Annotated in this window: 44 protein-coding genes and 2 tRNA genes (1 of these 46 only partly in view); 24 read left to right on the plus strand and 22 right to left on the minus strand. The window is 53.0% G+C overall.

Going from position 1 to position 57671, the window contains the following annotated elements; translation table 11 throughout:
- The first annotated feature begins 34 nt into the window (after positions 1 to 34).
- Positions 35 to 110: transfer RNA gene (locus E1162_RS16550), tRNA-Phe, on the plus strand.
- A gap of 627 nt (positions 111 to 737) precedes the next feature.
- Here E1162_RS16550 and E1162_RS16555 read toward each other — a convergent pair.
- From E1162_RS16555 to pcaDC, 8 genes are all read right to left on the minus strand, one after another.
- Positions 738 to 813, minus strand: a tRNA-Phe gene (locus tag E1162_RS16555).
- Positions 814 to 990: 177 nt separating this feature from the next.
- A complete protein-coding gene (locus tag E1162_RS16560) occupies positions 991 to 2043 on the minus strand; it encodes a 3-carboxy-cis,cis-muconate cycloisomerase (RefSeq protein ID WP_155133481.1) in 1053 nt (350 codons plus the stop codon).
- Between the two features lie 3 nt (positions 2044 to 2046).
- The gene (gene pcaF / locus E1162_RS16565; protein ID WP_155133485.1) at positions 2047 to 3252 is read right to left on the minus strand and encodes a 3-oxoadipyl-CoA thiolase; all 1206 of its coding nucleotides are present in this window, start codon (positions 3250 to 3252) and stop codon (positions 2047 to 2049) included.
- Positions 3253 to 4056, minus strand: a complete 804-nt coding sequence (locus E1162_RS16570; protein ID WP_155133488.1) for a CoA-transferase subunit beta — start codon at positions 4054 to 4056, stop codon at positions 3253 to 3255.
- Complete coding sequence (locus tag E1162_RS16575) at positions 4053 to 4907, minus strand: CoA transferase subunit A (protein ID WP_155133491.1); 855 nt, start codon at positions 4905 to 4907, stop codon at positions 4053 to 4055. Before E1162_RS16575 ends, E1162_RS16570 begins: the two co-directional genes overlap by 4 nt.
- A gap of 12 nt (positions 4908 to 4919) precedes the next feature.
- Complete coding sequence (gene pcaG / locus E1162_RS16580; protein ID WP_155133496.1) at positions 4920 to 5531, minus strand: protocatechuate 3,4-dioxygenase subunit alpha; 612 nt, start codon at positions 5529 to 5531, stop codon at positions 4920 to 4922.
- A gap of 1 nt (position 5532) precedes the next feature.
- Positions 5533 to 6273 (minus strand): protocatechuate 3,4-dioxygenase subunit beta, encoded by a 741-nt coding sequence (pcaH, locus tag E1162_RS16585; protein WP_155133500.1) that lies wholly within the window; start codon positions 6271 to 6273, stop codon positions 5533 to 5535.
- A complete protein-coding gene (gene pcaDC, locus E1162_RS16590) occupies positions 6270 to 7469 on the minus strand; it encodes a bifunctional 3-oxoadipate enol-lactonase/4-carboxymuconolactone decarboxylase PcaDC (protein WP_155133504.1) in 1200 nt (399 codons plus the stop codon). Before pcaDC ends, pcaH begins: the two co-directional genes overlap by 4 nt.
- An 82-nt stretch (positions 7470 to 7551) precedes the next feature.
- Between pcaDC and pcaQ the strand changes: the two genes are divergently transcribed.
- From pcaQ to E1162_RS16630, 8 genes are all read left to right on the plus strand, one after another.
- On the plus strand, positions 7552 to 8463 hold the full coding sequence (gene pcaQ, locus E1162_RS16595; protein WP_155133507.1) for a pca operon transcription factor PcaQ: 912 nt from the start codon (positions 7552 to 7554) through the stop codon (positions 8461 to 8463).
- 304 nt (positions 8464 to 8767) lie between these two features.
- Positions 8768 to 9742: a TRAP transporter substrate-binding protein gene (locus E1162_RS16600; protein ID WP_155133828.1), complete on the plus strand. Its 975-nt coding sequence runs from the start codon at positions 8768 to 8770 to the stop codon at positions 9740 to 9742.
- Position 9743: 1 nt separating this feature from the next.
- Positions 9744 to 10253, plus strand: a complete 510-nt coding sequence (locus E1162_RS16605) for a TRAP transporter small permease (RefSeq protein ID WP_155133510.1) — start codon at positions 9744 to 9746, stop codon at positions 10251 to 10253.
- A gap of 22 nt (positions 10254 to 10275) precedes the next feature.
- Positions 10276 to 11610: a TRAP transporter large permease gene (locus E1162_RS16610; protein WP_155133830.1), complete on the plus strand. Its 1335-nt coding sequence runs from the start codon at positions 10276 to 10278 to the stop codon at positions 11608 to 11610.
- 149 nt (positions 11611 to 11759) lie between these two features.
- Positions 11760 to 12929 carry a 4-hydroxybenzoate 3-monooxygenase gene (gene pobA, locus E1162_RS16615; protein WP_155133832.1) on the plus strand — a complete coding sequence of 390 codons (1170 nt, stop codon included), beginning with the start codon at positions 11760 to 11762 and terminating at the stop codon, positions 12927 to 12929.
- Positions 12930 to 13786: 857 nt separating this feature from the next.
- Positions 13787 to 14809, plus strand: a complete 1023-nt coding sequence (gene adhP / locus E1162_RS16620; protein ID WP_155133513.1) for an alcohol dehydrogenase AdhP — start codon at positions 13787 to 13789, stop codon at positions 14807 to 14809.
- Between the two features lie 95 nt (positions 14810 to 14904).
- Positions 14905 to 17430: a phosphoenolpyruvate--protein phosphotransferase gene (gene ptsP / locus E1162_RS16625; protein WP_371311994.1), complete on the plus strand. Its 2526-nt coding sequence runs from the start codon at positions 14905 to 14907 to the stop codon at positions 17428 to 17430.
- A 14-nt stretch (positions 17431 to 17444) separates the two neighbouring features.
- Positions 17445 to 19505: a PTS sugar transporter subunit IIBC gene (locus tag E1162_RS16630; protein WP_155133516.1), complete on the plus strand. Its 2061-nt coding sequence runs from the start codon at positions 17445 to 17447 to the stop codon at positions 19503 to 19505.
- Positions 19506 to 19610: 105 nt separating this feature from the next.
- Here the strand turns inward: E1162_RS16630 and E1162_RS16635 are convergent, their stop codons facing one another.
- Entirely contained in the window at positions 19611 to 19958 is a 348-nt protein-coding gene (locus E1162_RS16635) for a RidA family protein (protein WP_155133519.1), read from the minus strand.
- 325 nt (positions 19959 to 20283) lie between these two features.
- Between E1162_RS16635 and E1162_RS16640 the strand changes: the two genes are divergently transcribed.
- Complete coding sequence (locus tag E1162_RS16640; RefSeq protein ID WP_257099061.1) at positions 20284 to 20748, plus strand: nuclear transport factor 2 family protein; 465 nt, start codon at positions 20284 to 20286, stop codon at positions 20746 to 20748.
- Positions 20745 to 21533, plus strand: coding sequence for a trypsin-like peptidase domain-containing protein (locus E1162_RS16645; protein ID WP_155133523.1), 789 nt, complete (start codon positions 20745 to 20747; stop codon positions 21531 to 21533). Before E1162_RS16640 ends, E1162_RS16645 begins: the two co-directional genes overlap by 4 nt.
- 3 nt (positions 21534 to 21536) lie before the next feature.
- Here the strand turns inward: E1162_RS16645 and E1162_RS16650 are convergent, their stop codons facing one another.
- Positions 21537 to 21713: a hypothetical protein gene (locus E1162_RS16650; RefSeq protein ID WP_155133527.1), complete on the minus strand. Its 177-nt coding sequence runs from the start codon at positions 21711 to 21713 to the stop codon at positions 21537 to 21539.
- 303 nt (positions 21714 to 22016) lie between these two features.
- On the opposite strand from E1162_RS16650, the gene E1162_RS16655 reads away from it, so the two are divergent.
- From E1162_RS16655 to E1162_RS16665, 3 genes are read left to right on the plus strand one after another with little or no spacing between them, the layout of a single operon-like run.
- Entirely contained in the window at positions 22017 to 23621 is a 1605-nt protein-coding gene (locus tag E1162_RS16655) for a peptide chain release factor 3 (RefSeq protein WP_155133529.1), read from the plus strand.
- A 24-nt stretch (positions 23622 to 23645) separates the two neighbouring features.
- The gene (locus E1162_RS16660) at positions 23646 to 24677 is read left to right on the plus strand and encodes a class I SAM-dependent methyltransferase (RefSeq protein WP_155133531.1); all 1032 of its coding nucleotides are present in this window, start codon (positions 23646 to 23648) and stop codon (positions 24675 to 24677) included.
- The gene (locus E1162_RS16665) at positions 24674 to 25378 is read left to right on the plus strand and encodes a pseudouridine synthase (protein WP_155133534.1); all 705 of its coding nucleotides are present in this window, start codon (positions 24674 to 24676) and stop codon (positions 25376 to 25378) included. Before E1162_RS16660 ends, E1162_RS16665 begins: the two co-directional genes overlap by 4 nt.
- 162 nt (positions 25379 to 25540) lie before the next feature.
- On the opposite strand, the gene E1162_RS16670 is transcribed toward E1162_RS16665, so the two are convergent.
- Positions 25541 to 27346, minus strand: coding sequence for an ABC-F family ATP-binding cassette domain-containing protein (locus tag E1162_RS16670; protein ID WP_155133537.1), 1806 nt, complete (start codon positions 27344 to 27346; stop codon positions 25541 to 25543).
- Between the two features lie 410 nt (positions 27347 to 27756).
- On the opposite strand from E1162_RS16670, the gene E1162_RS16675 reads away from it, so the two are divergent.
- The 4 genes from E1162_RS16675 to E1162_RS16690 all read left to right on the plus strand — a co-directional run bounded on the left by E1162_RS16675 (position 27757) and on the right by E1162_RS16690 (position 33117).
- Complete coding sequence (locus E1162_RS16675) at positions 27757 to 29343, plus strand: peptide ABC transporter substrate-binding protein (RefSeq protein ID WP_155133540.1); 1587 nt, start codon at positions 27757 to 27759, stop codon at positions 29341 to 29343.
- 85 nt (positions 29344 to 29428) lie between these two features.
- Positions 29429 to 30352, plus strand: a complete 924-nt coding sequence (gene oppB / locus E1162_RS16680) for an oligopeptide ABC transporter permease OppB (protein ID WP_155133543.1) — start codon at positions 29429 to 29431, stop codon at positions 30350 to 30352.
- 8 nt (positions 30353 to 30360) lie between these two features.
- Positions 30361 to 31488 (plus strand): ABC transporter permease subunit, encoded by a 1128-nt coding sequence (locus E1162_RS16685; RefSeq protein WP_155133546.1) that lies wholly within the window; start codon positions 30361 to 30363, stop codon positions 31486 to 31488.
- Between the two features lie 18 nt (positions 31489 to 31506).
- Complete coding sequence (locus E1162_RS16690) at positions 31507 to 33117, plus strand: ABC transporter ATP-binding protein (protein ID WP_371311998.1); 1611 nt, start codon at positions 31507 to 31509, stop codon at positions 33115 to 33117.
- Between the two features lie 62 nt (positions 33118 to 33179).
- Here E1162_RS16690 and E1162_RS16695 read toward each other — a convergent pair whose 3' ends face one another.
- Positions 33180 to 34229 (minus strand): dipeptidase, encoded by a 1050-nt coding sequence (locus E1162_RS16695; protein WP_155133552.1) that lies wholly within the window; start codon positions 34227 to 34229, stop codon positions 33180 to 33182.
- Between the two features lie 173 nt (positions 34230 to 34402).
- Here E1162_RS16695 and E1162_RS16700 point away from each other — a divergent pair, with 173 nt between their 5' ends.
- Positions 34403 to 34714, plus strand: a complete 312-nt coding sequence (locus E1162_RS16700) for a cupin domain-containing protein (RefSeq protein ID WP_155133555.1) — start codon at positions 34403 to 34405, stop codon at positions 34712 to 34714.
- Here the strand turns inward: E1162_RS16700 and trhA are convergent.
- On the minus strand, positions 34711 to 35370 hold the full coding sequence (gene trhA / locus E1162_RS16705) for a PAQR family membrane homeostasis protein TrhA (RefSeq protein WP_155133558.1): 660 nt from the start codon (positions 35368 to 35370) through the stop codon (positions 34711 to 34713). The two genes, E1162_RS16700 and trhA, sit on opposite strands and share 4 nt — an antisense overlap.
- A 417-nt stretch (positions 35371 to 35787) precedes the next feature.
- Here trhA and E1162_RS16710 point away from each other — a divergent pair, with 417 nt between their 5' ends.
- On the plus strand, positions 35788 to 37248 hold the full coding sequence (locus E1162_RS16710; protein WP_155133564.1) for a helicase HerA domain-containing protein: 1461 nt from the start codon (positions 35788 to 35790) through the stop codon (positions 37246 to 37248).
- A 6-nt stretch (positions 37249 to 37254) separates the two neighbouring features.
- Here the strand turns inward: E1162_RS16710 and E1162_RS16715 are convergent, their stop codons facing one another.
- The 5 genes from E1162_RS16715 to E1162_RS16735 form a co-directional block, all read right to left on the minus strand.
- Positions 37255 to 38157: a hypothetical protein gene (locus E1162_RS16715; protein ID WP_155133567.1), complete on the minus strand. Its 903-nt coding sequence runs from the start codon at positions 38155 to 38157 to the stop codon at positions 37255 to 37257.
- Positions 38158 to 38241: 84 nt separating this feature from the next.
- The gene (locus E1162_RS16720; protein ID WP_155133570.1) at positions 38242 to 38940 is read right to left on the minus strand and encodes a P-loop NTPase family protein; all 699 of its coding nucleotides are present in this window, start codon (positions 38938 to 38940) and stop codon (positions 38242 to 38244) included.
- Positions 38941 to 38961: 21 nt separating this feature from the next.
- Positions 38962 to 43614: an SLBB domain-containing protein gene (locus tag E1162_RS16725; RefSeq protein WP_155133573.1), complete on the minus strand. Its 4653-nt coding sequence runs from the start codon at positions 43612 to 43614 to the stop codon at positions 38962 to 38964.
- Entirely contained in the window at positions 43611 to 43820 is a 210-nt protein-coding gene (locus tag E1162_RS16730) for a hypothetical protein (RefSeq protein ID WP_155133576.1), read from the minus strand. Before E1162_RS16730 ends, E1162_RS16725 begins: the two co-directional genes overlap by 4 nt.
- Positions 43821 to 43978: 158 nt before the next feature.
- A complete protein-coding gene (locus E1162_RS16735) occupies positions 43979 to 44266 on the minus strand; it encodes an STAS domain-containing protein (RefSeq protein WP_155133579.1) in 288 nt (95 codons plus the stop codon).
- A gap of 283 nt (positions 44267 to 44549) precedes the next feature.
- Here E1162_RS16735 and E1162_RS16740 point away from each other — a divergent pair, with 283 nt between their 5' ends.
- From E1162_RS16740 to E1162_RS16755, 4 genes are all read left to right on the plus strand, one after another.
- Positions 44550 to 45638 carry a glycosyltransferase gene (locus E1162_RS16740; RefSeq protein ID WP_257099062.1) on the plus strand — a complete coding sequence of 363 codons (1089 nt, stop codon included), beginning with the start codon at positions 44550 to 44552 and terminating at the stop codon, positions 45636 to 45638.
- Positions 45628 to 47433, plus strand: coding sequence for a sugar transferase (locus tag E1162_RS16745; protein WP_155133585.1), 1806 nt, complete (start codon positions 45628 to 45630; stop codon positions 47431 to 47433). Before E1162_RS16740 ends, E1162_RS16745 begins: the two co-directional genes overlap by 11 nt.
- A gap of 43 nt (positions 47434 to 47476) precedes the next feature.
- Complete coding sequence (locus tag E1162_RS16750; protein WP_155133588.1) at positions 47477 to 50830, plus strand: PAS-domain containing protein; 3354 nt, start codon at positions 47477 to 47479, stop codon at positions 50828 to 50830.
- Positions 50831 to 50894: 64 nt separating this feature from the next.
- Complete coding sequence (locus E1162_RS16755; RefSeq protein WP_155133591.1) at positions 50895 to 52493, plus strand: sigma-54-dependent transcriptional regulator; 1599 nt, start codon at positions 50895 to 50897, stop codon at positions 52491 to 52493.
- Here the strand turns inward: E1162_RS16755 and E1162_RS16760 are convergent.
- The 4 genes from E1162_RS16760 to E1162_RS16775 all read right to left on the minus strand — a co-directional run.
- Complete coding sequence (locus E1162_RS16760) at positions 52490 to 53962, minus strand: GumC family protein (RefSeq protein WP_155133594.1); 1473 nt, start codon at positions 53960 to 53962, stop codon at positions 52490 to 52492. The genes E1162_RS16755 and E1162_RS16760 overlap by 4 nt on opposite strands.
- 133 nt (positions 53963 to 54095) lie before the next feature.
- Positions 54096 to 54980 carry a hypothetical protein gene (locus E1162_RS16765; protein WP_155133597.1) on the minus strand — a complete coding sequence of 295 codons (885 nt, stop codon included), beginning with the start codon at positions 54978 to 54980 and terminating at the stop codon, positions 54096 to 54098.
- A gap of 50 nt (positions 54981 to 55030) precedes the next feature.
- On the minus strand, positions 55031 to 57460 hold the full coding sequence (locus E1162_RS16770) for a hypothetical protein (RefSeq protein ID WP_155133600.1): 2430 nt from the start codon (positions 57458 to 57460) through the stop codon (positions 55031 to 55033).
- A gap of 10 nt (positions 57461 to 57470) precedes the next feature.
- A protein-coding gene (locus tag E1162_RS16775; RefSeq protein ID WP_257099063.1) for a glycosyltransferase crosses the window boundary here: on the minus strand, positions 57471 to 57671 show its 3' end. It continues 957 nt past the right edge of the window; only the last 201 of its 1158 coding nucleotides appear in the window; the start codon falls outside the window, past its right edge; its stop codon occupies positions 57471 to 57473.

The raw sequence follows: 57671 nt of genomic DNA on the forward strand, positions 1-57671 counted from the left end.
AGCTCCGACGAAGCAAAGCGCTTCGGTAAAGCGGGCCCGGATAGCTCAGTTGGTAGAGCAGCGGATTGAAAATCCGCGTGTCGGCGGTTCAAATCCGTCTCCGGGCACCACTCTTTTTTTCCATGTAAATTATAGAACATAAAGCTCGAACGAGTGAGTGATCGCTTCGTGTTTCGTTGTTGGTTGCGCTTGTTTCCAGTGCATTACTGGTTGCCATTTTTTCGCCAATACCAATCCTGAATTGCAACAAATCTCCATCAAACTCTGGCCATAAGATAAGTATAATTACTTACTCGTAACCCAAGAAAGGAGTATTCGAATGGGAAAAAGTAATCCGCGCCCACATAATGGTCCGAGCACGACGGGCAATCCCTCTGGTGGCGGACGGGGAAATAACCCTCCAGGAGGCAAAGGGAAATAACCAAACCCACTTTAATGCAGCTTTATGCTGGACTTGCACCATCGCCATTGGCGGTGGTGTCTTCAATAAACACTTTTCCCTACGATCTCAGGTGGTGCTCTTTGCATATTCTGGGTCGCTCTGTCCAAAGCGCGTATATAGCCTGCGGTGATTGTAGCTCTTCCGAGGGCTGTGGGAGCATTGTTTGTGGGGTAGGGCGCGCTTCAGGGCCAACGCGGTCCATTGCTCTATTAGAGCTCTCTACGCTCAAAAAAAGCGGACACAGCGGCTTGCGCAGACGGTTGAATTTCTTGCTGAATGAAATTTGTAAGGAAAGTGGTGCCCGGAGACGGATTTGAACCGCCGACACGCGGATTTTCAATCCGCTGCTCTACCAACTGAGCTATCCGGGCCTACTTCATCGAAGCGCTTCGCTTCGTCGGGGCCTGTTGCCCCGTGAGGTGAGCGTCTTATAGAAACTGCTCGGCCCCTTGTCTAGAACCTTTTGAAAGAATTTTCAAAATTCTACTGAGTTTTCACCAGCCCTGTTAATTTTTGAAAACACAGGCAGAATCCGAAGCTCCAAAAGCCTAGGTCTTGGGTACGTCAAGGCTCTTAACAAGCTCTACAGAAAGGGAAAGGGCTTTTCCTGCCGCCATACACATGGATGGAAGGATCATCCATTCTAGTGTCCACGCTGCCCCTGAGCGCTCTTGCTCATGGATTACGGCTTGATGCATTCCAGATAGATGGATCGCATTATAGCGCCCCAACGAAACCAGAACTTCCGCTTTCACCGGATTGCGCTTGTGAGGCATTGCAGAGGAACTGCCTCCGCTACGGATGGTGAGTTCATCAACGCCTTGCTGAACCATCAAGGCAACATCCTGCCCCAGCTTGGCAAGGCTTCCTGTAAGCCTAGAAAGCACGTCAGCATAACGAACAAGGATATCCCGCTGAGCGTGCCAGCAGGAGGACGAGCTAACCAATCCAAGTCGGCCCGCTATCTCGTCAGTGATCTCTTGTCCTTTATCACCAAACGCATGGCGTGTGCCTACAGCTCCGCCCAGTTGCACTGGTAGTGACGTGGTCACTTCATCAAGTGTTTGGGTAATTGCAGCGATAGATCGCTGCCATACATCAATGCGTGCTGTTAGGGGAATGGGCAGCGCCGCTTGCATACGCGTTCGGCCCATAATCTCTACACCGGACGCTTGCTCGCAAAGCGAGCGTAAAGCAGCATTCAGTTGGTCTATTCGCCCGCTTAGAATACCTGCTGTTTCCTTGAGGCTGAGAACGGTTGCCGTGTCCATCACATCCTGACTGGTTGCGCCAGTGTGGATTGCTTTGGCGTACGTCTCCCCAACATGAGCGCGGAACTGACGGACGAACTCGGGGATCGTTACGCCATCTTCCGATGTCTTTTGCGCAATCACAGCAACATCTGGCTGAAAGGTACCTGCCAGTTGATCGACCGCCAAGCCTGCACCGGTTTCAGCTAAGCCTGCCTTTTCCAAGGCGTAGGCCAACGCAACTTCAAAGGCTATGTAGTGCTTTAAAGTTGCGGCTTCACCGAAAGCGTCCGCAACCTCCTTGTCATCTAGAAGATTGCTGAACAGTGCGTTGGGGCCGATCATTGGCATAGATCAGTCCCTTTCCAGAGCGATGGCGATACCTTGGCCAACACCAATGCACATCGTTGCTAGAGCTCTGCGCTTACCAGTCAAGGAAAGCTCAAGTGCAGCAGTACCGGTAATGCGGGCGCCAGACATGCCAAGCGGGTGCCCAAGAGCGATTGCACCGCCGTTGGGGTTAACATGCTCTGCGGCTTCATCAATACCGAGTTCACGTAAGACAGCGATACCCTGACTTGCAAAGGCTTCGTTCAGCTCAATGACATCAAAGTCGGTTGCTTTAAGGCTAAGACGTGCGCACAGCTTCTTGGCTGCAGGAGCAGGGCCAATGCCCATGATGCGCGGCTCAACACCTGCAGTAGCACCGCCAACAACGCGGGCTAGGGGCGTTAGGCCATACTTCTTGACCGCTTCCGCTGAGGCAATCAAAAGCGCTGCCGAGCCGTCGTTGACACCAGACGCGTTACCTGCAGTCACACTTCCGTTTGCACGAAATGGAGTTGGCAACTTCGACAGCTTTTCAGCGGTCGTGCCCGCCCGTGGGTGCTCGTCAGTCGCTACTACTACCGGATCACCCTTGCGCTGAGGAATGGTCACTTCGACGATCTCTTTGGCAAAGCGACCGCTTTCCTGCGCAATAGCAGCTTTGGCCTGTGAGTTCGCGGCGAAAGCATCTTGGTCTTCACGGGAAACGCCAAACTCTTCAGCAACGTTTTCACCGGTCTCCGGCATGCTATCCACGCCGAAGGCAGCTTTCATCTTCGGGTTAATGAAGCGCCAGCCGATTGTGGTGTCGAACACTTCATTGGCGCGAGAAAAAGCGCTAGTTGCCTTTGGCATGACGAAGGGCGCGCGGGTCATGGATTCAACGCCGCCAGCGATCATCAAGTCCGCTTCACCTGCTTTGATCGCACGAGCTGCCGCGATAACCGCATCCATACCAGAGCCGCAAAGACGGTTCATTGTGGTGCCCGGTACAACCGTTGGTAGACCTGCAAGGAGTGCCGCCATGCGAGCAACGTTTCGGTTGTCTTCACCTGCCTGATTGGCGCAGCCGTAGATGACGTCATCAACCGCCGCCCAATCAACACTGGCGTTGCGCTCCATCAAGGCTTTGATAGGCAATGCACCAAGGTCGTCTGTGCGCACGCTTGCAAGCGCTCCAGCGTAGCGGCCAATTGGTGTGCGAATATAGTCGCAGATATATGCCTCAGACATTTACGCAACCTCCCCTTTGCGTTCAACTTTGCGCCCTTCATGTGCGATTCTGGTGCGTTCTTTCAAGTCACGCAGCACTTTGAGTTCATCAGCAGTTGGGGCAGGGGTTTCTTCCAGCTTATCAGCAAACTTTACCGTCCAGCCAACGGTTGCCTGAATATCATCCTTCGTTACGCCCGGATGAAGAGAAACAACGGTGAGCTCTTTGGTTTCTGGATCCGGCTTCCAAATCGCTAGGTCGGTGATTAGAAGCGTCGGGCCTTTGGTTTTGATACCAATGCGTTGACGATGATCTCCGCCTTCACCGTGCCCGAAGGAGGTGAAGAAGTCGATCTTGTCCACGAAGCCGCGCTTCGACTGCTTCATCGTGATGTAGACTTCTTGGGAGGATGAGGCGATTTCAGGCGCCCCGCCACCACCCGGAAGGCGCGTTTTAGGCGCGTCGTAATCTCCAATCACAGTGGTGTTGATGTTGGCGAAGCGGTCAAGCTGTGCTGCACCAAGAAAACCGATGGAAATGCGCCCGCCCTGCAGCCAGTAACGGAACATTTCCGGCACTGAAACAGTGGTGAGCGCGGTATCGCAAAGCTCACCATCGCCAATGGAAAGAGGAAGCGCTTCCGGAGCGGTGCCGATGGTGCCGCTTTCATAAATCAGGGTGATGTCAGGAGCATGGGTTAGCCGTGCAACGTTACACGCAGCAGATGGGGCTCCAATGCCGACAAAACAAACGTCGTCATTTCCCAAAGCACGGGAAGCTGCGATGGTCATCATCTCATCGGGGGTAAAATCAAGAGTGCTCATTGGTTTACCTCCAACCCCTCGACACGTTCGCTAAAGACGTTTGTAGACGCTGCCACGACGTTTTCCTGCATCCACGACTGGAAACGGTCTCGGTCAGCTGCCACCTTGTCCCAAGCAATGTAGTAGTTGTTGTCGCGGCCATAATAGCCTTGAGCGTAGGAGGGGTGCGCTCCGCCCTTAACAACGCAGATCGCTGTTACGGTCCAGTGCGGCAGGACACAGGCGTTCGGATGCGCTTCCAGATCATCAACGATCTCTTCAACCGTCACGATGGAGCGCTTTGCAGCAAGTACCGCTTCTTTTTGAACGCCAACAATGCCTTCGATGAGGACATTGCCTTTGCGGTCAGCCTTGAGGGCATGAATGACCGCCACATCGGGTCTCAGCGCTGGTACTGCGGCTAGTTCTTCACCGGAAAACGGACAGGTGATGGACTTGATGTTCGGGTTCACATCTTTAAGGCCCGCGCCCATGTATCCGCGCATAACGGCCAGTGGCAGGCCAGCAGCGCCTGCCTCATAGGCGTTTGCCATTGCAGCGTGGGAATGCTCTTCAAGCTCGATAGAGCGAGGCCAGCTATTCTCAACGGCATCACGTACGCGGCGTAGAAGCCCAACACCCGGATTTCCTGCATAAGAGAAGATCATTTTCTTCACGAGGCCCATCCCGACCAACTGGTCGTAGATGAGGTCCGGTGTCATACGAATGACCGTAAGCTCATCAATGCCTTGACGGATCACCTCATGCGCAACCGCATGAGGGATCAAGTGGGTAAAGCCTTCAAAGGCAACGCTATCGCCGGATGAGATGATGCTCGAAACGGCGTCCTTAAGTTCCAAAAATTTTGCCATGTTCCGCTAAACTCAGATATCCAGAAAGACCGTTTCGTTTTCACCCTGAATATGAATATCAAAGGTGTAGGTAGAGCCTTCACGGTTGGCGATCAGCGTCGCAACGCGGGAGCGATGCTCGATGCTTCCAAGAACCGGATCAGCGGCGTTTGCAGCTTCTTCCTCAGGAAAGTACATGCGGGTGTTCAGGCCAACGTTAATACCACGCGCCACGATCCAGAAGCTGATATGCGGTGCTTGTGTGCGGCCACGCGGAGCAGGAACTGAAGCCGGTTTGATTGTCTCGAAAACAAACTCACCCGTTTCCGGTTCGACCGGCTGGCGGCCCCAACCGGCAAAGTTCGGATCAGCTTCGCCGCGTGTATCGGAAGGGCTATTGAACAAGCCGTTGCTGTCTGCCTGCCAAATCTCGATCATGGCGTCTTTCAGGGCAGTGCCGGTTCCATCGTATATGCGGCCACGAACAGTAATGCGCTCGCCCTTGGTATCCTCGTTCACCATTCTTGCACCCAGATCTTCTTCAAAGATACCGTGGTTGCCGATGGAGTTTGGCATGCAGCCGATGTGAACGTACGGGCCGGCAGTCTGAGATGGGCTTTCCTTTAGAGGATCAAGTTCATGCATATCAGTTGCCCTCCAGACGGTTGTCGAATTTGGTTGAGCGACGACCGCGCAGCACAATGTCAAAGCGGTACGCGCGGGCATCCATAGGAATTGTGTTGTTCATGTCCAGCTTGGCGGTGAGCTGGTCAATCGCAGCGTCATCCTTGATGGTATTGACGATCGGGCAAAGGCCGATGTGCGGGTCACCCTCAAAGTACATCTGAGTGATCAAACGCTGCGCAAAGCCAGCGCCGAACAAAGAAAAGTGGATGTGAGCAGGGCGCCAGTCGTTCACACCGTTTGGCCATGGGTACGGACCCGGCTTGATGGTGCGGAATGCATAGTAGCCATCTACATCGGTGATGGTGCGCCCGCAGCCGCCAAAGTTGGGGTCAAGCGGAGCGAGATAAGCGTCTTTCTTGTGACGGTAACGACCGCCAGCGTTCGCCTGCCAAACTTCGATCAACGCATTGGATACGCCTTTGCCGCGCTCGTCCAGTACTCTGCCGTGTACTACGATACGCTCACCCAAAGCGCTTTCACCGTTCTTGGCATAGTTCAATGTCAGGTCATCATCGAGCTGACCAAGAATGTTATGACCGAAAACAGGACCTGTAATCTCAGAGATGGTGCTGTCCAGTCGAAGGAGAGGCTTTTGCGGTGAACGCAAAATGCTCGTGCGGTACCATGGTGTATAGGCCTTTGGCTGCCACTCATGGTCTCTCGGGTAAAAAGCGCCTTGCTCTACCTTGTTCGACGTCATGCTTTCCCCTCCCTCTCGCCGTTCTCGGCGACTGTTTTTTTGACGACTTTGATTGCGCTATTGGCCGCTGGCACACCGGCGTAGATGGCGACGTGCAGCATCGCTTCGCAAAGGTCCTCCAAAGTCGCACCAGTATTCGTAGTAGCGCGTACGTGCATTGCAACTTCTTCTTCGTGCCCCAACGCAGCCAGAAGCGCAATTGTCACAATGGAGCGTTCCCTCAACGTCCATTGCTGCCTAGACCATACGTGGCCCCAAGCAGCTTCTGTTATGAGTTGCTGGAATGGTTCATCAAAGGGCGTTGAGTTGCGGCTGGCTCGGTCAACGTGAGGATTTCCCAAAACCTCGCGCCGTGTGCTCATGCCTTGCTCGTAGCGGTCCACGTTACTCGCTGCTTCGCCAACGATAGAAATCGCCGATATGAAGCGTGTAATGAGAGCGGCGGAAGCCTCAGGGGCTTCAACGCACGGCAAATGTCCTGCTCCAGCTATTTCATGATACTCGGCGTTTGGAATGATCTCGGCAGCTTGACGAACCACTTGCGGAGTGGTCGCGCCGTCCTCGCTTCCCACCAAGCAAAGTGTTGGTACCGCAATCGTGGAGGCCATTTGGGTGTAGTCGCCGTCACGAATAGCCTCGCAGGTGCGGATGTAACCTGTCGCATTGGTGCGCACCAGCATGTTGCGAAATGCAGAAAGGGCCGCGGGTTGTTCATCTCTGAAAGATTGAGAGAACCAGCGCTCCATCGTCGCACTTGCAATGGAAACCATTCCGGTTTCCCGAACGCGGTCAATGCGTGCTTGCCAAAGCCCTGCATCGCCGATTTTCGGAGCACTGTCCATAATAACAAGACCGCTAAAAAGCTCAGGTCGCTTTGTACAGACATCTAGAGCAATTATTCCGCCCACGGATAAGCCGCAAACCACAGCATCGCTCAATTCCAGAGCATCCATAAGCCCGATCAGGTCATCGCCGAGCTGGCCAATGTCGTACTTTTCATCGCCGATATCGGAAAGGCCATGCCCGCGTTTGTCGTAGCAAAGCACGCCAATATGGCTTGGCAGGAACTCAATAAACTGGTCCCAAATACGAAAATCCGTCCCAAGGGAATTAATAAGCACAAGGGTTTTCGCCCCCCGTGATGCTTTTCGGTACCGATAATGCACGGCAAGCGAATTTATGCTCTCGAACAACATGCACGTCCTCCTAAAGTGAAGATTGCATGACAAGTCACCTATGAATAATGTTATTTTCGTAGGTAAACATATCGATTTGAACATGAATCATTTACGCAGATTGAAACTCCGTCACCTCGAAGCATTCGTTGAAGTTGCTAGACAAAACAGCGTTAGTAGAGCTGCGAAAGCGCTCAACCTTACCCAACCTGCGGTAACCCGCACACTGAAGGAGCTGGAAGAAATCTGCGGCAAGCCCTTGCTGGAGAAGCAGGGCAGAGGCATCAAGCTTTCCCAGTTTGGTGAGGTCTTTTTGCGTCACGCGGGGCAATCTCTTGCTTCTGCAAGAAACGGTGTCAAGGCGCTTACCCAGCTCTCACATTCGCAAGGGCCAAAGGTGCGTATTGGCGCGCTGCCAACGGTTGCGGCCTCTGTAATGCCTCAAGCCGTTAAAGCCTATCTGGATGCGGGTATGAGGAACCGGCTGCACATCGTCACCGGTGAGAACGAGGTGCTTCTCAATCAACTTCGTAACGGTGACCTTGATATCGTAGTGGGCCGTCTACCCGCGCCAGAAAAAATGCAGGGGCTTACGTTTGAACCCGCTTACAGGGAGCGCGTTGTCTTCGCAGTAAGTGCCTCTCATCCTCTAGCCAAGACGAAGCAAGTGTCCATTCAGGACCTTACGGCCTATCCCATGCTGCTTCCATCTGCAGGGTCTATCATCCGGCCTTATGTGGACCGTCTCTTCATCGAGCAGGGCGTACCAGAGCCAGAGTCGATCATTGAAACGGTATCCGATTCATTCGGCCGTGCCTTTGCAAATGACTACGATGCGATCTGGGTCATCTCGCGCGGCGTGATCGCCAGTGAAATTGCAAGTGGCTTAATGATCGAGTTGCCCGTTGAAACCGCAACAACCCTTGGGTCTGTTGGTCTTAGCGTAAAGGCAGAGGGACAGTTGGAGCCGGCTGCTCAGCTATTTGCGGAGATTTTCTTCGGAATTTGTAGGTAATCAAAAAATCCGAACAAATAGCAAAGTCATATCGTTCCGGCGCTTTGCGGTGAAAATGAATACCAAAATCGGTATGGAATACTACGAAACTATAATTATTCCTTGGTGATCTTCTGTGCCATTGTTCAATCGGGAAATTTATCGGCTGAGCTGCAAAAAACAACAAGACGAGGCTCTTTAGCCAAAATTCATTCGATTTTCTTTCTTGTTTGAAGGGCAAATTACTTTTGGGGAGGATTTAACTTTGGCAACCCGTCTACATCATTTGGCAGCAAGCGCGACGCTTCTGCTCTCTTCAGTTTCTATGGCAGGTGCAGCAGAGCACACCTTCAAGCTTCACCACTTTCTAAGCCCTAAAGCGCCAGCACACACGCAGATGCTCGTGCCGTGGGCGAAGGCCGTTGAAGAAAACTCTGGCGGCTCTGTAAAAATCGAGATCTTTCCATCCATGACACTCGGTGGTCGTCCGCCAGAGCTTATCGGTCAGGTGCGTGATGGCGTTGTAGATCTAATCTGGACCGTTAACGGCTATACCGCGGGCCTGTTTCCTCGCACCGAGGTGATGGAACTGCCAAACGTTTATCGCAACGATCCAAAAGCTGCTAACTTGGCGCTCTACGATATGTTCGAGGATGACCTGCGCAGCGAATACAAGGGCGTGGAAGTCATGTTCCTCCACACCCACGCTGGTCAGGGCCTGCACACCACTGATAAGGAAGTGCGCACACCTGACGACATGAAAGGCCTTCGCCTGCGCACCCCAACCCGTACAGGCGCATGGGTGATTGAGGCGCTTGGCGCAGCACCTGCTGCAATGCCTGTGCCTGAACTGCCAACCGCGCTTCAGAAGGGCGTGATTGATGGTGCGTTCATTCCGTGGGAAATCATTCCACCGCTGAAAATTCAGGAGCAGACCCAGTATCAGATCGAGGGTGCAGGCAAAGCACGCTTTGGTACAGCAGTCTTTCAGGTTTCTATGAATAAGGACCGTTGGGAGAGCCTGCCGGAAGATGTTCAGAAAGCCTTCCGCGATGCAAGCGGTCCTGAGTGGTGGGGCAAGGTTGGCGACATCTGGCGTGGCACAGATGACTTCGGCATCAACTTTGCGACCAAAGCTGGCAACACGCATATCACTTTAAGTGAAGAAGAAACCAATGCCTTTAATGAGGCTCTTGAGCCAGTTGTGAACCGCTGGGTTGAAGAGGTTGCAGAAAAAGGCATCGACGGTCAGGCGCTCGTAGAAAAGGCGCGTATGCTGGTAGAAAAACACAGCAACTAATATGGCTGCATTTCAAAAACTGGGGCGCACCGGCTTTGCCGGTGCCGCCGAAAAGATCATTGTGAGTTGGGCGCTTCTTGGCGGCTTGGTGCTGCTCGGCGTCGTTGGCGTGAACATCTACTCCGTCATTGGCAATATGCTCGGTGCGCCGTTTCCCGGCGATATCGAGCTGACCCAAATGGGTGTGGTTGTGGCTATTTTCTCGTTTCTGCCATTTTGCCAGATAACGGACAGCAACGTCACAGCCGATATCTTTACCAGTAAGGTTAGACCGCGCACGCAGGCGTTCCTTGCACTTCTGGCATCGCTGATCGCATTCGGTTTTGCGCTGCTTCTGCTCTGGCGGATGTACAATGGTATGAGCGACCAACGCGAATACGAGTACACCACGACGATCCTGCAGATGCCGATCTGGTTCTCCTATCTTCCTGTTCTTTTTTCGCTGGCTCTCTTAGCGCTTGCCAGCCTGATAACCCTTAAAGAAAACAGTCAGCATGTAATCGAGGGGTGATGCTGTGGCTGAAACAGTTGCAATGGGCGTGGGCAGCCTTGCTGTTCTCGTATTCCTGATAACAATAAGAATGCCAATTGCGTACGCCATGATCCTTGTTGGCGGTGTCGGAATTGCGCTGGTAAATGGTCCCGCTCTGCTGCTCAACCAGCTGAAGACACTCGCTTACGGCCAGTTTTCTATCTATGACCTTTCGGTCATTCCACTTTTCATTCTTATGGGGGCGATGGCTGCCAAAACGGGCCTGAGTAAAGCGCTCTTTAGAGCTGCAAATGCTTGGCTTGGTTGGATGCGCGGCGGCACCGCAATGGCGGCAATTGCATCCTGTGCAGGCTTTGGCGCGGTCTGCGGATCCTCACTGGCAACAGCCTCCACGATGGGGCGCGTCGCGCTGCCAGAGCTTAAGCGCTACAATTACTCCGGCGCTTTGGCGACGGGTACCCTTGCCGCAGGTGGTGTTCTCGGCATTCTCATTCCGCCGTCCGTTGTACTCATCATCTACGCGATTATCGTTGAAGCGAACATCGTGACGATGTTTGTAGCTGCGTTCATTCCCGGCATTCTCGCAGTCATTCTCTTCATGCTGACCATCGCGCTCTACGTGCTGATTAACCCAAAGGCTGGACCAAAGGGCGGCGCGGGATCGCGGGAAGAGTTTATGGCGGCGACCTTGGGTGTTGTGCCTGTTGTCACTGTTTTCGGACTTGTTATCGGCGGTATCTACTTCGGGCTTTACAATCCAACGCCCGCCGCTGCTGTTGGCGTTTTTGCAGTTGGTGTGTTTGGGCTTATTCAGCGTAATCTTGGCCTTGGCGATATGGTTGAGGCGCTCAAGGAAACAGCCAGCACATCCGGCATGATCTTTATGATCTTGCTAGGCGCAGAACTCCTCAAGATCTTCATGTCCCGTATTGGTTTGCCTCAGGAAACGGCTGCTTGGATAGCATCCTCAGGTCTTGAGCCGATGACTGTCCTCATTCTCATCCTTGTGGCGCTTATCTTCTTGGGCTGCCTGATGGATAGTATGTCGATGATGCTGCTTGCTATCCCGTTTTTCTGGCCTGTTTTGATGGAGCTGAACGGCGGTCTTTACCAGATGGCCGATGGCGCAGGCTTTGGCATGAGCACCGAGGACCTGAAAATCTGGTTCGGAATTCTAGCGCTGATTGTCGTTGAGCTAGGGCTGATTACGCCGCCTGTCGGTATGAACGTATTTGTTATTTCGGCGCTTTCTGAGGATACGCCGATGAGCGAAACCTTCAAAGGCGTAGCTCCGTTTTTCGCAGCTGAGATTGTGCGCGTGGGCATTTTGCTCTCGTTCCCGATACTCACGCTTTGGCTGCCAAGCGTCCTGTAAACGGGACGGGCAGCACCAAAACCATTTATAGGCGCAGGCGTTTTTGTCTGCCACAAAACATCTCAAAAGGGCAGTTGAGGTGAGGGGAGAGTATTGCTTGATACCGATCTCTCAACATGTCGGGAAGGATTAGCATGGCCGTGAAAACCATGAAAACGCAGGTCGCAATCGTTGGTGGCGGTCCTGCCGGAATGATGCTCTCGCATATTCTGAGCGAGAACGGCATCGACTGCATAGTCGTGGAGCGGCAGAGCAAAGACTATGTTCTCTCCCGTATTCGTGCTGGTCTGCTTGAGGCAGGTAGTGTCCAACTGCTTCGCGACCACGGCCTGTCTGAGCGCATGGACAGAGAGGGCAAGGTTAAACGCGGTTCGTGGATAGCTCGTCAGGGTATGGAAAGCTACTTCATCGATACCGTGAAGTGGACTGGCCAGTCGATGATGGCATATGGCCAAACCAATATTACCGAGGACCTATATGAGGCTCGGGAAAAAGCAGCAGGCGCTATTATCAACGAGGCAACAGACGTTGCTCTGCATGATGTGAACTCCGATGCTCCTTATCTCACTTTCGAGAAGAGCGGCGACAGCTACCGATTGGCATGCGATTACATCGCTGGCTGTGACGGTTTCCACGGGCCTAGCCGGAAAGCTATTCCCTCAGACATTCTGCAGGTATTCGAGCGGGTTTATCCGTTTGGTTGGCTTGGAATTATGGCAGAAGTTCCGCCGCTTCCGGACCTCGTATATGCCTATCATGAAAGAGGTTTTGCGCTAGCGTCCCAACGCAACCCAATGCTGAGCCGGTATTACGTTCAATGTCCGATTTCAGATAGTGTAGAAGACTGGTCAGATGATCGTTTTTGGGAGGAGCTGTTGGCTCGTTTGCCAGAGGAAGCCGCTAGCCAAGTAGTAACCGGTCCCTCTATCGAAAAGTCCATAGCGCCACTCAGAAGCTTTGTTGCCGAGCCGATGCAGTATGGCCGCCTGTTCTTGGCCGGAGACGCGGCCCATATCGTGCCGCCAACAGGGGCAAAGGGCTTGAATCTGGCGTTTTCTGATGTGTTTTATCTCTCTCGCGGTTTGATAGAGACATATAAGTCCAATCAAACTCAGTATTTGGAAGACTACTCAAACACGGCCCTTAAGCGTGTTTGGGCAAGTGAGAACTTCTCATGGCGTATGACACAGCTCATGCATGTGTTCCCAGATACCGATGCATTTGAAGAAAAAATCCAGCGCAATAACTATGAGCTGCTGCTTTCAAGCGAAGCGCACCAACGTGCAATCGCAACGGAATACGTCGGCCTTCCGTTCTGATCCTCAGAACGATCGCATCGATGACAAGGTGGGGCCGCCAACCGTTAGCGGTCCCGTCTTCTGACGCGCATCCGCCCCTAAAGTTTGGAGCCACAAGGGGGCGGCAAGTTCTCTGTGTATTGCGGGGGTGCGAAAAGCTCTGTCTTGAACCTGCCTCTTTTGGTGGGCACGAGCGCACGACTCGCCGTCCGCTATGCGGGTATAATTGGAAATGCAACGCTTTCACGCCCTTGCTTCCTACCTAGCGGCCTTGTGTTTTTATACGCATATCAACGGGTTAACGAAATTGGAGTGGGCGACCACACTTCAAGCAAACTCTCGGCAATAAAATTGGGATGTTTTAGCCACATTCAGCCAGTTAACTAACGAATTAGTTGCAGTTGAGAATGGTATCTCGCCCATGCCTTAGAGAAAATTCACTTTCACCGAAGAATGAATATAGAAACCAAGCTGTGTGTGTTGATACTTGCTCGTGTTTCTATATGATCCTCATAGTTGTCTAACGTATAGTCAGCTTGTGAGCGCGAAGCGTTCTTGAGGATGCAGAAGTATCCTTAATAAATTCAGATACCAGAACCACAATTAATAATAAGGGATCTGTGTCGTTGGAAGAATTTACACATCGTAACTGTTGAGTGCTGAGTTTCACCTCAAATATTTTGTAGGTTATGCAGCCCTCATAAGAGTTATGTGCCGCTCTTTAAAGCGCCTGCTTGAGGGCTTCTTCCAACAAAGCTTTGGTTGCTGTGGTCGTAACGGCCTAAGGGAGATGGGTTCATCGCGCGGATACGCGCAGAACTTGGAGACCTAACTGCAAAAGCAGCCGCAAGCCCATTTCCCGAAAGCTGGAGAGAGATATGGCGCGTACTATGAAGGCAGCGGTTGTCCGTGAATTCAACAAACCCCTCTCTATTGATGAAGTCCCCGTTCCCGAAATCGCTCCCGGGAAAATAATCGTCAAAATCGAAGCAAGCGGTGTTTGCCATACCGATCTCCATGCTGCTGATGGTGACTGGCCGGTAAAACCCAACCCTCCTTTCATTCCTGGGCACGAAGGTGTGGGCCATGTAGTCAGCGTCGGTAAGGGCGTAACTTCAGTGAAAGAGGGGGATCGCGTCGGCGTGCCTTGGCTTCACACTGCATGTGGTCACTGCAAGTATTGTCTCTCAAGCTGGGAAACACTTTGTGACCATCAGCAAAACACCGGTTATTCGGTAAATGGCGGCTTTGCTGAATACGTTCTGGCTGATCCAAACTACGTTGGGCACCTTCCTAAAGGGCTGGATTTTAACACCGCCGCTCCGATCCTGTGTGCAGGCGTTACCGTCTACAAGGGCCTGAAAGAAACCGACACCAAGCCCGGAGATACGGTTGTAATCTCTGGCATTGGCGGGCTTGGTCATATCGCTATTCAGTATGCGAAAGCGATGGGACGGCATGTCATCGCCGTCGATATTTCCGAAGATAAGATGAAGCTTGCTCGTGAGATGGGCGCGGACGCGACGATCAACGCGCTGGAAGTCGATCCTGTCAAAGAAGTGCAAAAACTGTGCGGCGGAGCGGATGGTATTCTCGTTACTGCAGTCTCTCCAAAGGCGTTTAGTCAGGCCTTGGGAATGCTCGGTAAGCGTGGAACTATGTCTCTGGTCGGTCTGCCACCGGGAACCTTTGATCTCGACATCTTCGGCACGGTTCTCAACCGAAAGACAATTCGCGGTTCCATCGTCGGTACTCGGATGGACTTGGCGGAGTGCCTCCAGTTTGCAGGCGAAGGCGCCGTAAAGGTGCACTACACCACCGAGCCTCTTGAAAACATAAATGACATTTTCTCTCGGATGCGGGCCGGAAAGATCGATGGCCGCATCGTGATGAACATCTAGCTGCAAGAATAGTTGCTGGAGCGGCGGAAGGTCCGCTCCGGCGGCTCAACAATGATAACCGGCGAAATAAAACGTCGGAAAACAGGGAGGCACACGTGCCAAGGATTGCGTTAAAGGCGCCGCTGGATGGCGTTTTGTTGCCACTAGAACAAGTCCCGGATCCAGTTTTTGCCGGAAAAATGGTCGGCGACGGCATATCCATCGACCCTTTGAATGAAGTGCTCACCGCGCCGTGTGCAGGTAAGGTGACACAGCTTCATCGCGCTGGACACGCTGTCACCCTAACAACCCCTGAGGGTATGGAAATCATGCTCCATATCGGGATTGACACCGTGAGCTTAAAGGGTGAGGGATTCACTCCCAAAGTGGGTGAGGGCCAGCATGTGTCACTAGGTGATGAGCTTATCGCTTTTGATGCTGACTATCTCGCCACCCACGCCAAAAGCCTCCTTACTCAAATGATCATCACCAACTCCGATCGGGTGTCCTCGTTTGAAGCAGCCGAGGGGTTTGTGAAAGCCAAGAGTGATACGGTGCTGACCGTGGAATTTGGCGCTGAACAAGCGAGCGAAAGTGTTGGCGGTCAAAAGGTTGTCTCTGAGGCGATCCTTATTCCCAATCCGACAGGTCTCCATGCAAGACCGGCGGCAGTCCTTGCCAATCTAGCAAAGAAATTTGAATCCAAAGTGCTCCTGCAAAGGGGGGATGATCAAGCCAACGCCAAGAGCGTTGTCGCGATTATGGGCCTGAACATCGAGAAGGGAGCCAAGGTTTCTCTGATCGCAGAAGGGCCAGATGCAGCCGAAGCTATTGAACTCATTGCCCCTGAACTTGCAAACGGTCTGGGTGATGAAGGCGCGGTTCCAGCACCTGCGCCTGCAACAATCGAAATTCCTGAGGATAGCCAGCCTGTTCCGGTACCTCGTTCTGATGACCCTAACTTGTTGCTCGGTGTAGCCGCCGCGCCCGGTTTGGCCGTTGGCAAAATTTTCCAGTACCGCCGGGATGAAATTCAGGTGCCGGAGACGGGCGGTGAGCCGAACGAAGAGCGTCGCCGGTTGGATGATGCGATCAATACCGGTAAAGGGCAGTTGCAAGCTCTTCAAGCAGAGTTAAGCGCACAGTCTCAGCCGGGTAAGGCTGCAATCTTTGCCGCACATGAAGAGCTGCTGGAAGACCCTGAACTTGGTGATGTTTCCGAAAGCGCGATAGCGAAAGGAAAAAGCGCAGAATACGCGTGGAAGCAAGCCTATACGCTAACCGCAGAGCGCCTTGCAGCGCTTCCAAATGAAGTCCTCGCCGCGCGTGCAACTGACCTTAGAGACGTGGGGCGAAGGGTTCTGGGCATTCTAACAAATAAGCCTGTAGAGCAAGTTGAACTGCCTTTGGAGTCGGTCATCATCGCTGAAGACCTTACGCCATCAGATACAGCTATGCTCGATAAAAGCCGCGTCGTCGGCATTTGTACCGTTGGCGGTAGTGCAACCTCCCACGTCTCAATTCTTGCAAGAGCCTTCGATATTCCAACCGTCGCCGGTATCGAACCACGGGCAATGGACCTTGAAGAAGGCCAAACGGTCATACTGGACGGCTCCAAGGGCAACATGCGCCTTAATCCGGGCGCTGAGCAGGTCGCAAAGGTCAAGCGAGCTAAGGACCGCTCCGCTGTAAAGAAAGCTGCGGACCTTGCCAAAGCCAACGAGCCTGCAATCACCATCGACGGACACCGCGTTGAGGTTGTTGCCAATATCGGCGGGCTTGAGGAAGCACAAAAGGCGGTTCAGATGGGCGCGGAAGGCGTTGGCCTGCTTCGCTCAGAATTCCTCTTCCAGGAGCGTGCATATGCTCCGACCGAGGATGAGCAGGCCTCTATGTACAATGATATTGCAGAGGCCCTTCAGGGTCGTACGCTCATCATTCGTACGCTCGATGTTGGCGGTGATAAGCCACTGCCGTACCTGCCTCTTCCAAAAGAGGAAAATCCGTTCCTCGGCATTCGCGGCGTGCGGCTGGCTATTGACCGGCCAGACATCCTGCGTGGTCAAATTAGAGGTATCTTGCGCGTCAACAAAGCCAAGCGTCTTGGCATGATGTTCCCGATGGTCTCTACTCTGGCTGAAATCCGCTCCCTTCAAGAAGTGGTCGCGGAAGAAAAAGCCCGCGTTGGCAGAATTGATCCAATCGAGATCGGCATCATGGTGGAGGTTCCCTCTGCCGCACTTATGGCCGAGCAGTTCGCTGCTGAAGTGGACTTCTTCTCCATCGGTACAAACGATCTGACCCAATACACCATGGCCATTGATAGGGGGCACCCTAAGCTCGCCAAAAACGCAGATGCAATGAACCCTGCGGTTCTAAGGCTGATAGCCCAAACTGTAGAAGGGGCTAAAGCGCACGGAAAGTGGGTAGGCGTTTGCGGTGGTATTGCTGGTGACCCAAGAGCTGTGCCAATTCTGGTTGGTCTTGGCCTTCATGAGCTAAGCGTTAGTGTTCCGGCTGTCCCTGCCGTGAAGGCGGCCGTTCGCAATTACACCCTGCAACAATGCCAAGAGCTTGCGGAAAAAGCGCTGAAAATGGACAGCGCTGCAGACGTTCGTGCTCTGGTTCCAGAAGAAGACTGATAGGGAAAGATACCATGGCTGGTAAAGCAATTTTTGACTCTGGTTTCTCCGCCCTTCAGAAAATCGGTAAGGCGCTTATGCTGCCGGTTTCGGTTCTGCCTGTTGCCGGTATTTTGCTCGGCGTCGGTAGTACAATTGCAGGCGCGGACAACCTCGCCCCTTGGATTATTGAAATCGGCCGCGTTATGGCTGTTTCCGGCGGTGCGATCTTCACGATCCTACCGCTGATTTTCGCCATCGGCGTTGTTCTCGGATTTACAGAAAATGACGGTGCAGCGGCGCTCGCGGCCACTGTTGGTTACTTCGTTCTACTGGCAGCTCTCGGCGTTTTTGGCCTCTTGTTCATCAAGCTTTTTGCGCCGGTGGCGCCGCTCAATATGCCCGGAGATCCGGTTCATATTGAATACGATGCGGGGCAGGAGCGTTTCACCTGTCTGGATGCAGACGGTAGGACGCTTGAGAAGATCAGGGTTTCGGATACCAACGGCAATGTCTTTGTATGTGAAGGCAGAACTATTCCGTTCTCAATGGAAAACGGCAATGCCTTCTACAAGGTAGAAGAAGGTGATGTAATCCCGTTCCCACAGGCTCAAGGCCGTCCGGAAATCACCAAGCTCTTCGGTATTGAAACCATCGATACTGGCGTGTTTGGCGGCATCCTCGTTGGTATGCTTGCAGCAGCACTCTTCAATCGCTTCTATCGCATTAGCCTGCCACCATATCTTGGCTTCTTTGCCGGTAAGCGTTCGGTACCAATTATTGTTGCTTTTGCCGCAATCGGCCTAGCTGCAATTCTAGCCATTATCTGGCCGCCAATCGGTACAGCAATTCGAAACTTCGGTGACTGGGCAGCCTACGGAAACCCTGCGGCGGCGGTTACGATATACGGCGTTGTGGAACGCTTGCTCTTGCCGTTTGGTCTACATCATATCTGGAACGTACCGTTCTTCTTTGAGGTCGGAACCTACGTTAACCCGCAGACCGGTGAAACGGTACATGGCGTAATCAACCGCTACTTTGCCGGTGATTATGAAGCGGCAATTCTTGGCGGCGGTTTCATCTTCAAGATGTTTGGCCTTCCAGCAGCAGCGCTTGCAATTGTTCACACCGCCAAGCCGGAAAACAGAGCCCGCGTTGTTGGCCTCATGGCATCAGCTGCGCTTACCTCGTTCCTGACAGGTATTACCGAGCCACTGGAATTCTCGTTCCTCTTCGTTGCACCTATTCTGTATGTGGTCCATGCAATTCTAGTGGGTTTTGCCTTCCTGACCACCTATTTGATGGATGCGCGTCTCGGTTACTCGTTCTCTCACGGGTTCATCGACTACGCATTGTACTTCGTCACGAACATCCGGCCTTGGGTCATCTTAATTCTGGGTCCGATCTTCGCGGTGATCTACTATGTTTCGTTCCGTGCATTGATCCTTGCTCGCGACCTGAAAACACCGGGCCGTGAAGACGAGGAGGTTGATACCTTCGAGGCTCGCAAAGATGCGGCAGACAACTTCACCAAAGAGCTTGTTCTGGCGTTCGGTGGTCGAAGCAATATCAAGGGTCTGGATGCATGTATTACGCGTCTTCGGATTGAGGTCGCCGACGTTGCAAAAGCGAACCCTGCCAAACTTAAGGCACTAGGCGCTTCTGGAGTTCTGCAGGTTGGTAATAATATGCAGGCGATCTTTGGTACGCAGTCTGAAAACCTGATGACTGACATGAAGCTCTACCTGCAAACGGCAGGGCCTGAGGCTGACCTTCAAGAAGAAGCTGCCGAGCCATATGTCCAGTACACTGCGACAGATGCAAAGCCACGCATTCTTGATCCTCACGCACCAGAGAAGGTGGAAGCTTTCTTGAAGGCGCTAGGTGGCAAGAACAATGTATTGCGCGCTGATGCTTGCGCTGAAACGCGCCTGCGCGTAGCGGTTCAAGATCCATCAATGATCAATGAGGGGGCACTACTTGAAGCTGGAGCCTATGGCCTTCAAACCTTCAAGAACAACGTAGTGCATTTGGTTGTCGGCCTTAATGCCGAGCAATACGCAGGAGAATTGGCCGCAGCGATGACGCGCGGCTGATAAAGGGAGGAACAGAGAAGGCTTGGCGCGATCTTTCGTTGAACGCCGAGCCTTCTCTGCCAATTATGTCGCCATGCTTTGCGAGATACGCCGCAAAAACCGGTATTAGTCGCAGGCAGCGGTGATGATAACTTCCACCAGCAGCTCAGGAGAAGCGAGTTTAGCTTCGCCGCATGCGCGAGCTGGAGCGCATCCTTCAGGAACCCAAGCGTCCCAAACACCGTTCATAGCTTCAAAGTCAGCCATGTCAGCAAGCCATACGATTGCCTGAAGCATGCGGGTACGGTCAGAACCTGCCTGCTCAAGAAGAGCATCAACGCGGCGCAGAGTTTCTGCAGTCTGTTCTTCAATGCTATCGCCGCGGTTGCCAACCTGACCACAAATGTAAGCAACGCCGTTGTGCTTAACGATCTTGCTCATGCGCTGGTTGGTTTCAATACGTTCTACAGTCATTTTATTCTCTCTAGGGTGAGTGAGAGCGGCAGACTAGTTGCAGCGCAAGCTAATGAAAATATGCGTTTTTCTTTGAAGTCAAAGGTAATGGTAACCGTCCACATATTCCTGAATTAAGCAGTGCAGCCCAATTTAAGGTATGTAGTAATATTACCCAGAGTTTACGCCTCAAGCCCATTGCATGTGCTGGCCTGTGGCGTAACACTGGACCTGTCGATTTGATGGGAACTGGCACAAAACAAAAAAACTCAGCCTAACGCCATCAGCTACGCCAGCGAACGACCTGATTCTATAAAAAAACAATAAGAACAGGAGTGGAATGGGCATGGACACCCACCGGATGATAGAGAACCGTATCAGCTCGTTCTTTCAAGAGCTTGATGCACGCAACTGGCGCGATCTGGAGCAGATGCTCAGTCCGCAAATCCATTTTGAGGACCATTGGCTCGGGCGGGATGAAACCTCCCAAATCGAGGCGTCAGAAGCGCTGGATATTATGGAGCAGTACCTCAGAGGGTTCGACAGCACTCATCATCAACTGGGCAACCTCCTCATTGAATATCAAGAGCAAAAAGCCTGTGCCCGCGTCTACACAACAAACTCCCTTTTCATAAACGGCGCCAGAGGCGGGGAGCTGCTTACCCTGTTCGGCATCTATGATCTGTCGTTGGTCTATTATGGCGGTGAATGGCAGATCAACTACCTGAAGTTCATCTATAAGTTTCATCAGGGAAATGAGGTCCTTCCTGAACTTGCTACCCGCAAGGGTGCATCGGAGGGGCGTTTATGAAGCATTTGAATGTGGTGCGCTGCCTGCGGGCGGTGCTGGCACTCATGCTTATAACGCCGTCAGCGAGCGCCAAGATGATGGCTAGCGAAGCATTTCCCGGTTTGATCGGAGATGAGGACCGGCGTGAGATACTCGATAGCGAGCGGTCACCTTGGAACGCTGTGGGCCGCGTAAACATCGCAGGCTTTTCTCGTTCAACCATGTGCACTGGAACGTTGGTGGCGCCAAACATTGTTCTTACGGCTGCTCACTGTTTGGTAGATCCTAGAACCGGAAAAGCGCACAAAGCTGAGTCTATTCACTTTCTAGCTGGATTGCGTAGAGACGAATACGTTGAGCATCAGACCGCCGAATGCCTACTCTTTCCGGAAAACTATCGCTTCACTGCCGAGCCTAAGCTCTCTGATATTATTATGGATGTAGGCGTCATCGTTCTGCGTGAACCGCTCAAGGTTCCCCCAATGGGGCTAGCCATAGGCTCAAAGACTACGCATCTGGATAGGCTTATGAGTGTGGGCTACTCCCGCGAGCGGCCTTATCTGTTAACGGCTGACAAGACCTGCGGTATTCTTGAAAAGCGGGAAGGGGTGTGGCTCACCGACTGTTATACGAATTATGGCGGCTCTGGCGGACCGGTACTACGGATCGATGATCCCAATGTCGAAAAGGGGCAACTTGCTGCGGTTATGGTTGCCGTGGCTCCGCAGCGCTACACTTTGGCTATTCCCAAGAATGTCTGGGGTGAGATGGTAGAAAAGGCGAGCTGCGATACAACCCGCCCGTAGGCATTAAAGACGGCGGAAAACACAAGCCAAAACAAGTAGCGCCCACGCTCCGGTCATCGTCCAGAAGATATTACCCGAAACGTACGGAATATCGGTCAAGCCGAACTTGACGGCCAGAGCAGCAATGCCAAGGGCTACGGCCACGATAAATGTAATGAGGCTGGGAGCGGATACGCGCATAGAAACGACTTCCTTGAAATACTAGTCAAAAATTACGATCAGGCACTAACATGTTTTTATAGTTCTCGCCATGCGTGAAGCTGGTGCGTCTGCTCCTCAAGCTGGTACGGCAAGGGCCTACAATTTTGCAGGTTGCTGACGAAAAATGCGTGTTTGGGCTGGCATTCCGGCGTGATCTCAAATAAGAGCAGTGCAAGTTTAATCCACATATCAAAGCGTAGTTGGAAACGGCGCTCCCGAGCAGCGACGACCCTTACGCCCTTTGAACTAGCACAGCAGCACGATCTGCTATCAGGAGGCACCATGAGCGCAGCCGCGACGCAGCCATTTGAGACGCGACGTACCTTTGCGATTATTTCTCACCCGGACGCCGGTAAGACTACCCTCACCGAAAAATTGCTTTTGGGTGGTGGTGCTATCCGCGCCGCAGGTCAGGTTCGCGCCCGTGGTGAACGTCGCCGCGCCCGTTCTGACTGGATGAAAATCGAACAGGAACGCGGTATCTCGGTATCGTCCTCGGTCATGACCTTCGAGCGTAAAGGCATTACCTTTAACCTCCTCGATACTCCGGGCCACGAAGACTTCTCTGAAGACACCTACCGCACGCTCACCGCTGTTGATGCAGCGATCATGGTGATCGACGCTGCAAAGGGTATTGAAACCCAGACCCGTAAGCTCTTTGAAGTTTGCCGTCTGCGCGATATTCCGATCATCACCTTCATCAACAAGATCGACCGTGAGGGCCGTCATCCGCTGGAAATCCTCGACGAAATTCAGGAGGCTCTGGCTCTTGACGTTTCGCCTATGAGCTGGCCGGTTGGCATGGGCTCCGACTTCTTCGGCGTATATGACCAGATCAACCACCGTTTCATGACTTCCAGCGAAGGCCGTGGTGGTCCGCTCGATACTGTGAAAGAAGTGTCCGGTCTGGAAGACGAAAACTTCAGAGACGGCATCTTCGATACTGTTCTGGCAGACCTTGAAGAAAACGTGGAACTGGGCGGCGCTGGCTATCCTGAATTTGACCGTGAAGCGTTCCTTGAAGGTCACCTGACACCGGTGTTCTTCGGTTCCGCTCTGCGCGACTACGGTATCGATCAGGTTCTCGACTTTATTGACGCCTACGCTCCGGCTCCACACTCGCAGCCAGCAACTGGCGGCCGTACTATCCGTCCGGAAGAAGACAAGGTAACCGGTTTCGTGTTCAAAGTTCAGGCGAACATGGACCCGAAACACCGCGACCGCATTGCATTCGTCCGTCTATGCTCCGGCACCTTCAAACGCGGCATGAAGCTCAAGCACGTTCGTGCAGGTAAGCCAATCACAGTGTCCGCTCCTATCTTCTTCTTTGCAGAAGAGCGTGAGCTGGCAGAGAAAGCCTATCCGGGTGACGTAATCGGCGTACCTAACCATGGTCAGCTTCGCGTTGGTGACACTCTCTCTGAGGGTGAAGAAATCCACGTAACTGGCCTGCCAGCGTTTGCGCCTGAAATTCTGCGCCGCGTCCGCCTGTCCGACACCATGCGCGTCAAGCAGATGCGTCGTGGTCTGGAAGACCTTGCAGAGGAAGGTCTGGTACAGATCTTTAAACCTGCTATCGGCACCAACTGGATTGTTGGCGTGGTGGGTGTTCTCCAGCTCGACGTTGTGGTGGACCGCCTGAAGCAGGAATACCAGACCGAGATCGGCTTTGAGCCAGTCATGTACAACACTGCACGTTGGGCAGAGTGTGACAGCGCGCAAAAGCTGGACAAGTTCCTTGAAACAAACCGTGCCCACGTTGCGCTAGACCGTGACGACAAGCCTGTTTTCCTTTTCAAGAACGCTTGGGAAGTAAGCTACGTGGGCGAGAAAAATCCAGACATCAAGTTCCGCGAAACCCGCGAAATAGTTCACACAGACGAATAAACAACAAGAATATAAGAGCCGCTCATGATCGATCCTGCATTGGAAACACTGTTCTTGCCTCTGGTGAATGAGGCAATTGAAATTCCCGCAGAAGGGAAAACGCTGTTTCTACGCGCCCGCCTTGGCAGCGCACTGCGCGATATTCCGAGTGAGCGGCTTGTTTGCCAGCAAACCTTTGCTCCTGATGCAAGCGCTTTAACCCGCGCAGGCTACGAGTTGGTTGAAGATACGCAAGACGAGTTTCCGCTGGTGCTCGTTCTGCCTCCGCGCCAGCGTCAGGAAGCTCGTGCGCTTTTGGCTGAAGCTGTCGCCCGCACTAAAGACGGCGGCATTGTTATTGCCTCTGTTGCAAATACAGAAGGCGCCAAGACCTGCGAAGCTGATCTGGCTCAGCTGGCTGGCTGCTCTGGCAAGCTCTCCAAAAACAAGTGCCGGGTGTTCTGGACGCAGGTCAATAAAGCTGAAGTCAACGCTGACCTGCTCGAAAGCTGGCTGGCTCTGGATGCTCCGCGCGAAATCGAGGGCGGCCGTTATATGAGCCGTCCGGGTGTGTTCTCTTGGGATCACATCGATCCTGCATCTCAGCTTCTTGCAGAAAGCCTGCCGGAAAACCTCTACGGCAAAGGTGCAGACCTTGGCGCTGGCCTTGGCTACCTTGCTGATGAAGTTGTTACCCGCTGCCCGAAAATCGTGGGTGTTGACCTTTACGAAGCAGAAAAGCGCTCTCTCGATCTGGCAAAACAGAACCTAGCGGAACAAGGCAAGAAGAAGCCTCTGGATTTCATCTGGGCTGACATCACCGCTGGCTTGAAACGCAACTATGACTTCGTTGTTATGAACCCGCCATTCCATACCGGTAAGGCTGACCGTAACGATCTAGGTCAGGCGTTCATTCGCGCAGCAAGTCAGGCTCTGCGTCCGGGCGGTGTGCTCTGGATGGTTGCAAACCGTCACCTGCCTTACGAAGCGACGCTCGACAAGTTCTTTGAGTCCTTCGAGATTATCCGCGATGAAAAGGGCTATAAGGTCATTCAGGCAACGAAGGCGCGTAAATGAGACTGATCAAGCTGATTGCAAATCTGGGCTATGGCAGCCGCAAGGAAATTCAACAGGCGATTAAACACGGCTGGGTGACTGACCTTGAGGGCAACCCGATTAAAGCAGACAGCAAGCTGGATCATGATCAAATCCTGTTCGATGACGAGCCTCTCGACCCTGCGCCGGGTATGGTGCTGCTGCTGAATAAACCAGTCGGCTACACCTGCTCCAAGAAGGATATCGGTAAGCTCGTCTATCAGCTCTTTCCTGACCGTTTTCGTGTGCGCAAGCCGGAGCTTTCCTCCGTTGGGCGCTTAGATCGCGAAACTTCCGGCCTGTTGCTGTTTACTGATGACGGTAAGCTGCTGCACCGGATTATCTCGCCTAAGTCTAACGTGCCTAAGGTGTATGAGGTTGAGCTGGATCGCCCGCTTGAGGGGCACGAGGGTGATCTTTTTGCCTCCGGCACCATGATGCTGGAAAGTGAAACCACACCGCTTTTGCCTGCCGAGCTGGAAGTGCTGGGTGAAAAGCAAGCTCGCCTGACACTGCATGAGGGTCGTTACCATCAGGTGCGCCGCATGTTTGCCGCCATTGGCAACCACGTAAATGCGCTTCACCGCTCCAAGGTCGGCAACCTCACACTCGACGGAGTGGAAGAGGGTACCTACAAAATCCTAAGTGCAGAAGAGATCGAAAAGGTCTTCGTAAGCGAGTAAGGCTGGTGGGCTAGATCCCGCATCAAGTGCGGGATGACGTTTGACGAAAGCGCGGTTCGCAGCGCAGCCCTGAACTAACGCGCCTATAGGAACCGACCAAAATTCCCATTCTCAGCAGTCACCCCGGACTTGATCCGGGGTCTAGCAAGCAAGAGGAGGGGCTTACCCCTCCGCCAGCATTTCCAGTTCCAGCCACTCTTCTTCAAGGGCTTCCAGTTGCTCGTGGGCTTTGCCAACGGCCTCGGTTGCTTTGTGGAACTTATCCGGATTGCCGGTAAATAGGTTAGGGTCTTCCAGAACCTTCTGCAGCTTCGCGATCTTGTCCTGAAGAGCGTCCATCTCAGCAGGCAGAGCTTTCAGGCGGTGCTGCTGGGTGAAGGAGAGGGCAGACTTCTTCGCCGCAGGTTTGTCTTCCTTAGGCTTTTCTGCTTTGTCCTTCTTCGGCTTTTCCGCTTTCTGGGTTTTGCGAGCCTCAACGCCACTGCCGCGCTGCGCCACCATATCGGAATAGCCGCCCGCGTATTCCTGCCACTTGCCGTCACCTTCCATGGTGATCACGGAGGAGCAAATGCGGTCAAGGAAGTCACGGTCGTGGCTTACGAGGAATACGGTGCCGTTGTAGTCCGAGATGAGTTCCTGAAGCAGGTCGAGCGTTTCAAGATCAAGATCGTTGGTTGGTTCGTCGAGCACCATGACGTTAGATTCAGAGGCAAGCGCTCGAGCCAGCAGCAGGCGGCCACGTTCACCGCCAGAGAGTACGCGCACAGGCGTACGGGCCTGCTCTGGAGTAAACAGGAAGTCCTTCATATAGCTCATGACGTGCTTAGCTTGGTCACCGATGATGACCATATCACCGCGACCACCGGTCATAGCGCTGGCGAGCGTATCATTCGGGTCCAACTTCTCGCGCTTCTGATCAAGCGTGATCATTTGCAAGTTGGTGCCCAGCTGGATGGTACCGCTATCGGGCTCAAGTTCACCAATAAGCATCTTGAGAAGCGTCGTCTTACCAGCACCGTTTGGACCAACGAAACCAACACGGTCACCACGGTTGATGCGGGTGGAGAAGTCTTTGACGATAGGGCGCCCGTCATAGCCTTTGGAAATGTTGGTCGCCTCGCTTACGCGCTTGCCGGAAACTTCAGCTTCGGCAACGGCCATCTTCGCAGTACCTTGCGGGCCGCGATGATCGCGCTTCTTCTGGCGAAGGTCTGCAAGCTCGCGCACGCGGCGCATGTTACGCTTACGGCGTGCGGTCACGCCATAGGTCATCCAGTGCTCTTCCTGCTTGATCTTCAGATCAAGGCGAGCCATGTCTTTCTCTTCTTCCTCGAAGACCTTGTCGCGCCATTCCTCAAACTTGCTGAACCCTTCTTCCATACGGCGGGATGTGCCGCGGTCGATCCAGACAGTTGAGCGCGAGAGGTTCTCAAGGAAACGACGGTCGTGCGAAATAAGCACGATAGCCGACTTCATCTGCTTCAGTTCAGCTTCCAGCCACTCGATGACTGGCAGGTCAAGATGGTTGGTCGGCTCGTCAAGGAGAAGGATATCCGGTTCAGGCGCAAGGGCGCGGGCAATCGCAGCACGTTTTGCTTCACCGCCGGAGAGGGTTGCAGGGTCTTCCTGACCAGTGAGGCCGAGTACTTCCAGTAGGTACTGGGCGCGGTACTGGTCATCACCCGGTGCTAGGCCGCCCTCGGCATATTCCAATGTGGTCTTGTAACCGGAAAGGTCTGGCTCCTGAGGCAGATAGCGAATGGTACAGCCCGGCTGCACAAAGCGTTCGCCGTGATCGGCCTCCATCATACCTGCTGCGATCTTAAGAAGAGTGGACTTGCCGGAGCCGTTACGGCCAACCAAACAAATACGCTCACCTTGGCTTACAGCGAGCTCTGCTCCCTTCAAAATTTCGGTAGATCCGAAACGGGCGCGAATATCACGAATATGAAGCAGTGGAGGGGCCATAGGGCGAACAATTCCTCGAGAAAAACAAGACCATATTAAACGTCACGGTTTGCGTTCTAGCCCGATCCTCTGTCTGGTCAATCCCTTTTCCGTCTAGTGCCGCTAAAAAGTCGAAAACCCATCAAGTTGATATCTTATTCCGGCAATCCAACGGAGAGAGTCTAAGTAAGCTACGTGAATACACTTATGTAACTTTAAGTAAATTTTGTGGACAATGGAATACGTTTTCAGAAAAAATTGGAATAAAATTATAGTGAGAGTGCCTTTTAGTTAGTGATAATTGCAATTTTGGCCAAGGTTTGACGAAAATATGTAAGAATGGCTTGCCAATAATCTTCAGGAGTGTGATCTTTCGCCACGACTACCAAGAAAAACTGGGTAGGGCTCAATTTGAGTAAGGGGAGATCTTAATGATCAAAGCACTTCGCACTTCGGCCCTCGCTGCTGCACTAATTGCTGCGACCTCGCTGAATGCTGCTGCGGAAGTTGTTTACCATCGGGGCAACACCGCTGATCCTGAAACTCTGGACCAGCACAAGACTTCTACAACTTACGAAGCCAATATTCTTCGTGACCTCTATGAAGGTCTTGTAGCTTATTCTGCTCAAGGTAAAATTATACCTGGCGTAGCGGAAAGCTGGAATGTTTCCGAGGATGGCAAAGTCTACACCTTCAAACTGCGTGAAGACGCCAAGTGGTCCAACGGCGACCCTGTCGTAGCAGGTGATTTTGTTTACTCTCTTCGCCGCATTCTTATGCCGGAAACAGGCGCAAAGTATGCGGGCGTTCTTTATCCAATCCAGAACGCTGAAGCGATCAACCAGGGTAAACTGGGTACCGAAGAGCTGGGTGTAAAAGCGGCCGATGATCGTACGCTTGAGATCACTCTGCACTCCCCAACTCCATACTTCCTCGATCTTCTGGGCCACCAGACCGGTCTTCCAGTGCATCCTGCAACTGTAGAAGCGCACGGCTCTGACTTCGTGAAGCCAGAAAACATCGTGACCAACGGTCCGTTTGTGCTGAAGTCCTTCGTGCCGAACGACACCATCGTTGCACAGAAGAACGAGCATTATCACGATGCAGAAAACGTGAAGATCGACAAAGTGATCTTCTACCCAACTGAAGACCGCGGTGCTGCACTGCGTCGCTTCCAGGCTGGCGAACTGCACACCAACAACGATGCTCCTGTAGAGCAGGTACCGTTCATGCGTGAAAATCTGGGCAACCAGTTCCGCGTGGCTCCGTATCTCGGCACCTACTACTATGCATTCAACCATGAATCCGACGCTGTAGGTGATGCTGACGTTCGTCAGGCACTGTCCATGGTTATCGACCGCGAGTTCCTCGCTGACGAAATCTGGGGCAGCACCATGGTTCCTGCCTACTCCTTCGTTCCAGAAGGTATCGGCAACTATGGCGACCCTGCATATGCAGACTGGATGGACATGGACCTGATCGACCGCGAAGACAAAGCGATCGAAATTCTGGAGTCCAAGGGCTATAGCGAAAGCAACCCGCTGCAGATCGAAATCCGCTACAACACCTCCGAGAACCACAAGAACACCGCTGTTGCAGTGGCTGACATGTGGAAGCCTCTTGGCGTTGAAGTAACCCTGCTCAACACCGATACCAAGACCCACTATGCGCACCTGCGTGACCGTGGTGACTTTGATATCGCCCGCGCAGGCTGGATTGGCGACTACTCCGATCCGCAGAACTTCTTGTTCCTCGTTGAAAGCTACAATTCCGGCTTCAACTACGCTCGCTACAACAAACCTGATTACGATGCGCTGATGCAAAAAGCTGCACAGACCGTCGATCTGGAAGAGCGTGCAGTGGTCTTGAAGGAAGCGGAAACAATGTTCATGCGCGACCTGCCGTTCCTGCCTCTCATGTACTACGGCTCTCTGAGCCTCGTATCTGACAAGGTAAGCGGCTTCGAGGACAACCTCATGAACATTCACCCAAGTCGCTGGGTTTCTATCGCTGAATAATTTCTAAGCGATCCCTTTTGTGCCGGCCATGGGTCTTCATGGCCGGCATTTTGTAAATATAATAATAAATTGGAGAAACAGGGCCATGGTGCGATATATATTGGGCAGATTGCTCAGCGCAATTCCGACCTTGTTCCTGATCATCACCATTTCCTTCTTCCTCATGCGTGTAGCGCCCGGCGGCCCGTTCGACCTGGAGCGCCCTCTCGAAGCGAAGGTGATGGAGAATCTGAACAAGATGTACAACTTGGATAAGTCTCTCTGGGAGCAGTACATCATCTACATGAAGAATGTGCTGCAAGGGGACTTTGGACCGAGTTTCTTCTTTCGCGATTTTTCTATCAACGAACTCTTTGCACAGTCACTGCCGATTTCCATTCAGCTTGGTCTGTCTGCGCTTACCCTTGCCCTCATTGTTGGCGGCATCATGGGTGTGAGCGCGGCGATCAAGCAGAACCGCGGCGTAGACTATGCAGTAATGACCGCAGCAACACTGGGTGTAACTATTCCTAACTTCGTTGTTGCTCCGTGTCTTACACTCTTCCTTGGTGTTTATCTCGGTTGGTTGCCTGTAGGCGGCTGGGGTGGAGGCGCTTTTGTCAACGTCATCCTACCGGTTGTTACGCTGGCTCTGCCGCAGATTGCTGTGATTGCCCGCCTTACGCGCGGCTCTATGATTGAGGCTCTGCGCTCTAACCATGTTCGCACCGCACGTGCTTACGGCCTTTCCGGTTACACCATCATTGTTGTGCATGCTCTGCGCGGCGCAATTCTGCCAGTTGTTTCCTACATGGGACCGGCAGCTGCAGCCCTGCTGACAGGCTCCGTGGTGATTGAAACCATCTTCGGTATTCCGGGCATTGGTCGGTACTTCGTACAAGGCGCTCTAAACCGAGACTATACCCTCGTAATGGGCACCGTTGTCGTTGTGGCTTGCTTCGTCATCATCTTCAACCTGATCGTGGACGTGCTCTATGCAGCGCTTGATCCGCGTGTGCGTTTTGATTGAGGTCCAACATGAGTGTAACTTCTGCTGAGCAGTCTTCTGCACCCGTTATGGGCCGTTCCCTCTGGGATGATGCTCGTGACCGTCTTCTGGCAAACAAGGCCGCTGTCGCCTCTATGGTGGTGCTGACAGTTGTCACCTTACTTTCCATCTTCGGCCCTATGCTTTCTCCTCACCAGTTTGACACGGTTTACCGTGACTACGTGAAGGTGCCTGCGAGCTTGGAATCCTATCCGCGTTTGGATCAGATTGAGCCGGGCTTTGAATCGGTCGCCAAGCGCGCCCGCATGAAAGTTGAAAGCTATGCGATGGTAGACGACAAGATCACCGCAACGGTGACCTCTCGTCGTTCTATCAGCGAAAAGGCAACCCGCTACTTTGACCGCTCCGACCTGTTTGAAGGCGCTGTCATTTCCAATATCTCCGCGGACAAAAAATCTGCAACGGTGACCGCAGACGTGCAGCGCATGCACTTCTACTTCGGTACCGATGCTAACGGCCGCGATATGATGACCAGAACGCTGATCGCTGGCCGCGTCTCGCTGACCATCGGTTTGCTAGCAACCTTTGTGGCAATCACTATCGGCCTTCTGTATGGCACAACCTCCGGCTACTTCGGCGGTAAGGTTGACCTCATCATGATGCGTGTGGTCGATATCCTTTACTCTCTGCCGTTCATCTTCTTCGTGATTATGCTCGTGGTGTTCTTCGGGCGAAACTTCGTCTTGATGTTCATAGCCGTGGGCGCGGTGGAATGGTTAGATATGGCCCGTATTGTTCGTGGTCAGACCCTCACCATCAAGCGTCAGGAGTATGTTCAGGCTGCAGAAGCCATGGGCGTAGAAAATACCGGCATTCTTAAACGCCACGTCATCCCGAATACGCTTGGTCCGGTGGTTGTTTACATGACCTTGCTCGTACCGAAAGTCATTCTCCTTGAAAGCTTCCTGTCCTTCCTTGGCCTTGGCGTTCAAGAACCAATGACCAGCTGGGGTGTGTTGATTTCGGAAGGTGCAAAGAACCTCCAGGGTGCGTTCTGGATGCTGTTCTTCCCGGCTCTCTTCCTCACCAGCACCCTGTTCGCTCTCAACTTCATCGGTGACGGTCTGCGCGATGCGCTTGACCCGAAAGACCGCTAAGGAGACCGTATGAGCACCATTAATGAAAACACCGTTCTGGTCATCGACGATCTGAAGGTCGACTTTGCAACCAACGCCGGTATGGTCAATGCGGTTAAGGGCGTGAACATCCACGTAGATGCAGGCGAGACTGTCGCGATCGTGGGCGAGTCCGGTTCCGGTAAGAGCCAGAGTATGATGGCAGCGATGGGCCTACTGGCGCAGAACGGCCAGACCCAAGGCTCTGTTAAATACAAAGGGCAGGAGCTTCTGGGGCTGTCATCGCGCAAGCTCAACCAGATCCGTGGTGCGAAAATCACCATGATCTTTCAGGAGCCGATGACGTCTCTTGATCCGCTCTACACCATCGAGCGTCAGCTTTGTGAGCCTATGGTCGAGCATGGCGGCTACACTTGGAAGACCGCTCGCAAACGTGCCGTGGAACTGCTTGATCTGGTTGGTATTCCTGAGCCAGCGCGCAAGGTGAAAGCATATCCCTACGAAATGTCGGGCGGACAGCGTCAGCGCGTGATGATCGCGATGGCTCTGGCGAATGATCCAGACATTTTGATTGCCGACGAGCCGACAACCGCTCTAGACGTGACTACGCAGGCGCAGATCCTTGAGCTGATGGCTGATCTGCAAAAGCGTTTGGGTATGGCTGTCGTCTTCATCACGCACGATCTGGGTATCGTAGAACGCATCTCTGACCGTGTTTATGTGATGAAGTCCGGTGAGGTTGTGGAAGAGGGCGATACCAAGGAAATTTTCTCCAAGCCAGCCCATCCCTACACCCGCATGCTTTTGGATGCTGAGCCAACAGGCCGAAAGCTAGATACGAATGAAGACAAGCCTGTTGTGCTGGAAGGCACCAAGGTGCGCGTCGAGTTTGAGACGGAGACAGGCTTCCTCAAGCCAAACCATGTTCTTCGCGCGGTAAACGATATCTCCATCACTGTTCGTGAAGGACAGACCGTTGGCATCGTGGGTGAATCCGGTTCCGGTAAATCTACTCTGGGCCGCGCGCTCTTGCAGCTTTTGCCAAATGCTGATGGCCGCGTTGTTTACTGCGGTAACGATATCTCCGGCTGGAGCAAGCGCCAGATGCGCCCACTGCGCAAAGAGATGCAGCTGATCTTTCAGGACCCGTTCGGCTCGTTAAGCCCGCGTATGACTGTTGGTCAGATCATCACAGAGGGTCTGCTGGTGCATGAGCCGCACCTTTCAGCGGCGGAACGTGATCAGCGTGCAATTCAGGCCTTGGAAGAAGTTTCCATGGACCCTGCAATGCGTAACCGTTACCCGCACGAGTTCTCGGGCGGTCAGCGTCAGCGTATCGCTATTGCGCGTACCATGGTGCTGAAGCCTAAGCTGGTGGTGCTGGACGAGCCTACATCGGCGCTTGATCGCACCATCCAGAAGCAGGTGATCGAACTGTTGCGCGGCCTTCAGAAGGAAAACGGCCTGACCTACCTCTTTATCTCCCACGACCTTGCAGTGGTTCGGGCAATGTCCGACACCGTAATGGTGATGAAGAAGGGGGAGGTGATCGAGGCAGGCCTGACGGACGATATCTTCCGAAATCCGAAGGAAGAATATACCCGTGAGCTGATCCATGCCGCGGTTCTACGTGACGATGAAGCTGCATAAAAGCAGACGCCATTGAGATATAAGAAAGCCCCGCAGGATCGTTCCTTGCGGGGCTTTTTGTTTTAGATGCCTGTGCGCTTTAAAAGGCTCAGCCAGTTCTTGTAGGCGATCTTTTCGATCAAGGCCTCGCCGTAGCCAGCGGCGCGGAAGGCATTCAGTAGGTTAGGCAGGCCCGCTGCATCCTTAATGCCGTTCGGCACAGTGCAGCCGTCAAAGTCAGAACCTAATGCAACACCGTCCTCACCCAGCTTGCTGAGCAGATAATCTGCATGGCGAACCACTACTTCAAGCGGAGTGTTTGGGTCCAACCTGCCGTCATCACGCAGGAACTGGACAGCGTAATTGATGCCTACCACGCCTTTGGTTTCTGCGATTGCGGCGAGCTGCTTGTCTGTCAGGTTACGGGCGTGAGGACACACAGCATGGGCGTTTGAGTGGGTCGCGACAATCGGCTTCTCATTGATTGCCGCCATATCCCAGAAACCCTTTTCCGTAATATGGGAAACGTCCAGCATGATGCCCTTGGCATTGCAACGGCGTACCAGTTCTCTACCGACCTCGGTCAGTCCATCGCCTGTGTCAGGCGAGGAGTTGAAGCGCATCGGTACACCATCAGCAAAGATGTTCTTGCGGCTCCATACAGGCCCAATAGAGCGCAGGCCGCGTTCGTAGAGCGCGTCAAGGGCAGTAAACTCTGCATCGATGGCTTCCGCGCCTTCAATATGCAGCAGCATGGTGAACTTGCCAGCTTCTATACCGGCGCTAATCTCTTCGCTGGTACGGCAGATGACAACTTCGCCATTGGAAGCGGCTGCAATAGCCTCTGCGCGGTTAATGAGCTTATGGGTAAACTCAAGAGCTGGGCCTTGAGGTACGCTTGCAAAGTTGCGCGGGTCATCATCGGAAAAGTTGGTTCCCACACCAATATTGGATGGCACCCAAAGCGCAAAGAAACCACCAGCAAGGCCACCCTGACGAGCGCGAGGCAGGTCAATATGGTCATAATCAGCTGCTTTAAAGAAGTCGCGTTCTCTGTCGGTCCCGTGCTTCAGTTCGAGCTTCAATAGAGTGTCATTATGACCATCAAAAATAGGGGTAGGGCGAGCGCTCATCAGGCTTCTAGCTCCAGGCTGGGGGATGTTTTTCGAAGAGACTGCGGTCTTTGCCGCGTAATTGCAGTTCTGTATAGACCACAACCAACTCAAAAGCTTGCTAGACTTATTCATAGGTGGATTACCTATGTTCATCATGCTGCTGTTACGCGCGATTTTATCAGGAGGGGCATATGGAAATCACGAAGGCCAAGGCATTTACCGCAGAGCGCGCTTGGGGCGCCAAAGATATCGCCAACTTGGATGGCACAACAGTGCGGCTACACTGGACCGATCAGCCTTACAAGTGGCACATCAACGATGGTGAGGAAGTCTTCGCAGTAATGGATGGAACAGTGGAGATGTTCTACCGCGAAAATGGCGAGGAAAGCTCTGTAATGCTGAACGCGGGCGACATCTTTTTTGCGTCTGTAGGCACAGAACATGTAGCGCACCCCGTTGGTGAGGCGCGCGTACTCGTTATCGAAAAAGAAGGCAGCGTTTAGGCTGAAATAACGGCCACAGCCACAACGTCAATCACGATAGCAACAAAGTGACAGACTGCGGCGGTTAGCACAAAGCCGTGCCAGATAGCATTCTGGAATGGCAGGCTCTTCCAGATGTAAAAGAGAGTGCCAACGGTATAAAGACCGCCGCCGATCATCAGGAATACGAAGCCCACAGTTGAGGACTGGTTATAGATCGGCACAATTGCGAAGACTGCCGCCCAGCCCAGAGCCAGATAAATAGGCACCGTAAAGCGCTTGAACTGGGTAAGATTGAGGATTTTAATTGCAGCGCCGAGAATTGCACCGGTCCAGACAATCGAAAGCAGCGTTATGCCCGTCCAGCCGCCCAGCACCATAAGGCACAAAGGCGTATAAGTGCCAGCAATCATTAGGAAGATTGCAGAATGGTCAAGACGGCGCAAAATGCCGACCGGATTGTCTTTGGCTAGGATGTTATAGGTGGCAGAACAGATCAGCATAGCCATCATACAGCCAGCGTAAATGTAAAGGCTCACCTGCCGCTTAGGGTCATCTGCTGCCCAAAGGAGAATGATAAGCGCTGTTGTAGCGCCTGCGCCAAAAGCAATGCCCAGCACATGGATAATGCCGTCAACAATTTGCTCATTGCGTGTTTGCGGCCTTGCCACACCCATTACACTCTCCCCGAAGTATCTCACAGCGGCCATTTATGCCCTGAGCAACCCAGACAATGCAACAGCCCAAAGGGCGCAGTTGTTTATTTCAAAGATATCTTGTTCGGCAGGATTCTGGGAAATCTTGAATTTTTGGGGCTGGCATAAGTATTCGACATTGGTCAATGAGCGGCGCAAAACTGGGAATTTCGCCCCCGCAAGGGCTGGCATGCGGTTTCAGAATCACACAGCATCCCCACTTATTGGAGAGGGGCAGATACTTTCAAATCGCAATTGACATTTGCCGATAAATTTTCAAAAAGGCCCTCAGGTTTCCAATAGAGGTATCGAAGGTATGGGTGGCACCGGTCTGTCCGGTGAAGGCCATGGGTTTCGCTGTCTCTGGTTTTATTGATAACGAGCAAGAAGAGACTTTGAATGACGGTCAGTATCGACATGGGACTAACCCATCTGGGCAAACCTGCGGTCATTGATCTGGAAGAGCTACTGGCAACGCGCCTTTTGGTGCAGGGCAACTCTGGCTCGGGCAAGTCTCACCTTCTGCGTCGTTTGATGGAACAAAGCGCTCCTTGGGTGCAGCAGGTTGTTATCGATCCTGAAGGGGACTTTGTAACAATCGCCGATCACTTCGGACATGTGGTTATCGATGCCACCATGACTGATCGTGAGCTGACCATGATCGCAGCGCGTGTTCGTGCGCACCGTATTTCTGTCGTCCTCAATCTCGATGCTCTGGAACCGGATCGCCAGCTCAAAGCCGCTGCCGCCTTCATGAATGGCCTTTTCGATGTAGATCGCCAGTACTGGTATCCGGTGCTGGTGGTGGTGGACGAAGCACAGATGTTTGCGCCTTCCGCCTCCGGTGACTTTGGCGAAGAAGCACGCCGTATGGCGCTTATGGCTATGACCAACCTGATGTGCCGTGGCCGTAAGCGTGGCCTTGCTGGCATCATCGCAACGCAGCGTCTAGCAAAGCTTGCAAAGAACGTAGCAGCTGAGGCCTCCAACTTCCTTATGGGCCGCACGTTCCTTGATATTGATATGCAGCGCGCCTCTGACCTTCTGGGTATGGAGCGCCGTCAGGCAGAGCAGTTCCGTAACCTCAACCGTGGTCAGTTTATTGCGCTTGGCCCTGCTGTTTCCCGCCGTCCGCTTCGCGTTGAAATCGGCGCGGTAGAGACCTCTGGTCGAGGCGGCTCGCCAAAGCTTATGCCACTGCCTGAGCAGATGGTGGAAACCGCCGCCGAGCTTATCTTCAAAGCATCTGAAAACGACCCTGTGCTGCATAACAACCGCGTTGTCGCGCCTTCTGCCAAGGAAGTGATGCAGCAGCTTACTGCAGCCGCCGCCAGCCGTATGGAAGTGCAGGCGCAGGAAGTTGAAGAGCCGGAAGATCTGTTTGATCTGGAAGACAAGAACCAGCAGACGGACGAAATCATCGCTTCCATGATGGAAGATCCAGACGCTGCCTTCCAGCCTGTTTCTCAGCTCTATCAGGATTTTCAGGTGCGTTGCCGCATCAAGCGCCTCAAGGTGCCAGATCTTCAGCAATTCCGCCGACGCCTGTCCATTGCACGAGCTGGCGTGGACAAAACAGAGGTGCAGCCGGATGACTGGGGACGCGCTGAACTGGTCGCTTCTCAGCTGCCGGAGGAAATGCGCGGCGTATTCCTGCTTCTGGCAAAGGCGGCAATGTCGGGCCTCAAATGTCCAGATGACATGGATATCGCCAAGGCCTATGGTACGCGCTCACCGGGCCGTGCCCGCTGGCTGCTGACCCATATGGAAGAACAGGGCTTCATCATCTGCGCTAGTGACCTTCGCGGTAATCGCATTGTCACGCTGACAGATCTTGGCATTCAGACCGCCTCTAGCTAAACGAGCCTAAAAGTCTTCGTGGTGTTCCGGCATATGGCGTTCAAAGTAGAGCGTCTCTGCCCTACGTGAGCATGAGAAACACTGCGATGAACCGCCGTTCAGCGTATATTTAAGACAGCATGACTTTCGGCGGGGGGCGACTTCCACCCTGCTGTTGTTCTGGCGTTGCCGCCACACAAGTCCGCCTCCAACGCGCTTGCCAAAGCCGGCCATAAATCTCTGCAACAGAAGAGCGGTCTCGTTCGGATCAGCGCCGCTGCGATATAGCTCCATAAAGGGGTGAGCAAGCGCCATGGCAATACTGCTGTAAAAAACGGCGGGTGGTACCAGCCTGCGCCCAAGCCCCTTTTGAAGTGCAGTGCCGATTTCCTCCAGAATGATGGCCAGTTCAAAAAGCTCGGAAGGTCCTACATCCGGTGCAAATTGCAGGCTCTCCAGATCAAGCCTCGGGTCGAAGTACATTTCGATCCACGGCGCTGAGCCAGTTGGAACGAACATTAGCTCGCTTTTGCGCGCAGAGCGCCCCGTCAAAAGATAGGTTGTAGCGAGCTTTGTTATTGTAGCGCGCGCTATGCCTTTCAAAACCTGAGAAGCAGCAATCTTGTTTGTCTGCGCCCCATGCTCACTCTTGAAATGATCAAGACCGTTCTGGCTCCACGGTTTGATGTGCTCAGCAAAGCCGCCAAAGTCCCTTAGCTCTGCAAAAACAATGCCTTCCATGGCAGGAGACAGCGCAAAATCATAGAACTTACGGTGTTCGCTTTCTGGAAGGGCGGAGAGAAGCGCGTGAAAACGGGCAGGGATGGCCGCAGATTGCAGCGGCGCAAGATCTTGTCTTTTTGCCGAAGAGTTGGGACTGTTGGAAGCCTTGGTCATCAATCCTTGGGACTGGCCTTCTTTGAATTGCATAGACAGAGGCTGCAAGCCTCTTTGAGACCGTAAAGCTAACTGACAGCAACAACACAATGCAAGAAATCAAATAGTATCAATTGATTAAAGGCGCGAATTGAGCATCTTGGAATTCAGCGCGCGCCTTGCCAAACTATTGGCGAGCCATGGGAATATACGGCGCAGTCGCAGTGCTTCTCTGGCCATTTCCTGTCCAAGCGTCGGATAGTCTCTGTCATTGAGCACGAGCCCCAATAGCTTTGTGCCGGTCGCTTCGATGGAATCGACCGTTTGGACAACATTTTCTCGTGATACTGCCCCAACAAGGCTTGTCAATATAACGCCCTCACAGGCAGCGGCACCGATACTGGACGGTAAAGCAGCAGGTGATGACTTGGGAAGAGGCGCTAAATCTACAACGACTGATCGATAACGAATGAGGTCGCTGTTAAGCACAGCGGTAAGCCGTTCAGTATCGCGAATAGCCATAGCATCAGCCATATTGGCTTTCAGGATGAGGCGGTCGTATGGTTCATCGCCGCCCGTTTCGACAGCTTGTCCGGCACCCATGAGGTGAGGTTGCCATCCCGTACTTAGCTCCTCATCGCCTTCAATAATCGGGCCGGACAAATCCATATACAACGTTTTGCGGCCAGAAAGAGCTGAGCGTGCGGCAAGTGATCTTGCAAGGCTGGAGGTACCACTATCCCACTGCGGCGCGGTTATCCCAACCGTGCGCAGCCCTTGCCCGAAACTCTGGGCAAAGACCCTTTCAATCTCGAGGGATGAGGGGTCAAAGACCAAGAAAAACTCCCTTCACCAGCCTTAGAGGGCGCTAAACAGCGCATACACACTTACAGCCGCAACTATATCTTGGAACTTGTCAAAGATTTGTCGCCAGTTGCTCCGTGAAATATCGGGGACGTAGATGGTGTCACCCGCACGAACAACAGGAAGGTTCTTGAGATCGCCCCGTTTAGCAAAATCTAGCAGATTGAAGAGCGTGGCTTGATCGCGGCAGCAGGAGAGATTGACGATCAGGATTTTTTCAACGAGCGCATCACTTCCAGGGCCTCCAGCTTCAGCAAGAAGGTCGAGGATCGTCATAGAGTCATCAAACTCGTAACGGCCCGGCGACTTCACGGCTCCTAAAACACGAACTGATTTTTCCTTAGAAAGATCAAGCCACTCGCGTTCTTGATCTGGAATATAGATCACGTCGCCATTTCGTACCCGCGGCAGAATGGATTCATCACCCGTCTCGAAGTATAGAGCCAGATTGACCTTGCTGACCCGCGAGCCACGCTCTCCACGATGGGTCACCCGAATATTGCGAAGATCAGCCGAAATGCGAGGCCCGTCCGCTGCACTTACGATATCAAGAAAGTGCATCTGCCGGTTAAAAGCGTAACGCCCCGGCGCTCCAACCGAGCCCATGATGTAGATGGAATCTTCCGGTGCTTGCCGAACCCATTGCGACTTAGGGTCTGTTGGGTCTGCTGGCAACTCGGGCACTACAACAAAGGCACCTGCCTCCAGCTTTGGTACTTCAGATAAATCACCGCCATAGCGGATGAAGTAGTCGGCATCAAACCGCTCTGTTACTGCTCTGCCATTACGCCGGTAGACCACTTGAATGTCGGAGAGGTCTGCCTGCGCATTGGGGCCGCCAGCTTCTGCAAAAAGGTCAAAGAATGACATTTCAGAGGACCATTCATAGCGGCCGGGTTTATAAACTGCGCCGATAATCTCAATGGCCCGCTCTGGTGGAACTTTGAGCCACGAGGTTTCGTCCGTCTCGCTCTTTTCAGGAACAAAGATCGTATCTCCGCCTCTAACCTCGGGCAGTACAATGGGTTTACCTTCTGTGTACTGCAAAAGGTCAACCCGCTCGACTGAGCCATCTGCACGTATGACCTTGACCTGACGAGTATCGGCGAAACGTCCCGGCCCACCGGCATTGGCGATGATTTCAATGAAGCTCTGGCCGGGTTTACTCTCAAACGCACCCGGCTTTGCAACCTCGCCCATAACGTAGACAACACTGTTGCCTGTTTTGACGTTGTCCATCTGCGGCGGAATGTAGATGGTTGCGCCGGGGCCAACTTTAACGAGATAGCTCGGGTCCGCAGTATCAAGATACTGCTGTAAGTCGAAAATGATGGGCACCGTATCGTTGATGACGCGGATGTCGCGAATGTTTGCGTCGCGCGTCACACCACCAGCGCGCATAATCAGATCAAGAATGCTTGTCGTGTCTTTGAACGCAAAAAGGGCAGGGTTGTTCACTTCGCCAAAGACTTTTACCGCTGTCTCGTCAATGCCATCTCCCGCGCCCTCAAGTTGTCTGCTGTCGAACGTAACCTCGATGTTGCCCGTGATCGGCGTGGAGGGCACGAATATTTCATCTCCATCCCTAATCTGCGGCAGGCTGCTGGGAGCGCCGGTATCAAGGTAGCGCTTGTAGTTAAACGGAATAACGCGCCCGTTGCGCCTTAGCTGGAACTTGTCGAGCTGCGCCCCCTGCCGCAAGCCTTCAGCCGCAGCAAGGGCCATCTGAACATTAGAGCCTTCCGGCAAACGTACTTTGCCCGGCTTGTTGACGTAGCCCAGAACATTAACGGTGAGCGCATCGCGTTCTTTATCTTCCCTCGTTCTATCTGGAACAAAGACAACGCTCTGCGCATCGAGTTTTGGAACTTCGGATAGACTTCCACCGTCTTCGAGGAACTTTTTCAAGTTAAAGCGGGTGGAGACAGCCCCATCATCGCCACGCTTTAATATCTGGATTTGGGCTGTATCCGCATCACCATTTGGCCCTCCAGCTTCACCCATGAGGTCGAATATGGTCATCTCGTCAGACCATTCGTAACGGCCCGGTTTGTAGACTGCGCCAAGAATTTCTACCGACCGTTCTGGCGGAACCTTAAGCCACGATGGCTCTTGCACCTCTGTTTTCTCAGGTACGAAAATAGCATCACCCGGCCCAACCTCAGGCAGCTTATCAATCCGCCTCTCTGTGTAGGCGACCAGATCCACCATTTCTACGCTTCCATCCGCACGAATGAGGCGAATTTGCTTTGTGTCGGCAAAGCGGCTTGGGCCGCCAGCATTGGCAAGGATCTCAATAAAGGTGGCATCCTCACCGCTTTCAAACGCGCCGGGCTTTGCTACCTCGCCCATTACGAAAACGGTGTTCTTGCCTGCCCGAATGTCGTCCACCTGCTGGGGGATGAAAATGGTTGCGCCCGGCAAAACATCGACGAGAAGCGCTCCGTCAGCAGTCTCCAGATATTGCTCCAGATTAAACCGTTCCGGCTGACCTTCGTTGATCACCTTGATCTGCTGTAGGCCTGCGCTTCCCGTAACGCCTCCCGCTCGCATGATGTAGTCGATGACGTTCTGACCCTGAGTAAAAGAGTAGCTTGCAGGTGTATTCACTTCGCCAAATACTTTTACCGCGCTGTCCGCATTCGCTCCGTCCCCTTGCTCCATCAAAGTACGGCCATCGACAGTCACCTCCACATTGCCAAGAAGCGAGGAGGAGGGGATGAATATCTCGTCGCCATCTTGCAGAGTAGGCAACGTGGATGGATCACCAGAGTCCAGATAATCCTTGAAGTTGAAGACCTCAACAGTGTCACCCCGTCTTAGCTGGAACTTGTCCAACTGCGCCCCTTGCCTAAGGCCATCAGACTGGGTGATTGCCAGTTGCACATTGGCGCTCTTTGATAGTTTGATCTCGCCGGGCTTGTTTACAAAGCCAAGGACGGTGACCGTTATGCTGTCCTTTGTTGTTTCCTGCGCGCCTTTATCAGGAACCAGAACAACAGCGCCAGCATTTAAAACCGGGATGTCCGCGGTGCTGCCACCGTTTTCGACAAAGCCCTTCAAATTAAAGCGGATGGACTGCGCCCAATCACCATCTTTGAGAAGAATTTGGATGTTGGAAGTGTCAGCTTCACCCGTCGGGCCACCAGCCTGCGCGATAAGGTCAAAAAGGCCCATCTCCTGAGACCATTCATAACGCCCCGGCTTGAAAACGGCGCCTATAACTTCAACGGCCTTTTCTGGGCCCAGCTTAAGCCAGCTCGGCTCATCTACCTCCAGCTTTTCGGGAACGAAAATAGCATCGCCGCCGGATATTTCGGGTAGCTTGTCCACCTTGCGCTCGGTGAAGGCAACGAGATCGACCATCTCGACGGTGCCGTCGGCGCGGATCACGCGGATATTGCGCGTATCCGCAAAGCGGGTGGGGCCACCAGCATTTGCGATAATGTCAATGAAGTTGGCATCCTGCCGCCCTTCAAAAGCGCCGGGCTTTGCAACTTCACCCATCACATAGACGGTGCTTTTACCGGCCTGAATCTCGTCCTTCGCGGTGGGAACGTAGATGGTCGCGCCCGGTTCCAGGTTATTCAGAAGGTTGCTGTCGCCAGTATCCAGATACATCTGCATATTGAACAGCTCTGGCCGACCATTATTGATTACGCGGATCTGCTCCACACTGGCATAGCGTGTCACGCTGCCTGCCCGCATGATGTAGTCGATAATGTTGGAACCGGGTTTGTAGGCGAAACTCGCCGGATTGTTGACCTCACCAATCACTTTAATGGAGGCATCTTTCTCAGCGCCGTCACCAGCTTCCGCAAGCCAGCGGCCATCAAAGTCGATCTCTACATTACCAATGAGTGGAGAAGCCGGAACGAAAAGGATATCAAGAGTATGGAGTTCTGGCAGTGCGTTAGGGTCGCCGCTATCAAGATAATCCTTGTAGTTGAAACGGGTTACTGTATCACCCCGGCGCAGCTGAAAGGCATCCAGCTGTGCGCCCTGACGTAAGCCACCTGCTTCTGTTATTGCAGTTTGAACATTGGCGTTGGCAGGTAGGTTAACTTGTCCCGGTTTTGCGACATACCCAAGAACGGTCACCAGAAGGCGGCGTTTAGCCAGAGAAACTTCCAGCCGGTCCAGTTCCCGATAAGCGCGAGAAAGAGCCGCCTTAATACGCTCCGTCGCTTCCTGCGGAGTGAGCCCGTCAATCTCCACCTCACCGACCTCAGGCAGTTCTACCAAACCGAATTCATTGATAGAAAACGGGTTCTCAAACCCTTCTTCACCGGGAAGGAATACATTGACCTCGTCACCCACTCTAAAAAGGTCGCTCTTAGGAGAGAGAGGGTCGATGCTCTCACTATCGGCAGGGGGAACATTCGGAGATGCGCCAGAGTCCAAAGTGGCTGGACTAGTCTGCTGAGGGGAAACGGGGGCAGGGCTATTGGGTGGTTCCCCCGCACTTAAAGGAGTGCTGCTACCAGCTTGCGGTACCTGCTCTTGGGCCAAAGCGGTCGGCCCGTACACAGCAGGAGAGATGAGAGCCAAAATGAAAATGACGAGCAAGGGCAAAAGGGAACGACCCAGTCGCTCCAGCCAGATAAAACCTAGCTTAGAGAAAAGCGCCCCCCGACGAACTGTCATCCCCGAGCCCCTTTATTGAGCCCTTCATGGCGATTGAGTTTGTCTTCAATTGCCTGCAGCTGGAACCACAGGGTTGCCATGTCTTGTTCAGCGTCATAACCCAACCCGCCTGCCGCTTCCCGCTTTATACGAACAAGTGAAAGGCGGGCAACTTCCAAATCAGCAGCAGCCCACCGCTCGGCACCGCGCCGTTCTAGGTCAGCCATAATGATCTCGAAGGAGCGGATTGAGCGTTGATCAGACGTGAAGCGTTCGGCAGCGCCTCCAGATCCATGATCCGGCCACCAAGTACAAGAACTCAGTATAACGCAGAGCCCAATTACTAGCGGGATGCTCGCGAGAGGGAAGCCCCCGCTACGAGGCTTCATGCAGCTTTGTCATCCTCATCTGAAATGATGTCCGTCATTTTCAAATGCTTGAGCAGCTTGTGGGGCTGGCCAGAGACATGGGTAAGCTTCAGCTTGCGCCCTGCAACACTCAAACGCTTATAAAGAAATACGATTGCCCCTATACCGGAGGAGTCAATGAAGGTTGTTTCCCGAAGGTCCAGCTCTACATCCTCACCGGTTTTGGCGAGGGTATCGAACTGGTCACGCAGGCGGTCCATCTCGGCTGCGTCCATATCCTGTGGCATCTGCATCAATTGCACCATTCTTTTTCTCCGTGGTTCGCATCGCGCTGCGAGCTAAACGAGTCGATGGTTACTTCAATGTAGCAACAAACATACCTTATTCATCTGCGGAATTTGTAGGTAAATCGAGATATGATTACCCAATTCGCTATGTATCTTTGCAATTTGCAAAGTTTATCGTGCGCCTTGCAAAGAATATATGCGTGTGACTGCTTTTTTCCATGGCACGGCGGTTGCAAACTTATTGGCACGTCTCCGGGATTTATTCCCAATCTGTGCAAAACGCCAAGGTCAGATCACGTTAATGGGAACAAAACAGGTTCATATCGTCCAAAAAATGGCACCGGGTGGAATCGAGCTTCTTGTTCGGCGTCTGGCTGATGAAGACGGCGTGGACGTACACATCTATTCCTTGGAAAGTCCCGATGGACCGGTTGAAGGCGAAGCCAATACAGCTAACGACTGGCTCACATCCAGTAAGGTCACGATCTTTAATAAGAAGGCGGGCCTGCGTCCTGATCTCATTTGGCACTTGATCGGCGAGCTAAAAAAGCAAAAACCGGATGTTGTGGTGACCCATCACATCGGCCCGTTGCTTTATGGCGGTGCTGCTGCACGCTTGGCAGGCGTGCCGGTGTTTGCTCATATCGAACACGATGCGTGGCACCTTGAGGATGACAATCAGCGCCGACTTACCAAACTGGCTTGCAAAGTCCTCAAACCCAAATTGGCAGGCGTGAGCACAACCGTCGCGAAGCGCGTTGGTGAGCTAACAGGCCGCGCCGATGTGGCGGTCATTCCCAACGGCATCGATATCCAGAAGTTCCGTCCGGCGGATAAAGCTGAAGCAAGGCGTGCCTTTGGTCTTCCAGATGAAGGCGTCGTTGTGGGTGCTGTCGGCAGGTTGGAGATGGTCAAAGGGTTCGATGTGCTGGTGGCAGCCGCTGCGCATCTACCGCCAAACTACACGGTGGTTATCGCCGGAGATGGTAGCCAGAAAGAAGCGCTAAGTCGCCAAATAAGCCAGCTTGGTCTAGAGGGGCGCGTTCGTCTTCTGGGCTCTGTAGAGCATATGGAGAGGCTATTTCCGGCCTTCGATGTGCTGGCTGTCCCTTCTCGCAACGAAGGACTGCCGCTTACCATTATCGAGGCGCAATCTTGCTCTGTACCTGTGGTCGCATCCCGCGTTGGCGCTGTGCCTGATGGTCTTTGCCCGCAAACCAGCCGCCTGGTTGAGCCGGAAGACCCCTCACTTTTAGCGAAAGCCATCATGGAGCGCATTGAGGCGCCCTTGGAAATAGACCCCAGAGATTTCGTCATATCCCAATTCGATTGGTCGAAAACAACATCGGCCTATACCGCGCTAGCCGCAGAGGAACATCATGGCAGCTGAGTTTTTTGCAGTAACATCCGGTGCTTTGCTAGGCTACCACGGGTTGGTGTACCCTTGGCTGCTCAGATACTTAAGCGCCAACAAAGAGCGTGTAACCTCTAGCGCAGTTGCGCTGACAGCAGAAGAAGCGCCATCTATTGAAATTATCATCCCTGCTTACAACGAGGCAGAGGATATTGCGGCCAAGCTGGAGAACCTCGCTGCGCTGGATTACCCGCGCGAGAAGCTACAAGTAACCGTCGTATTTGATGGCTGTACGGACGATACTTTTGAGCATGCGGAAGAAGTTCTGAAGCGTAAGGAGTTTAAGGACGAGCCGATCAGGCTTGATCAACGTTTCTGGAACCGCGGTAAAGTTGCTGTACTTAATGAGGCTGTCGGCTCAAGCACTGCCGACATCATTTTGCTCACCGATGTGTCCGCGATGATAAAGAGCGATGCGCTGCTGCGTATTGTTGAACGTTTCGACAAGCCCGAGGTTGGCGTTGTTTGCGGCACCTACAAGCTGGAAAGCGGTGATGCTGGAGAAACAAGTTACTGGTCCTATCAAACATGGGTGAAGGATGCAGAAGGTGCTTTGGCATCTCCCTTTGGCGCTCACGGAGCCCTTTACGCGTTCAGAACCAGACTCTGGGAAGAACTGCCTGAAAACACCATAAATGATGATGTCATCATCCCGATGCGCATTGTCGAGCAAGGGTACAAGGCGGTTTATGATCTGGAGATCGTCGCTACTGAGCGGGAAAAGGCCGCGCGAGAGACAGACCTCAAGCGCCGTATTCGGATAGGGGCAGGTAACCTTCAGCAGGCGATGTGGCTTTGGCGGCTGGCCGATCCCAGAAATCCAGAGATGGCTTTCATCTTCCTCAGCGGCAAAGGGCTTCGTGCCTTTGTTCCTGCCTTACTGTTTATCTTCATCATCGCCTGTCTGTTCCTTGCGTTTCAGGGAAGCCTGCTTGGCCTGTTGGTAGTGCTTCTCGTTGTAGCAAGCCTTGGCGTTAACTGTCTGGAGGCTTACACGGAGAAGCCTCTCCCTTCCTTCCTTAAGCCCTTCTCGGCCGCAGGCTATGCCATTGGCGGGCAGGCAGCATCGCTCCTTGGTATTTGCAGCCTCATAGCGGGTAGAAAAGGTCCGTGGCGAAGAGCGGCTGACAATACCGGTGAGCCGGATTACATCCACCCTCTGTCACGCGCTGGTAAACGGGTGCTGGATGTCTTCTTCGGTACGTGCGCCTTTATCGTTATGGCGATTATCTATGTACCCTTGGCCATTATCATCAAATTGGATTCACCGGGGCCAATCTTCTACCGCCAGTACCGTGTTGGTGAACGCACACCGGATCAAACCAAACTCTTCCTTTTGACCAAGTTTCGCACAATGCGAACGGACGCAGAAAAGGATGGAGCCCAGTGGGCTAAGAAGAACGATCCTCGCGCAACACGCTTTGGGCGCTTTATGCGCAAGACCAGAATTGATGAACTGCCCCAATGCCTCAATGTTCTTAGAGGGGAAATGTCCGTTGTTGGCCCAAGGCCAGAGCGTCCCGCTTTCTTTGAGAAGCTGGAGGATGAAATCCCGTTCTACATTGAACGAACATATGGCCTGCGTCCGGGTATTACCGGCCTTGCTCAAGTGGAACAGGGGTATGACGAAGACATCGAAGATGTCCGCTCAAAGGTCATGCACGACCATGTTTATGCCATGAGGCTGGTTAAACCTCTCGATTGGCTGAAGACAGATCTTTCGATCATTTTCCGAACTGTCACGGTTATGGCAACCGGACGCGGACGCTGATCTTTAAGAAACATCAAGAGAGTCGCCAGGAGGCTCATAGAAAATGATAAGTCAGTTTTCTACCCGAGCGCGCATAGCCATCAGCAGCTTGTTTATGCTGTTCGTGGTCTTGATCACGCTGGCGACCTTGTCGGCGCTGCGTTATCGCGAACTCGATGAAAAGCCGCTTGATAACATTACTGAAAACATCATCTGGGTGACCTCCCAAACCGAGATCGACTTCCATCGCTTCATGCATGCGCTGGATGATTTTGCACTTAGCCAGCATCTGGTGAGCAAAGAGGTTCTGGTTTCCCGCTTTGATGTGCTTCGTAACCGACTGAACCTTTATAATGACGGGGTGTTGAAGCAGAAACTTCTTTCTGCGCCGGAGACAGCTACAATCATCGCATCCTTCAAGAAGGCGCTGGAAAATGTTGATAGTGATGTGCATGAAATGGAGCGAGGTGACGAGGCTACTCGTGATAAAATCTACCATGAGCTTCACCCGTTTTCTGATCAACTGCGTACCGTAACACTTTCAAGCCTTCGTATTGATACAAGGGGCCGCCTAACAACGCACGAGGACCTTACACAGCTTCGTCATGAGGTGTTTGGTTTTGGTGCTCTTGCCATGCTCGCCCTGTTTGGCTTGTTTATCTCTCTCATTTACTCAGAGCTGAAAACTGCCCGCCTACTCAAAGACAGTAATGATGTAAGAGAGAATGCAGATGATGCCCGCCAGCAATTGGTCAACGCTGTCGAGAGCCTGAATGAGGGCTTTCTTCTATGCGATGAAGAAGACCGCATTTTGCTTTGTAATCAGCGCTTCCTGCAAGATCATCCCGTGATGGCACAGGTGCTCGTTCCTGGAGAACGTTACGAAGAATGCCTTCGTCATGCAGCACTCAACGGCCAGTTCAGAATTAAGCAAAGTGATCTGGATAACTGGCTCGCACGCCGATTGGTCGAACGCCGTCAGGAGAGTGACACCTACGAAGTGCAGCTTGCCGATGGGCGCTGGGTCAAGGTATCGGAGCGTCGTACTCAAGACGGTAGAAGCGTTTCCATCTACACCGACATTAGCCAAATCAAGCAGCGCGAAGAGGACCTTAAGAAGGCGCAGGAGCGCTTGGAAAGTCAGGCAACCGATCTTGCTCAACTTGCAGAGGAAGCAGAAAAGGCAAGGGCTACGCTGTATGATGCGGTTGCAAGTCTCGACGAAGCGTTTGTGCTGTTTGATAGCGATCGCAAACTGTCACTTTGCAATGACCAGTACCGCTCACTGTTTGGAACGCACAAAGATGAAATCAGAAGCGGCGTGTCGTTTGAACATGTCCTGCGCCTTGCCAGTAAGGGCGGTGTTATTCAGGTCGAAGGCGATCCTGAGGAGTATGTCGCAAAACGCCTGCAACTGCGCATGAAAGCAGATAAGCAGGACGACAAAAACCTGCGCTATGAAGAACAAACGACAGATGGGCGTTGGTTTATCGTCTCTTCAAAGCCAACTCGCAACGGCGGCATAGTTGGCATCCTCTCAGACTTCACTGAGACAAAGCGTAGAGCGCTCGATATCCAGAAAGCCAACGAGCAACTGGAAGAGCAAACAGACCGGCTTCAGGTGCTGGCAGAAGAAGCACAAGCAGCCAGCCGCGCAAAGTCCGAGTTCCTCGGTGTAATGTCCCACGAAATCCGCACGCCGATGAATGCTATTCTCGGCTATTCGCGGCTACTGGTGGAAGGAAGGATCACCGAAGAACAGCGGGACTTTGTGGTCGGTATTGAAGAAGCATCGCAGCGGCTTCTTACCATTATCAATGATATTCTGGACTTCTCTCGTCTTGAAACTGGCCGTTTGACGCTGGACGCCAAACCCTTCCGTGTTAACTCCATGATTGGCGAGTGTGTGAAGCTTGGCGATGCGATGGCTGCCGGTAAAGACATCGCCATTGAAACGGAAATCCATGGCAATGTTCCGCCAATGGTTGATGCTGATAGAGACAGAATTCATCAGGTTCTCTTCAACCTGCTTTCCAACTCCATCAAATACACGGATCAAGGCAAGGTGCTGGTAGAAGTTGATGCAGCACCAAGTCAGGATAACAAGACACGCCTGACATTTGCCGTGAGTGATACCGGCAGAGGCATACCGTTTGCTCAGCAATCGCAATTGTTCCAGCCATTTGACCGTAAGCTAAGCGCCAACTCCACGAGTGCGCGCGGTGCAGGGCTTGGCCTTTCCTTGTGTAAGCGCTTGGTTGACTTGATGAGCGGTGAGATCGGTTTTGAATCCATGGAAGGCTGTGGTTCCCGTTTCTGGTTCACCATTGATGTTGATGTGGTATCGCGCAGTGAAGCGCAGCAGATTGAGCAGTTCAGCAAATCAATGGGGTCGGATGAGGAAACTCCGCGCCAAGAAGAGCCAGAAGACCATTCAGTGGCCCTTTCCATTCTTGTCGTTGAAGATACTCCGGCGAGCCGTGAAATCTTGAAGACAGCACTTGAACGTCGTGGCCATCAGGTCACTGCCGTTGAAAACGGTGCGCTTGCAGTTGAGGCGGTAGAACAGAACGACTTTGACCTCATCTTCATGGATATTCAGATGCCGGTTATGGACGGTATTGAAGCAACCCGCGCTATTCGTCAGTTGAAGGGCTATAAATCAGAAGTCCCGATCTTTGCTGTTTCCGCTCAGGCTATGGAAAAGGACAAGGAGCGAGCCTACAAAGCAGGGCTTTCCGGCTACCTAACCAAGCCGATCCGTTGGAATGAGATCGACGATGTGTTGGTATCGGTCCATATCGAGCATATTCCGATGACTTTGCGGGCTACGCGAAACCTTCGCAGAGCAGCCGAGAGTATTGAGGCAGCGCACGAGGAAGACCTTCGCGCAGAAAGTGAGGCTGTAGAGCCCGTTGCGCCAGCCGCACCTGCGCAAGTGAGGGACGAGCCGGAGCAACCTGCGCCGCCTTCACTAAACGGTCAGGTGCCGGAACCTGAGGCGCCTAAGGAAGCTGAAGCACAGCCAGTAACGCTGGATCAGGATGAAGGGCTTGGTGATGACATCGAGCACGAGACCCTTAATGAAATTATCGATGCAGTGGGGGATGAAGTGTTCAGCTCACTTCTTGATACCTTCCTCAATAATGCGCGAGAGGTTTCCGAGCAGCTTGTAGACCGAATAGAGCAAAAGGATCTGGTGCAGCTTCAAAAAACGGCGCACCGCTTTGCCGGTCTGCTATCGCAATTCGGTGCGATGAAAGCAGCTTCAATTGCCTCCGATGTCGAGAATGAGCCGGACTTATCCCGCGCTCTGGAAATGGCAGGTCAATTACTGCAATCAGCAGGAACCGCAGTATCCGAACTGGAAAAATTACCCTACGGTCAGCACAAATCCGGTTCTGGCGGCAGCAGCTAGCCAGAATTCTGCCTCAGGGAGCCGCTAGAACGGCAGAACCCTAAGTAATGCAAGGCGATTGTGTATGGCTGAACAACAAGCAAGGGTGCTGGTGGTAGAGGACACCTATGCGCTGCTTGAAACCTACAAAGCCTACTTGAGGCCAGAGCCTATGGATGTCATAGGCTTTGAGACTGGCGTGCAAGCGCTTGAGAGCATCCAGCTCAATGAGCCCTCGGTGATCGTGCTTGATATCAATTTACCAGACATGAACGGGCTGGATATCCTTAAGGCCGTCAAATCCGCCAAGTTGAAGACAGAGGTGGTTGTTATAACCGGTCAGGCATCTGTCAATTTGGCCGTTGAGGCGATGCGAGCTGGTGCTTTTGATTTTCTTATGAAGCCCTTTTCCGCCGACAGGCTGCGAGAAACGGTGAGGGCGGCCACTGAACGCAGCAGGATAGCGGTAGCGGTTGACGAGAGCGAAAGCACCCAAGGGCGGACCGAACGGTTTGCTGGTATCATTGGCCACTCAGAACCGATGCAGCGGGTCTTTCAAATTCTGAAAAATGCTGCCCCCTCCAGCGCCTCCATCTTTATCAGCGGCGAGAGCGGAACCGGTAAAGAGGTTTGCGCCAATGCAGTGCATGAACTGTCCAAGAGGCGTGACAAGCCTTTCGTGACTATCAACTGCGCAGCTATCCCCAAAGATCTACTGGAGAGTGAGATTTTCGGCCACATCAAAGGGGCCTTTACCGGTGCAACGGCAGACCGACAGGGCGCAGCGCTTAGTGCCGATGGAGGTACGCTGTTTCTTGACGAGATTTGCGAGATGGACTTGTTGTTACAGTCCAAACTGCTGCGTTTCCTTCAAGAAAAGCAGGTTCAACGGGTTGGGGAGGACAGGCTTCGCCCCGCTGATGTTCGTATCGTTTGTGCGACCAACCGTGACCCGCTGATTGAAATAGCGGAAGGCCGCTTTAGAGAAGACCTATACTACCGCCTTCATGTGGTTCCCGTTTTTCTCCCTCCACTTAGAGAGAGGGCTGGTGATGTTTTGCTGCTCGCCAACTACTTCCTAACGGAGTACGCAAGAGAGGAAGGCAAGGGTTTCAAGAATTTTAGTGAGCATGCGGAAGAAACGCTGACCAGCTATCCCTGGCCGGGAAACATTCGCGAGCTGCAAAACGCCATTCGTAATGCTGTGGTTTTGAATGATGGTGACACTCTGGAAAAGGATATGCTTCCCCATGAGCTGGTCTCCGGTGGAAGCAGGTCGTCAGCAGCAACCAATGGGGGTATGGAAAGGCGGGATACGTCTGAAGCATTGGTTCCTCCACCTACCGGCAAGTTGGGGAGAGCGGCAGAGGCATTGTCTGAGGCAGTAGCAGTACCTTCGAGAAGCGGCGAGATGCCTCCTGTTTCGCGTCCCGTGCAGCAGGACGATAGGGCAGGTCAATTCCCTTTCCAGCGATCTTACTCCGCCCCTGTTGAGATTATGCCGCTGGAAACAGTCATTCGGCTGACGATTGAAGATGCTATTGAAAGGTGCGGCGGCAGCATTCCCAAAGCGGCGGCGGCGTTGGAGGTTAGTCCGTCTACTATCTACCGACGTCTACAGGCTTGGGAAGAAGAAGATCAGCGCAAAAGCGAAGAGCACCAAACAAGGGCGCTCAACAGCTAAGCCGCCCGCTTTTCCTTGGGTTTTTGAGTGGCGTCTATAATTCTTGGCATGCGCACGATAATCGGTAGATCATGCGCTGCCTGCTGGAATTCCTCACGCCGTCTTAGTGTCGGGTCGAACACTTCTGATAGAACCGCAAGCCCGACGCCAAGAATAATACCGCCAAAAACACCGCCGATCAGATAAACGGTCTTGCCTGGTGTGACAGGCGCTTGCGGGTCTTCGGCTCGGTCGATGATCTTCACCCGTTCTGGCGCTTCAAATTCACCAAGTGCTTCGGTCACTTCCGCCATTTCAAAGCGGCGTGTCATCTCTGCATATGTTGTTTGAGCAAGCTTGATACGCCGCTCCAACCGGTTCATTTGCTTTTCGATAGGGCCAAACTGAGCAATGCTGTCTTCCAGTTCCGCGATGCTCTTTTTCAGCAAAATAACGTCTTGCTCCAGAGCCGCTCTCTTCGCCTCAGCTTCCTGTAGGGCCTGCATTTGGGATACAAGAAGAGGAACACTCGTGGAGTTGGCACCAACGGCTTGTCCTGCGGCAATGTTCCAGAGGCGGTCGAGATCAGCGCCGGTAATGTCCGAGCCCTCTTTGAAAAGTTGACTACGCTCCTCCGTAAGGCGGCGTAACCGCTGCTCAGCCGCTCTAACCTTGGAATGGTCGTCGGTATAGCGTGCCCTTAGCGCTGCAAGTTCTCCGGTAACTTCAACGATCTTTTCTTCCAACTGGCCAATAACAGGGTTGGTACTGGCAAGCCGCTCTTTCATGTTGTTCAGCGCCGCCTGTGCGCTGGCAAGGGCTACACTTCGCTGATCCAGCTCTTGTTTTAGGCCGACAAGACGTGTGACGTTCGCCGTGTAAACGGCGGGAAGCTTATCGGCATTCTCGGTTTTGAAACTCGCAAGCTCGTCTTCTGCTTCGCGAAGGTTTTCCCGCTGGCGCTCCAACTGCTGGGCTAAAAAATTGCCGCTGTCGTCCACGGCAGAGCGTTCGGGCGAGAGCAGTTTTTCCAAAAAACGCTCGCCAACGGCCTCAAGTTTTGCGGCAAGGCCATTTGGGTTAGATCCCATAATGCTGAGAGAAACCAGATCGTTACCAATAAGCGTTGCGGAAATGGATGCCGATAACGAACGAACCATAAGCTCCCGTTCTCGTGGAGAGGTGGAAGGGGTTACATCTCCAACATCTTCCAGCACTTTGCCAAGAACGTGCTCACTATGCAGTAGCGCCTTAAGCGCTGGCATTCGCTCCTTCAAATTTGGTCCGATTGCAAGGTCTTCAAGGAAAGGGTTAAGCCTAGCGGGTTCCTGAACGAGAACCGTCATATGGGCTTCGTACTTCTTAGGTGCGTAATCGGCTGCAAAATAGGCGATTGGTGGCAGAACAAGAAGCGGAATGCAGATCATGTAGCGCCGCCGCCAAGCAGCGTCGAACACCAGCATTACAAATTCCATAGGAGAACGGCTCATCTCTTCGTCGTGCCCTTGCTTGTTTTTGTTCTTCAGGCATCGCTATAGCGACTACGTAGAAATAATAGGGTAACTGGGCTTAACAATCAAACAAAGCAAAATGAAGAATTTAGTAAACTGCTATTAATTTCAATTAATTACCCGATGGCTTGGCATGAACCTCAACCGTGCTCATAGCAAGTTCAGGAGAAAACACAGGCGATATGCGAACGGAGCTTGGCGCTATCATTCTTAGCCGGTCGAAGGTCTTTTGAGCCGCCAGTAGCTTGTCATAGGCAGAGCCACGTCTGGCAAGGCCGACATGAATTTCTATTTCCATTCCAGCACGTTGGACGTTGTCAGTGAAGTTCACAAATGCTTGCTTTGCTTCTGCCGTTAAATCGCTCTCAGGCAGCAAGCCTTCAAAGCGAATGAAGCCGAATGATGGTCGTTGTGTCTTGGTGCTACTATCTTGCGCGCTGATGGAGGCTGTCTGCCGAGGTATGCTGTCGGCAGATGGAAGGGGCGTTCCTCCGGAGGACTTTGTTTTTTCAATCGCTTGAAGCAGTTGCAGGCGGGCGTTTATCTGGGCCGGATCGGTGATCGCGCTTCTGTTCGGATTGCGATTGGTTGATCCTTGAAGTGCGGCGGAGGCTAATCGCTGCATTTGTTCATTTGAGGCTGTGTTCTTCTCAAAGGCGATACTACTTGGCTGGCGATCCTGCATAAATTCTTTAAACAGAACGTCAGCACGTGCGTCAGTTGATGAGCCTTTGGATGTCGCAGTATCTTGTGCGCCGCGCTCTAACTTACTGGAAGTATTAAGGATTGCAGGCTCTACGGCAAGATTGGAACGGGCGCTGTCAAGCATACGATCAATAGCGGCCTGAGCACTGTCTACGTCTTCTCCTTCAGCGCCAGCGACTTTGGCTTCAGCACGCAGGTATTCCGGTAGCAGGTCCATCTCATCGGGAGTGGAGCAAGCAGCAAGGAAAAGCAAAAATGTAACAACAGCTATACGCTCTACATTCCGCAACATTGTTGCGCCTCTCACTGTAAAGTATAGCGCCGTTATTTTTTACAATAGTATTAATTTATACTATCTTGAACGATATCTTGGCGCAGTGATTTCGGTGTTATTTTGATACTGTCACTGCCGTTTATCCATATTTCTTCTGCTATTTTCCAAAGATTTATCTTAAGGTTTTGTTCATTACTATCTTCTTTGACTGAGTAAAACTGATACCAGCGCTGATCGACTAGTCCGGAAGCCATTTCAAGCAAGCCGATATGGATGTCTGGCTGATTCTGGCAAACCTTGGCCGTTGGCAGAAGCATCTGTACATCGCCTTCGCGCCCGTCTGTAGGGTCAAATGGATCTGCAGTCGGAATGCGAGAATGCCATTGCACGTATGCTGTTGCGCCTGTGATGTTCATGCCAAAGGCGGCGGTTTCGCGAATGCGCCCTGTATTATAAAGCCAGACCAGCGGTCCTTCTTCTTTGATGGCGGAGACCGTTTCAGCGGTCAGCTCAAACCCGTCATTGATGAGCACAAGATCAAGCTGATCCGCCAGATCAAGGTCCTCTGGCGTGTTGAACTGGGCTGCCAGTTTCGCTTCTGGTGCGTGTTGGCGAAGCGTGGCAATCCATTGCGCGGTATTGTCTTTTCCGCCGTGCTGTGGGTTGGACGGTTCATCAGCAACACTCCAATATGGCACGGGTAGCTTACGGTCCTTTATGAGGGGGATAAAGTCTGCAAGAAATTGCGCTGCTGCGACATCACCCATTTCCCGCTGCAAACGCTTGAGGGGAGTATAAGCCAGCGTTTTGTGAGGTTTTTGAGCAGATAAATCTGTCGCTGCGGTGAGGTCTTCATAGAAGATTGGAGCAAGGCCCCAAGCTGGTGTTTCAAGCGGCGGAGCAAGGGCGGTTAAACCCATCTGCGCCATGAAATCGAGGTCACATTGAACCTGTGCGGTGCGCTTTGATGCTTCTTGAAATGCCCATTTAAGATGCGGTGCTACATCCATATAAAACCCTGCAGGATAAGCGGCTTTTGGCAAACGAACCTGAGGAACCTCGATAGTTATTGGCACGCTTGTTTGCCCTTGCGAGTGGATGACCTGTAAGGAGGCACCATAAATGCCAGGTTTTACACTGGTGGCCACGTCAACCCACAGGTCCATAAGGCGTGGTGTTTGCGGCTCCACACTCAGTCCGTTGATATCACTTAGTAATCTGCTCTGTTGAACTTCCAGAAGGTTACTGTTCGTGGCCGTTCGCTCCAGTGTGCGTAACGCCGCCCAGACGTAACCACTAAAGCCATCACTCTCAAATTCCAACTGTGCGTAATCCAGCACAGCAGGTTCATTTGTGGTGAGAGCCACCGTGAGCCACTGCCCGCTGCCAGATGCCACAACGCTGTTGAGGGGAGTGCTGGTAACTCCCTCTGAAGAAAGAGGAAATGACGCGTCAGCCTGTCGGGTTTTCAAGTTTTGAGAAACGGGCCACCCGGCCCGCGCCATGTGCGCCCGCTCGGAGTTCACAAAATCGATCGCCGCCTCGTCATCAGGCGGGGTCAATAACACGGCGGAAAGATGCGTGGCATCCAAACTGTCACCGGCCAGATCAATGGTGACACCATTTTCGCCAGCAACAGTTTCAGCCCTTATATATCCCCCACGGTGCTTGGCGATATCTTCCCAAGCATCGCCTGCACCTTGTACCTCGCGTCGCTTGCCGGCCAGATACCGGCGGGCAACCCATTCGTCGATGGTCTCCCGCAGAAGATGGACAGTTTCATGGTTGATGTTGATCCGTCGCTCCAGTGGGTAGGGCAGAGCCTCCCAGTCTCCAAGGTCTTCAATCCATAAATGTACGGTTACAGGTTCACCTTGCGGCCAAGGCAATGTAACCCGCTCCACGCCCTTCATGCCGGAAACAACCAGATCGTCCGGTCCTTTGCGCAAAACCGGGATTGGCTGACCGCCTTTGATCATGTCACTGTCTTTGGTGACCCGCTTAAAACCGGGAAACAGCGGAGCGCTCTCAAGCCCAAAGCTATAGCCCACGCTTCCTTTCGGGAGCTGAGGAGCTTCCTCAATCGCGAACTTGTCTATCTGCACCAGCCCAGGGCTATCGGTATCCAGCACCACCTTGTAAAGCGCAGAGGTATCGAGAAGGCGGCCTGAAGTTGTTCGAAGACCACTTGCAGGTAACCGCAGATCGAACGGACCCGGCAGCAGTTTCTGCTCAAGATTGTAGCGGCTTGCATAGTCGCTTGATTGGTCATCATCGACCCTGAGGATGATGGTTGCAGGCTGCGAACCATTGACGATACCGGATATGACTATCTGTTCGCCTTCCTTCATAAAGTCTTCTTGGCTTGGGGTAACACGGATTGGCAAGGACCCTTCACCAAGAGACTGGGGAACGGCGAGCGCAGAGGAAATCAACGCGCTGCTGGCAAAGCCGGTCACAACCAGAGAAAACGGAATGTGCTTGAGCGGGAGGTGCATTGCTAACTCCTCAAAATGTATCCAGAACGCTTTCAATTCGTCTTGCGCGTTCATCCCAAGATTCCTGCCTTACAAATTCGCGGCGTAGATCGTTACGGTCGGTATCAGCTCGCGCCTCAAGAATGGCGTTGGCTAGATTTTCCTCCGGTGTCACAGCCCGCAAGAGCTTTCTGTAAGGCTCCATACTTGGGAAGACAGTGGAGACGATCGG

Source organism: Pseudovibrio flavus, from assembly GCF_009711345.1.
In the GTDB taxonomy this organism is placed as follows: domain Bacteria; phylum Pseudomonadota; class Alphaproteobacteria; order Rhizobiales; family Stappiaceae; genus Pseudovibrio; species Pseudovibrio flavus.

Coding starts and splice junctions, on each gene's coding strand:
- E1162_RS16560 (WP_155133481.1), bottom strand. CDS start 2,043: ATGCCAATGATCGGCCCCAACGCACTGTTCAGCAATCTTCTAGATGAC.
- pcaF (WP_155133485.1), bottom strand. CDS start 3,252: ATGTCTGAGGCATATATCTGCGACTATATTCGCACACCAATTGGCCGC.
- E1162_RS16570 (WP_155133488.1), bottom strand. CDS start 4,056: ATGAGCACTCTTGATTTTACCCCCGATGAGATGATGACCATCGCAGCT.
- E1162_RS16575 (WP_155133491.1), bottom strand. CDS start 4,907: ATGGCAAAATTTTTGGAACTTAAGGACGCCGTTTCGAGCATCATCTCA.
- pcaG (WP_155133496.1), bottom strand. CDS start 5,531: ATGCATGAACTTGATCCTCTAAAGGAAAGCCCATCTCAGACTGCCGGC.
- pcaH (WP_155133500.1), bottom strand. CDS start 6,273: ATGACGTCGAACAAGGTAGAGCAAGGCGCTTTTTACCCGAGAGACCAT.
- pcaDC (WP_155133504.1), bottom strand. CDS start 7,469: ATGTTGTTCGAGAGCATAAATTCGCTTGCCGTGCATTATCGGTACCGA.
- pcaQ (WP_155133507.1), top strand. CDS start 7,552: ATGAATCATTTACGCAGATTGAAACTCCGTCACCTCGAAGCATTCGTT.
- E1162_RS16600 (WP_155133828.1), top strand. CDS start 8,768: ATGGCAGGTGCAGCAGAGCACACCTTCAAGCTTCACCACTTTCTAAGC.
- E1162_RS16605 (WP_155133510.1), top strand. CDS start 9,744: ATGGCTGCATTTCAAAAACTGGGGCGCACCGGCTTTGCCGGTGCCGCC.
- E1162_RS16610 (WP_155133830.1), top strand. CDS start 10,276: ATGGGCGTGGGCAGCCTTGCTGTTCTCGTATTCCTGATAACAATAAGA.
- pobA (WP_155133832.1), top strand. CDS start 11,760: ATGAAAACGCAGGTCGCAATCGTTGGTGGCGGTCCTGCCGGAATGATG.
- adhP (WP_155133513.1), top strand. CDS start 13,787: ATGGCGCGTACTATGAAGGCAGCGGTTGTCCGTGAATTCAACAAACCC.
- E1162_RS16630 (WP_155133516.1), top strand. CDS start 17,445: ATGGCTGGTAAAGCAATTTTTGACTCTGGTTTCTCCGCCCTTCAGAAA.
- E1162_RS16635 (WP_155133519.1), bottom strand. CDS start 19,958: ATGACTGTAGAACGTATTGAAACCAACCAGCGCATGAGCAAGATCGTT.
- E1162_RS16640 (WP_257099061.1), top strand. CDS start 20,284: ATGGACACCCACCGGATGATAGAGAACCGTATCAGCTCGTTCTTTCAA.
- E1162_RS16645 (WP_155133523.1), top strand. CDS start 20,745: ATGAAGCATTTGAATGTGGTGCGCTGCCTGCGGGCGGTGCTGGCACTC.
- E1162_RS16650 (WP_155133527.1), bottom strand. CDS start 21,713: ATGCGCGTATCCGCTCCCAGCCTCATTACATTTATCGTGGCCGTAGCC.
- E1162_RS16655 (WP_155133529.1), top strand. CDS start 22,017: ATGAGCGCAGCCGCGACGCAGCCATTTGAGACGCGACGTACCTTTGCG.
- E1162_RS16660 (WP_155133531.1), top strand. CDS start 23,646: ATGATCGATCCTGCATTGGAAACACTGTTCTTGCCTCTGGTGAATGAG.
- E1162_RS16665 (WP_155133534.1), top strand. CDS start 24,674: ATGAGACTGATCAAGCTGATTGCAAATCTGGGCTATGGCAGCCGCAAG.
- E1162_RS16670 (WP_155133537.1), bottom strand. CDS start 27,346: ATGGCCCCTCCACTGCTTCATATTCGTGATATTCGCGCCCGTTTCGGA.
- E1162_RS16675 (WP_155133540.1), top strand. CDS start 27,757: ATGATCAAAGCACTTCGCACTTCGGCCCTCGCTGCTGCACTAATTGCT.
- oppB (WP_155133543.1), top strand. CDS start 29,429: ATGGTGCGATATATATTGGGCAGATTGCTCAGCGCAATTCCGACCTTG.
- E1162_RS16685 (WP_155133546.1), top strand. CDS start 30,361: ATGAGTGTAACTTCTGCTGAGCAGTCTTCTGCACCCGTTATGGGCCGT.
- E1162_RS16695 (WP_155133552.1), bottom strand. CDS start 34,229: ATGAGCGCTCGCCCTACCCCTATTTTTGATGGTCATAATGACACTCTA.
- E1162_RS16700 (WP_155133555.1), top strand. CDS start 34,403: ATGGAAATCACGAAGGCCAAGGCATTTACCGCAGAGCGCGCTTGGGGC.
- trhA (WP_155133558.1), bottom strand. CDS start 35,370: ATGGGTGTGGCAAGGCCGCAAACACGCAATGAGCAAATTGTTGACGGC.
- E1162_RS16710 (WP_155133564.1), top strand. CDS start 35,788: ATGACGGTCAGTATCGACATGGGACTAACCCATCTGGGCAAACCTGCG.
- E1162_RS16715 (WP_155133567.1), bottom strand. CDS start 38,157: ATGCAATTCAAAGAAGGCCAGTCCCAAGGATTGATGACCAAGGCTTCC.
- E1162_RS16725 (WP_155133573.1), bottom strand. CDS start 43,614: ATGACAGTTCGTCGGGGGGCGCTTTTCTCTAAGCTAGGTTTTATCTGG.
- E1162_RS16730 (WP_155133576.1), bottom strand. CDS start 43,820: ATGGCTGACCTAGAACGGCGCGGTGCCGAGCGGTGGGCTGCTGCTGAT.
- E1162_RS16735 (WP_155133579.1), bottom strand. CDS start 44,266: ATGGTGCAATTGATGCAGATGCCACAGGATATGGACGCAGCCGAGATG.
- E1162_RS16740 (WP_257099062.1), top strand. CDS start 44,550: ATGGGAACAAAACAGGTTCATATCGTCCAAAAAATGGCACCGGGTGGA.
- E1162_RS16745 (WP_155133585.1), top strand. CDS start 45,628: ATGGCAGCTGAGTTTTTTGCAGTAACATCCGGTGCTTTGCTAGGCTAC.
- E1162_RS16750 (WP_155133588.1), top strand. CDS start 47,477: ATGATAAGTCAGTTTTCTACCCGAGCGCGCATAGCCATCAGCAGCTTG.
- E1162_RS16755 (WP_155133591.1), top strand. CDS start 50,895: ATGGCTGAACAACAAGCAAGGGTGCTGGTGGTAGAGGACACCTATGCG.
- E1162_RS16760 (WP_155133594.1), bottom strand. CDS start 53,962: ATGAGCCGTTCTCCTATGGAATTTGTAATGCTGGTGTTCGACGCTGCT.
- E1162_RS16765 (WP_155133597.1), bottom strand. CDS start 54,980: ATGTTGCGGAATGTAGAGCGTATAGCTGTTGTTACATTTTTGCTTTTC.
- E1162_RS16770 (WP_155133600.1), bottom strand. CDS start 57,460: ATGCACCTCCCGCTCAAGCACATTCCGTTTTCTCTGGTTGTGACCGGC.